This is a genomic window from Streptomyces sp. NPDC040405 (assembly GCF_055595765.1).
Genome location: NZ_JBVIVI010000020.1, coordinates 1 through 54,357, shown reverse-complemented (window position 1 = coordinate 54,357; position 54,357 = coordinate 1). Strand labels below are relative to the sequence as shown.

The following is a 54,357-nucleotide window of genomic DNA, read 5'->3' as shown; positions in this document are numbered from 1 at the left end:
ACTGTGACTGCTCCGGCACGCAGGCGTGGGTCTCCGTATTGGCGATGACGACGTCGAGCCGGTCGCGGGCGTCGGCCAGCTCGCCGATCTGGCGTTCGATGCGGTCGCGCTCGGCCAGCAGCAGGTCCCGCATCGCCGGGGTGGCCTTCCCCAGGTCGACGCACGGCATCAGCTGCACGATGGTCCGGCTCGACAGCCCCGCCGCGTACAGCTGCTGGATCAGGCGGACCCGGCCGACCGCGGCGTCGGCGTAGTGGCGCTGGCCGCTCGCGCTGCGCGCCGGGGTGAGCAGCCGCTGCTCCTCGTAGTAGCGCAGCGCCCGTACGCTCACACCTGCCCTGATGGCGAGTTCACCGATGCGCACCCGCGTCTCCTCCCTGCGTTATTTGCCCCTGACGTCAACGTCAGGTTTTAGCTTAGCCCGACGAGACTTCGTACCGCTTCGAGGAGCATTCACGTGCCTGCCAGCAGCGCCGCCGACCGCGCGGCTCAGACCCTGTCCCGCCCGTTCACCCTGGGCGGGCTCACCGTGCCCAACCGCGTCGCCATGGCGCCGATGACGCGCCAGTTCTCGCCCGGCGGTGTTCCCGGCGCCGATGTGGCGCGGTACTACGCGCGCCGCGCGGCCGGTGGGGTCGGGCTGGTGATCACCGAGGGGACGTTCGTCGGCAACCCGTCGGCGGGGATGAGCGACCGGGTCCCGCGGTTCTACGGGGACGACGCGCTGGCGGGCTGGGCCGACGTGGTGGCGGAGGTGCACCAGGCCGGCGGCCGGATCATGCCGCAGCTGTGGCACGTCGGGGTGACGCGCCCCGAGGGCACGGGGCATGTCCCCGAGGCCCCCGTGCTGAGCCCGTCGGGCATCGGCGTCGACGGCGCCCCGGCGCCCGGGCGGGCGATGACCCAGGACGACCTGGACGCGGTGATCGGCGCGTTCGCCGAGGCCGCCGCCGCGGCCGAGCGGACCGGCTTCGACGGCATCGAGCTGCACGGCGCCCACGGCTACCTGCTCGACCAGTTCCTGTGGGAGCGCACCAACCGCCGCACCGACGGCTACGGCGGCGACGCGGTGGCCCGTACCCGGTTCGCCGCCGAGGTCGTGGCGGCGTGCCGCGCGGCCGTCTCCGCGGACTTCCCGATCGTCTTCCGCACCTCGCAGTGGAAGCAGCACTTCTACGACGCCCGGCTCGCCGAGACCCCGCAGGAGCTGGAGGCGATCCTCACCCCGCTCGCAGCGGCCGGGGTGGACGCCTTCCACTCCTCCACCCGCCGCTACTGGACGCCGGAGTTCGAGGACTCCGACCTGAACCTGGCCGGCTGGACCAAGAAGCTCACCGGCAGGCCCACCATCAGCGTCGGTTCCGTCGGCCTGGACAAGCAGTTCGACCCGGCGGCCTTCCAGGCCGGGTTCACGACCGGCGTGGCAGGCATCGAGAAGCTGCTGGACCGGCTGGAGCGGGACGAGTTCGATCTCATCGCGATCGGCCGCGCCCTGATCGGCGACCCCGAGTGGGTCGAGAAGGTGCTCTCCGGCCGGGCCGACACGCTGATCCCCTTCGACTCCGGCCAGCTCGCCACCCTGCACTGACGGTCCCGCCGTCACCGATACAGCGGCGCGGCGATGCGGCGCGCGGCATTGTCGTGACCGGTTCGGCCCAATCGCGATGGCCCGCTTTCTCCCTCACTGCGACGATTGACCCGATTGGCGCCCCCTTGACGGCGTCCCGGATCAGGCAGGGAGAGCGGGTCATGTCGAAGCGGCTGCATGTGGGCAATCTGAGCTACCAGACCACGAAGGAGGATCTGGAGAAGCTGTTCGGGCAGTTCGGGCAGGTGATGGACGCGACCGTCATCACCGACCGGGACACCGGACGCTCGCGGGGGTTCGGGTTCGTGGAAATGGCGGACATGGACGCCGAGAAGGCCATGGCCCAGCTGGATGGCCAGGAGATGAACGGACGGTGCGTCACCGTCACCGAGGCGCGGGCCGTTTCGCGCGGCGGGCGGTGAGCGAGGGCACGGGGACGGCGAGCCGACGGCACGACAGAAACCGTCGCGTGAGCGTGCCGTTCGCCACGTATCGCCGCTAGGACTTGCGGGTGGAGCAGTGTGCCGTGGTGGTATGGGTCGATGCGATCCCCCACACGCATATCTTCACCCCGTCCCCACAATTCTCACAGCGGCCCGCACCCCGGCGGCTCGCACAGCGACGCGCAACCCGAGGGCTCGCACAGCGACGCACACCGCGAGCCGGAGAGCCCCGCGTACAGCAACCCGTACGAGGAACTCGCCGAGCTGGCCGATCCGTACGACCCGGACGACCCGCTCGGCCTCGGGCTCAAGCCGGATGACGACGACACCGCCGACCTCGGCGGCGCGGGCGGCACCGGCAAGAACGGCCCGAGCGGTGAGAACGGCGAGCCGTGGTCGCCGCCCGACCACGGCCGCTCCCGGCGCACCCGGCGGCGCGGCCGCGGGCGCTTCAAGGCGGTGCCGCTCACCGCGAAGCTGGTCATCGGCGTGCTGGTGCTCGCCGCGCTGGCGGTGCTGGCCGACCGGTGCGCCGTGATGTACGTGGAGCGCAAGGCGGAGGCCGCACTGCAGAAGAAGCTCAAGCTGGCCACGGCGCCCAACGTGACCATCCACGGCTTCCCGTTCCTCACCCAGGTGCTGGACAAGAAGCTGGAGGGGGTCGACGTGGCGGTGCCCGATGTGGCGGCCGACCGCGTCTCGCTCGCCAAGGTGAACGTCCAGGCCCAGGACATCCGGCTGAACGCCGATCTGCCCACGTCCATCAAGGGCGCCGTGGTGGATCGCATGAAGGGCGACGTGCTGCTGGCCTTCGGGGATCTCGACCGGGAACTGGGCGCCTCCCAGGTGCGCTTCCGGGCGTTCGGCCCCAACTCGGTGCGCGCGGACGGCAAGCTGCCGGTCGCCGGGCAGGAGGTGTCGCTGCACGCGATGGCCCACATACAGCGCCAGGGAGACCGGGGGATCTCCACCGAGGTGACGGGCATGCGGCTGGAGATTCCCGGGATCGCCACCTACCGGCCGGGCAAGAACGCCGGGCTGCGGCTGCATCCCAAGGCGGCCAAGCAGATCAGTGAGGACACCGCGAAGGCGAGGGCACTGCTGGAGGTGCCGTCGGTGGCGGAGCGACTGGGGATCGCTCCCGAACCGGCCGGCCGGGCGCGGAACGACGACCGGCAGCTGAACAAGATCACCGGGTCGCCGAAGTTCGTGCCCGCGCTGACGAAGGTCAACCTCGTCGACGTGACGAACGAGCACCCCGACCTGATCAAGAAGCTCGGCATCGACCCGACCGTGGCCGCCGCGCTGACCAAGTACAAGCTGCCGGAGCTGTCGGAGAAGCTGTCGCTCTCCTTCCAGCTGCCGGAGAAGGCCAAGGGCATCAAGATTCAGAACATCGGGGTGAAACCGGACGGAATCGTGGCCGATCTGACCGGTACCCAGATGGGCTTCGGCAAGCGGCCGTAAAACACCTCAGGTGCGAAGATGAGGATTCTCAAATAGCGCGGTAACCCGTCGAAGGGGCCGGTGGCAGCACGCCACCGGCCCCTTCGTCATGCCCGGGCGCCTGGACGCATGCGGGCGCGCGGCGGTTCCCGCGCTCTCCTGAGAAATCCGTCAGACGGTTCTGGGCTTACGCACAGCGGAGACCGAACTGGCTCACGGAAAGCGCTCCTAATGTTTTCCGTGTCGAAGCCGAACGGCCCAGAAAAAGGGCCGAACGGCGCAGACACAAGAATCCGAGAATTCCCGAGAGGAAAACATCATGAGCTTCAAGAAGATCGCCCCGGTCAAGCCCGCCCGCAAGCCCGAGCCGGGCAAGAAGAAGCACCCGAAGCCGGCCCCGAAGGCGCCGCAGAAGCGTCAGCCCCGTCGCCCCATCGGCGGCTGAACCACCCCCTGAAAGGCGGGCCCGTGGCAATCGCGCCACGGGCCCGCCTCGGCCGTTTCCGGACCCGGGAGACCCCAGTGACCACACCCCCGCCCCCACCCTCGTACGACGACCAGGCCACCATGCAGCTGCGCATGGTCGTGACCGACCCCGCCACCGGCCGCGGGCGGCACCGGCGCCCCGGGCGGCCCCGCCCGTACGGCCGCCACCAGCGGGCGGTGCAGCCGCTGCCCGAGGAGTATCTGTACGTCCCCGCGGCGGAGGACGGCGAGGAGGCGGAGCAGGCCGCTCCGCAGCTTCCGGCGCGGCTGGCATTCCGCCGGTTCTGGCCGCTCACCAGGGGCGACCGCCGCTGGATCGTGCTGATCTGCGTCTGTGTGATCGCCGCGGCGCTCGCCGAGACCGCCGCCATCCTGCTCTTCTCCGACCTCACCGACAACGCCCTGCGGCAGGGGTCGCTCAGCGCATTCTGGAGCCCCGCGGCGCAGTGGCTCGCGGTCGCCGTCCTCGGCGCGGGCGTCGGCTACGCCGGTAACTCGCTCGCCGTCTGGACCGCCGAACGCTTCGTGATGCGGCTGCGGGCCCGGGTCTTCGGGCACGTCCAGGACCTGCCGCCGCACTTCTTCGCCCGCCACCGCCAGGGCGATCTGCTGGAGCGGCTCACCGGGGACATCGACGCCATCGAGCAGATGGTGGTGTCCGGGGTGGTGGGCACCGTATCGGCGATCTTCAGCACCGTCTTCTTCTCGGTCGCCGCGTTCACCCTGCGCTGGGACCTGGCGCTGGCCACCTTCGTCCTCGCGCCGCTGTTCTGGCTGGCCGCGCGGCGCTTCTCCGGCCGTATCAAGACGGTCGCCCGGGAGGAGCGGGTCGCCGACGGCGCGATCACCTCGGTGGTCGAGGAGTCGCTGAGCAATGTCGTGCTCACCCAGGCGTACAACCGCAAGGCCGCCGAGGAGGACCGGCTGAGCCGGGAGGCGTGGGCGTGGATGCGGGCCTCGGTGTCGGGTGCGCGGATGAGCGAGCTGTACGAACAGCTGGTGGAGGTCATCGAGACGCTGTGCGTGCTCGCCGTCATCGGGCTCGGCGCCTGGGAGATCTCCCAGGACCGGATGACGATCGGCCAGCTGCTCGCCTTCGCCGCCTTCCTCGGCTACCTCTACCCGCCGATCCGCAACCTCGGCCAGCTGGGCCTGACCCTCACCGCCGCGACCGCGGGCGCCGAACGGCTGCTGGAGGTCCTCGACGCCGAACCGGCCGTGCGCGATCCCGCGCCGGGGGCGGCCGTCGCACCGTGGCGGGTGCACGGCACGGTGGAGTTCGACCGGGTCGGCTTCCGGTACCCGGGCGCCGAGCGGCCGACCCTGGCCGGGGTCTCGCTGACCGCCCGGCCGGGCGAGTTCGTCCTGATCACGGGGGCGAGCGGGGCGGGCAAGTCGACCGTGTCCAAGCTGCTGCTGCGCTTCTACGACCCGGGCGAGGGCTACGTACGGCTGGACGGGGTGCCGCTGCACGCCGTACCGCTCGGCTTTCTGCGCGAGCAGGTGACCCTGCTGCCGCAGGAGACGCTGATCCTGCACGACACGATCCGCGAGAACATCGCGTGCGGACGGCCCGGGGCGAGCGACCAGGACATCGTCCGGGCGGCGCGGGACGCGGCGGCGGACGAGTTCATCCGCGCCCTGCCCCAGGGATACGACACCCGGATCGACCCGCATACGGCCCAGCTGTCCGGCGGTCAGCTCCAGCGGATCGCGATCGCGCGGGCGATGCTGCGCAACGCCCCCGTGCTGGTCCTGGACGAGCCCACCACCGGGCTCGACGCGCTGGCCGCGCGGCGCGTGGTGCGGCCGCTGCGGCGGCTGATGTCGGGCCGTACGACGATCATGATCACCCACGACCTCAACCTGGCCCCGGACGCCGACCGCATCCTGGTCCTCGACCACGGCCGCCTGGTGGAGTCCGGTACGCACGGGGAACTGCTCGCCCGCGGCGGCGCCTACGCCCTGCTCCACGGCTCCCAGAACGGCTCCCTGACGGACACGGGCGCCCACCCCACGGTCCAGCTCGGCCCGTCCTGAACTCCCTCGGCCGCACATCCCGTGGGCGCGCCTAGTTCCCCGCGACCGTCCGCAGCACATAGCCGACGCCCCGCACCGTGTGGACCACGCGCGGCTCGCCCGCGGCCTCCGTCTTGCGGCGCAGGTACATCACGTACACGTCCAGCGTGTTGGACGACGGCTCGAAGTCGAAGCCCCAGACGTCGCGGAGGATCGCGGCGCGGCTGAGGACCTGGCGGGGGCGGGACAGAAAGAGCCTGAGCAGGGCGAATTCGGTCTTGGTGAGGTCGAGGCGGCGGCCGGAGCGGGTGACCTGGCGGGTGAGGGTGTCCAGGGTCATGTCCCCGAAGGCCAGTCGCGCGCCCGGCTCCGGGCGCGCCGGGGCCTGCCAGGGAGAGGGCGTCACCGCGGGCGGCGGGGCGGGGACGGCCCGGCCGCGCCGCAGTAACGCGCGCACCCGGGCCAGCAGTTCCTCCCCCGCGTAGGGCTTGACCAGGTAGTCGTCGGCGCCGTTGTCGAGGCCGACGATGCGGTCGCCCACCGAGGACCGCCCGGTGACCATCATGATCGGTACGGTGCGGCCGGAGGCCCGGACGCGGCGGGTCACCGCCAGCCCGTCCAGGCCGGGCATCGTCACGTCGAGCAGCACCAGGTCGGGCGGCTCCTCCTCGATGCGGCGCAGCGCCGCCAGGCCGTCGTCCGCCGAGTCGACCTCGTAGCCCTCGCGACGCAGGGCTCTGCCGATGGCTTCGCGTACCGAAGGCTCGTCGTCCACGACCAGGATCCGGGAAGTCTCGCGCATGCCCTCAACCTGGTGCCCGACGCTGTGCGTTCGCTGGGTCGGACGTGTACGGAGGCTGAGAGGGTCAGGCGTCGAGTCCGGGCGGGGCGGTGGGGGCGCCGGGCAGGCGGATCCAGGCGACGGTGCCGCCGCCGCTGGCGGGCCGCAGCCCCACCTGGCCGCCGCAACTCTGGACGGTACGGGCCACGATGGACAGCCCGAGGCCGGAGCCGGGCAGGCTGCGGGCGGACGGCGAACGCCAGAACCGCTCGAAGACGTGCGGGAGTTCATCGTCGGGAATGCCGGGGCCATGGTCCCGCACGGTCAGCTCGCCCCTTCTGAGCGCGACATCGATGACACCACCCGAAGGGCTGAACTTCACCGCGTTGTCGAGCAGGTTGACCAGCGCCCGTTCCAGGGTCGCCGCCTCGCCGCGTACGTACCAGGGCTCGATCGAGGCGTCGAGGGTGAGCCCGGTGCCCCGCAGCCGGGCCCGCTTCAGGGCGGAGCCCGCGATCTCGTGCAGCGCGACCACCTGGAGCGGCCCGCTGCCGGGCAGCGCGTCAGGACGGGACAGCTCCTGGAGGTCGCCGATGAGCGCCGCGAGCTCCGTCATCTGCGCCTTGACGCTGCTCATGAGCGCCTTGCGGTCCTCCGGCGGCAGCGCGCGGCCGGTCTCGTCGCTGCGGGCGAGCAGTTCGACGTTGGTGCGGAGCGAGGTGAGCGGGGTGCGCAGCTCGTGCCCCGCGTCGGCGATCAGCTGCTGCTGACGGTCGCGGGAGAGGGCGAGAGCGGCGGTCATGGCGTTGAACGAGCGGGACAGCCGGGCGATCTCGTCGTCGCCCTCGGCGGGGATGCGGACGGCCAGGTCCTCGGTGCGGGCCACGTGCTCGACAGCATGGGTCAGCCGGTCCACCGGCTTCAGCCCGGTCCGGGCGATCCACAGCCCGGCCGCCCCGGCGCCGACGACGCCGATGCCCGCGACGAGGGCGAGGACGAGCGCGAGAGTGTTCAGCGGGTCCTGGACCTCGCTGAGCGGACGGGCCATGGAGACGGCGATGCCGCGCGGCAGCGGGCTGTCGGGGCCGCCGGACGGCCGGTAGGTGAAGACCCGCATGTCGCGGCCGTCCTCGGCGGTCGCGTCGTGCAGCGCCGTCGGCCGCGTACCGGTGGCGACCGCCACGTCGTCGGCGCTCACCGGCAGCTTCGTCGCCCCGGGCTGGGGGCAGCGGCTGCCGTCGGGCAGCACGATCTGCACGGAGTACGAGCCGAGGGCACGCGGGGTGTGGCCGTCGTCGCCGTCGGGGTTCTGGCACGCGTCCAGGATGCTCACCACATTGCGCTCGTCGACCCTGACGGTGCGCAGCGACGAGTCGAGCTGTGCGCTGAGCTGTTCGCGCACGATCAGCCAGCACGCGAACGCCGACGCCGCGACCGCCAGCGCCACCGCCACCGCGGTCAGCAGGGCCAGCCGCGAGCGCAGCGGGAGTCCGCGCATCCTCACGACGGGTCGCCCTCCGCGGGCCGCAGGACGTACCCCACGCCGCGCACCGTGTGGACGAGCCGCGGCTCTCCGGCCGCCTCCGTCTTCCGGCGCAGATACATCACGTACACGTCCAGCGAGTTGGACGACGGCTCGAAGTCGAAGCCCCATACGGCCTTCAGGATCTGTTCGCGGGTGAGGACCTGGCGCGGATGCGCGAGGAACATCTCCAGCAGGGTGAATTCGGTCCGGGTCAGCTCCACGCGCCGCCCGCCCCGGGTGACCTCGCGGGTCACCAGGTCCATCCGCAGGTCGCCGAAGGACATCGTGTCGTCGTCGGCGACCGGCGCGCCCGCCGCGGCCGCGTAGGAGCTGCGGCGCAGCAGGGCGCGGATGCGGGCGAGCAGCTCGTCCAGCTCGAAGGGCTTGACGAGGTAGTCGTCCGCACCCGCGTCGAGCCCGGTGACCCGGTCGCCGACCGTATCGCGCGCGGTGAGCATCAGGACGGGCACGGTCACCCCGGTGGCACGCAGCCGCCGGGCGGCGGTGAGCCCGTCCATGCGGGGCATCAGCACGTCGAGCACGATCAGCTCCGGGTCGTAGGTACCGGCCTTCTCCAGGGCGTCCAGCCCGTCGACGGCGGTCTCGGTCGCGTAGCCCTCGAAGGCGAGGCTGCGCCGCAGGGCCTCGCGGACGGCCGGCTCGTCGTCGACGATCAGGATGCGGGCGGGCTGATCGCCGTGGTCGGCGGGGCTCATGGGTGGATTCCTTAACGGTGGGCGGGGCGGACGCTGTCAGCCTCGCACGCGGGCCTCCGCTCGGGCGGCTCAGCTGTTGCTGCCGCTGCCGGTGCCGCCGTCGCGCAGGGCGGAGAGATCGGACTTGACGGTGTCGACCGGGATCGAGAAGCCCAGGCCGATGCTGCCCGCGCTGCTGCTCTGGCCGGAGGCGGGGGCGTACATCGCGGAGTTGATCCCGATGATCTGGCCCCTCATGTTGATCAGCGCGCCGCCGGAGTTGCCGGGGTTGAGCGAGGCGTCGGTCTGGATGGCCTTGTACGTGGTCGTCGACTGGCCCACGTCGCCGTTGTAGCGGCCGCCGCCGAACTCGAACGGCCACTGGCCGCCGCCCTCCTGCTGCTGTCCCTGGTCCTCGTCCGTGGAGACGGTGACATCGCGGTTCAGCGCGGAGACGATGCCGCTGGTCACGGTGCCGGTCAGCCCCTCGGGCGAGCCGATGGCCACGACCTGGTCGCCGACCTTGACCTGGCTGGAGTCGCCGAGGGACGCGGCCTTGAGGCCGCTCGCGCCCCGCACCTTGATCAGGGCCAGGTCCTTGCCGCTGTCGGTGCCGACGACCGACGCGCTCTTGCTGCTGCCGTCGCTGAACGTCACCTTGATCGAATCGGCGTCGGCGATGACGTGGTTGTTGGTGATGATCTCGCCGCCGCTGGTGACGATCACGCCGGAGCCGGTGGACTCGCCCCCGGAGGACGTCGCGCTGATCTCCACGATGCTGGGGCTCACGGCCGCCGCCACGGCGGACACGCCGCTGCCGCTGCTGGAGTTGGCGTTGACGACCGGCGTCGAGACGGTCGTGTCCCCCTTGTCCGCGGCCTGGTTGACCAGGGTCGCCGTACTGCCGCCCACCAGCGCCGAGACCACCGCCACTGCGGCGATCAGCCCGGCCGACCGGGAGAGCCGCCGCTTGCGGCGGCCACCGCCGGGGGGCGATATCTGCGGCTCATGGGTGGGCGGGGGCGGGTAGGCCGCCGCGTCACCGTACGCGTAGGGATAGGACTCGTCGTCGCCGCTACGGCGTTGGCTCGTGGTCATGTCTATGACTGTGCGGCGCGAGTATGAGAACCAGCTGAGGGCCTGCTGAGAAGCGGGGCAGAAGTCGGTATGCCCGACATAAAGGCCCTACGAGCAGCCGCAGGAGCGCCGCACCACCAGCGCGCACGGGAACTGCCGCACCCGCTCCCGGCGCGAGAGCGCCAGCCGCGGCCCGTCGTCCAGCACCAAGTCGACCGCGGCGCGCGCCATCGCGGGCCGGTCGGAGCCGACCGTGGTCAGCGGCGGATCGGTCAGACCCGCCTCCTTGACGTCGTCGAAGCCCGCGACCGCCAGCTCGCCGGGGACGTCGATGCGCAGCTCGCGCGCCGCCCGCAGCACCCCGAACGCCTGGTCGTCGGTGGCGCAGAAGATCGCCGGGGGCCGGTCGGGACCGGCCAGCAGGCCGAGGGCGACCTGGTAGGCGTCGTACCGGTTGTACGGGGCCTGGAAAAGCCGTCCCTCCGTGGACCGCCCGGCCTCCCGCATCGCCCGGCGCCACCCCTCGACATGGTCGGTCACCGGGTCGCCGACGGTCGGGGTTATCTCGGTGCCGCCGAGGCAGGCCACATAGGGGTGGCCGTGCTCCAGCAGATGGCGCACCGCCAGCTGGGCGCCGCCGGTGTCGTCCAGCACCACGGCCACGTCGTCGATGGCCTCGGGCCGCTCGTGCAGCAGCACCACCCGGGCGTCCCACGCCTCGATCTCGGCGGCGGCGTTCTCGCTGGGGCCCTGGCTGATGAGGATCAGCCCGGACACCCGCATCCCGAGGAACGCGCGCAGATAGTGCACCTCGCGCTCGTCCAGGTAGTCGGAGTTGCCGACCAGCACCATCTTGCCGCGCTCGGCGGCGGCCTGTTCGACGGCGTGCGCCATCTCGGCGAAGAACGGCTGGCGGGCGTCCGGAACGATCAGCCCTATGAGGTCGGTCCGCCGGCTCGCCATCGCCTGGGCGACCCGGTCGGGCCGGTAGCCCAGCTCCTTGATCGCGGCGAGTACCCGCTCGCGCGTGGCCGGGGCGACCGGCCTGGGTCCGTTATTGATGACGTAACTGACGACCGCGGTCGAGGTTCCCGCCAGCCTTGCCACATCATCACGCGTCACCTTGGCCACGCGCGAAGTCTACGCGGGTCCAGCTAGGTCTTGACCGGTCGTGCGGGCCCCGCTTCCGGCGCGGACCGCGCACCGCCGCCGGACGGGCCGGAGCCGGTCTCCCGGGCCGCCTTCCTGGCCCGGTCCTCCGCGGCTGCCCGCTCGGCCCGCTCGACCTTCTCCGGGGTGACGAAGCGGTAGCCCACGTTACGGACGGTCCCGATCAGCGACTCGTGCTCCGGGCCCAGCTTGGCCCGCAGCCGCCGCACATGGACGTCGACCGTGCGGGTGCCGCCGAAGTAGTCGTAGCCCCAGACCTCCTGGAGCAGCTGCGCCCGGGTGAAGACCCGGCCGGGGTGCTGGGCGAGGTACTTGAGCAGCTCGAACTCCTTGAAGGTGAGGTCGAGGACCCGCCCCTTGAGCTTGGCGCTGTACGTTGCCTCGTCCACCGACAGATCGCCGTTGCGGATCTCCATCGGGCTGTCGTCGGTGGTGATCTGCTGGCGGCCCATGGCCAGCCGCAGCCGGGCCTCGACCTCGGCCGGGCCCGCCGTGTCCAGCAGCACGTCGTCGATGCCCCAGTCGGCGGTGACGGCGGCGAGCCCGCCCTCGGTCACCACCAGGACCAGCGGACAGCCGGGGCCGGTCGACCGCAGCAGCTGGCACAGGCTGCGCACCTGTGGCAGATCGCGGCGGCCGTCGATCAGGATGACGTCGGCACCTGGGGTGTCCACCAGGGCCGGGCCCTCCGCGGGGGCGACCCGCACGCTGTGCAGCAGGAGGCCGAGGGCGGGGAGCACCTCCGTCGAGGGCTGGAGTGCGTTGGTCAGCAGCAGGAGGGAACTCATCGTCCACCACCCGCCCCGGCCGTGATCTCGATGTTGTGCACGCTTCGCTCGCCCATTGCCTCGGTTTCCTCCTCGGTCCCTTGCGAGAGGGGGCACCTCCCAGGCTCCGCCTGGGGGAGTCTGCGGCCAGGGGGTGTCTTGCCGATCATGCCGGGCTCCCGACGTCCGGCCTGACCGACAAGACACCCCCTTGCTTCGTACGGTCTGCTCGCACCACGGGGGCATCCGCGCGGCCTTGCGCTCATACGCGCGCAGCGCCCCTGAAAGCACAAAAGGACCCGGGGGCGACGTTGCCCGGATCCTTCTCCCAGCAGAATAACCCACATGACACCCGGTGGAGAGGCTGAATCTGCTCGCCGTTTCCTTGCCCCGGACGCCGCGGGCGCTCGGAGAGCCACGCTGCTCACCGAGGACGGGGTCCCGATCGAGACCCGTTACGAGCCTTCCCCGGCGGGCGGGGGCCCATCCCCCGGGGCCCCTGTGATCGTGGTCGCGCACGGTTTCACGGGCGCCCTGGAGCGGCCCGCGCTGCGCCGGGTGGCATCGGCGTTCACGCAGCGTACGGCCGTGATCACGTTCTCGTTCCGGGGCCACGGCCGGTCCGGCGGGCGGTCCACCGTCGGGGACCGGGAGGTCCTCGACCTGGCGGCCGCGGTGCGCTGGGCCCGGACGCTGGGCCACCGGCGGGTGATCACGGTCGGCTTCTCGATGGGCGGCTCGGTGGTGCTCCGCCATGCGGCGCTGTACGGACAGAACAAGCCGGACGGAAACCCGGAGCGTATTGAGGAGCGCGAGGGGCGCACAGGGGCGCACAGCGCGAGAGCGGACGCAGTGGTCGCGGTGAGCGCGCCCGCACGCTGGTACTACCGGGGGACGGCCCCGATGCGCCGCGTCCACTGGGCGGTCACCCGGCCGGCGGGACGGCTGGTCTCCCGCTACGGGCTGCGGACCCGGATCGACGCCCGCGGCTGGCACCGGGAGCCGCTGCCGCCGGTGGCGGCGGTCCCCCTGATCGCGCCGACGCCGCTGCTGATCGTGCACGGCGACCGGGACCCGTACTTCCCGCTGGACCATCCGCGGATGCTGATGGCTGCGGCGGACCGGGCGTCCACCGACCTGTGGATCGAGCCGGGCTTCGGCCACGCGGAGACGGCGGCCCCGGCGGAGCTGCTGGACCGGGTCGCGGGGTGGGCCCTGGCCCACACCTGACCCGGTCCGCGCGGGCTAGTCGGGCTCGGCCACCGGCTCCGCGAACTGGGCCGCGTACAGCCGGGCGTACGCGCCCTGGGCCGCCACCAGGGAGTCGTGGCTGCCCTGCTCCACGATGCGGCCCGACTCCATCACCAGGATCACGTCCGCGTCGCGGATCGTGGAGAGCCGGTGGGCGATCACGAAGCTGGTGCGGCCGGTGCGCAGCGAGGCCATCGCGTGCTGGATGAGGACCTCGGTGCGGGTGTCGACGGAGCTGGTCGCCTCGTCCAGGACCAGGATGGACGGCCCGGAGAGGAAGGCGCGGGCGATGGTGATCAGCTGCTTCTCGCCGACGCTGACGTTGGATCCCTCCTCGTCGATCACCGTGTCGTAGCCGTCCGGCAGGGTGCGCACGAAGCGGTCCACGTGGGTGGCCTTCGCCGCCTCCACGATCGCCTCGTGGGAGGCGCCCTCCGAGCCGTACGCGATGTTGTCCGCGATGGTGCCGCCGAACAGCCAGGTGTCCTGGAGGACCATGCCGATGTGGGAGCGCAGCTCCTCGCGCGGCATGGTGGCGATGTCGATGCCGTCGAGCGTGATGCGGCCGCCCCTGACCTCGTAGAACCGCATCAGCAGATTGACCAGGGTGGTCTTCCCCGCGCCGGTCGGGCCGACGATGGCCACGGTCTGGCCGGGGCTCACCGACAGCGAGAGCCCCTCGATGAGGGGCGTGTCGGGCTGGTAGCGGAAGGAGACGTCCTCGAACTCGACCTGGCCGAGCACGGTCCGCGGCCCCACCGGGCCTGGCGGGTCCGGGGTCTGCTCCTCCGCGTCCAGCAGCTCGAAGACCCGCTCGGCGGAGGCGACGCCCGACTGGACCATGTTGGCCATGGACGCCACCTGGGTGAGCGGCTGGCTGAACTGCCGGGAGTACTGGACGAACGCCTGGACGTCGCCGATCGACAGCGCCCCGCTCGCCACCCGCAGCCCGCCGACCACGGCGACCAGCACATAGTTGAGGTTCCCGATGAACGTCATCGCGGGCTGGATGAGCCCGGAGATGAACTGGGCCCGGAAGCCCGCCTCGTACAGCTTCTCGTTCTGTGCCCGGAAGACCTCGGCGGACTCCCGCTCCCGCCCGAAGACCTTCACCAGCGCATGGCCGGTGTACATCTCCTCGATATGGGCGTTGAGCTTGCCCGTGGTCCTCCACTGCTGGACGAACTGGGGCTGGGCGCGCTTGCCGACGCGCGTCGCGACCAGCACCGACACCGGGACGGTGACCAGCGCCACCAGCGCCAGCAGCGGCGAGATCCAGAACATCATGGCCAGCACGCCGACCAGGGTCAGCAGCGACGCCATGATCTGGCTGAGGGTCTGCTGCAGCGTCTGCTGGACGTTGTCGATGTCGTTGGTGGCCCGCGACAGCACCTCGCCGCGCGACTGCTTGTCGAAGTACGACAGCGGCAGCCGCGCCAGCTTCCGTTCGACGTCCTCGCGCAGCCGGAAGACGGAGCGCTGGACGACGCCCGTGGCCACCCGCGCCTGGGCCAGGTTGAGGAGCGAGGACCCGACGTACAGGCCCAGCGCCCACAGCAGGACGGTGCCCACGGCCCCGAAGTCGATGCCCTGACCGGGCGTCACGTTCATCGAGGCGATCATGTCGGCCACGGTGCCCTGGCCGCTGTCGCGCAGCTGCCGGACCGCCTCGGCCTTGGTGGCGTTCTCGGGGAGCTGCCGTCCGATGATGCCCGCGAAGATCAGGTCGGTCGCGTGGCCGAGCACCTTGGGGCCCAGCACCGTCAGCGTGATGCTGACCGTGCACAGGGCGAGCACGACGAGCGCGATGCCGCGCTCGGGTCGCAGGGTGGCCAGCAGACGGCGGCCGGAGCCACGGAAGTCCATGGACCGCTCGATGGGCGGGCCGTTCAGGAAACGGCCGGGCCCGGCGGTGGGCGCGGGGCCCCTGCGGGGGGCGGGAGCACTGTTGGTCATGCGGCTTCCTGCTCGGTGAGCTGGGAGAGCACGATCTCCCGGTAGGTCTGGTTGCCGGCCATCAGCTCGCCGTGGGTGCCGCTGCCGACGACGCGCCCCTCGTCCATGACGACGATCCGGTCGGCGCCGCGGATGGTGGACACCCGCTGGGCGACGATGACGACGGTCGCGTTCCCGGTCTCGTCCGCCAGCGCCGCCCGCAGCCGGGCGTCGGTGGCGTAGTCGAGCGCCGAGAAGGAGTCGTCGAAGAGGTAGACGGACGGCCGCAGGACCAGCGCGCGGGCGATCGCCAGCCGCTGCCGCTGCCCGCCGGAGACATTGGAGCCGCCCTGGGCGATGGGCGCCTCCAGGCCGCCCTCCATGGCCTCGACGAAGTCCCGGGCCTGCGCGGTCTCCAGCGCCTGCCACAGCTCCTCCTCGCTCGCGTCCGGCTTTCCGTACCGCAGGTTGGAGGCGACGGTGCCGGAGAAGAGGTACGGCTTCTGCGGTACGAGGCCGATGGACCGGGACATCACCGCGGGGTCGAGGTCGCGGACGTCCACGCCGTCGAGGTGGACGCTGCCGTCGGTCGTGTCGAACAGCCGGGGCACCAGCCCGAGGAGGGTGGACTTGCCGCTGCCGGTGGAGCCGATGACGGCGGTGATCCGGCCGGGGCCGGCGGTCAGCGAGATGTCGCGCAGCACGGGCTCCTCGGCCCCCGGGTAGCGGAACTCCACGCCCCGCAGCTCCAGCAGCCCGCGGCTGCCGTCGGCGGCCGCCCGCGGCGCCACCGGTTGGAGCGGCGGGACGACGCTGGTCCCGGTGTCCAGCACCTCCCGGACGCGCTCGGCGCACACCTCGGCGCGCGGCACCATCATGAACATGAAGGTGGCCATCATCACCGACTGCAGAATCTGCATGAGGTAGCTGATGAACGCGGTCAGCGCGCCGATCTGCATCCCGCCGCTGTCGATGCGGTGACCGCCCGCCCACACCACGGCGACGCTGGACACGTTCACCACCAGCATCACGGTGGGGAACATCAGCGACATCAGCCGCCCGGCCCGCAGCGACACGTCCATCAGCGCGGTGTTGGCGCCGGTGAACCGGTCCCGCTCATGGCCGTCGCGGACGAACGCCCGGATCACCCGGATGCCGGTGATCTGCTCGCGCAGCACCCGGTTGACGGTGTCGATGCGCTCCTGGACGTGCCGGAACAGCGGCCGCATCCGGCGCACGATGAGGCTGACGGCGATGCCCAGCACCGGCACGATCAGCAGCAGCAGCCCGGAGAGCGGCACGTCCTGGTTGAGCGCCATGGCGATGCCGCCGACGCACATGATGGGCGCCGACACCATCAGCGTGAAGGACATCAGGCACAGCATCTGCACCTGCTGCACGTCGTTGGTGGTGCGGGTGATCAGCGAGGGCGCCCCGAACCGGCCCATCTCGCGGGCGGAGAAGGACTGCACCCGGTCGAAGACGTCGGCCCGGATGTCCCGGCCGAGCGCCATGGCGGTGCGGGCGCCGAAGTAGACGGCGGTGATGGCGCACACGATCTGCACCAGGGTGACGGCGACCATGAGACCGCCGACGCGGAGGATGTAGCCGGTGTCACCCTTGACGACGCCGTCGTCGATGATGTCGGCGTTGAGGGTGGGCAGATAGAGGGTCGCCAGGGTCTGTACGAGCTGCAGTAGCACGATCACGTTGATCGTTCGGGTATAGGGCCGCAGATACGCCCGTATGAGTCGGACCAGCACACCGAAACCCTAAGCGAGCAGGGCGGGATACGACCCGGAATTTCCCCAGGGCGTACTGCGTCCGCGGGGCCTTCCCGCACCCGTCATCATGGAGGACGGCAGAAGACGGGAGAGGGACACGCGATGGCGCTGAAGAACACGCCCGCCGGAACCATCCGGTACTGGGCCGCGGCCCGGGCGGCGGCGGGCACCCCCGAGGAGCCGTACGCCGCGGCGACGCTGGCCGACGCGCTCGACGCGGCGCGCGAGCGGCACACCCTGCGCCCGGAGTTCGCCCGGGTCCTGCTGCGCTGTTCGTTCCTGGTCGACGGCGCGCCCGTCGGCACCCGTGATCACAAGACGGTCCAACTGGCCGAGGGCGGCACGGTCGAGGTGCTTCCGCCGTTCGCAGGAGGGTGACCTACGACGTCATGAGCAACCAGCCGCACGATCCGCAGCAACCGTACGAGCCCCATGGGCCGTACGGGGCCTACCCGCCGCCGTACGAGGGACAGCAGCAGCCACCGCCCGCCGATCCCTACGGCACGTACGCCCAGGACCAGTCCGGGTACGGCTATCCGCAGCAGCAGCCGTACGCACAGCAGCCGCATCCCCAGCAGCCGCAGCAGCAGTACCAGCAGCAGCCGTACGCGGATCCTTACGCAGCCGCGCAGCAGGGGTACCAGGGCCAGCACCAGCAGCAGTACGCGGCGGGCTGGGACCAGCAGCAGCACTACGCGCAGCAGCAGCACGCGTACCAGCAGGCCGCGCAGGCGCAGGCGCAGCGGGCGGCGCAGCCCGGTCCACAGGCGGCACAGCCCGCCCGCCCCGGGCTCACCGCGCCGGAGCCCGCCGCGCCCGAGCCCGCCCGGCCGATGACCGCCGCCGAGAAGGCCCGCGCCGAGGGCCGCCCCCAGATCGTCGACCCGGGGCTCCAGCCCGCCGCCCTCACGGCCGTGCTGGCCGCCCTGCTCGCGGCCACCGCGCCGCTCGGCGCGCCCGCGATCGCCGTGGTCGTGGCGCTGCTCCAGGCGGTCACGGCGGCCGGGTGGTTCCGGCTGAACGGCATGTGGCCCGCCCGGCAGGGCATCGCGCTCGCCTTCATGGGCGGTCTGGCCGCCGACGTCGGGCTGCTCGCCACCGAGCGCGTCCACGCCCCGACGGTGCTCATCGGCACGCTCGGCGTCTGGCTGCTGCTGGTGATCGTCCTCCAGCTGCGCAGCCACGCCTCGGCGGACGAGCGGCTGTACGGGCTGACCGCCGCGGTCGCCTCGACCGCCGTCACCGTGATCGCGGCCGGGTATCTGGCCGCGGTCGCCGAGTCCTCGGACGCCGTGGTGGTGGGCGCGGCCGCGGTCGCCGTGGGCGCCCTGGCCCGCGCGCTGCCGCTGCCGACACCCGCCGCCGTCGTCGTCGGGCTGCTCGCCGCCGCGGGCGCGGGCGTCGGGGCCGGGCACCTCACCGGCACCGGGACCGCCACCGCCGCCGTGCTGGGGTTGGCTGCCGGGGCGTGTGCGCTGGTGGGGCTGCGGGTCGCGGCGTACGACTACCCGTCCCGTTTCGTCCACCTGACGGCCGGGGTGGCGCTGCCCCTCGCGGCCGCCGCCCCCGCCGTCTATGTGCTGGGCCGCGCGCTGGTCTGAGCCGTGCGCAGGTCTGATACGCCAGGAATGTGAGGCGCCGGGCCCCCAGGTGTCCGCTCCGGTTAGGCTCGCTGCGTCAGGCAAGGGCCTGAGCGAGAGCCTGGGGGATCTACGTACATGCGCGCACTACGCATCACACTGATCATCGCCGTGATACTCGGCGGCCTCTTCGTCGGCGCCGACCGGCTGGCGGTGGGGATGGCGGAGTCCAAGGCCGCCGACAAGATCAAGAGCTCGGAGGGGCTGACCACCACCCCCAGCGTCTCGATCAAGGGTTTCCCGTTCCTGACCCAGGTCGTGGGCAAGGAGCTGGACGAGGTCGACGTCAGCGTGGACGGGCTGACGACGGACGCGGGCGGCGGGACCACGGTCCGCGTCTCCGAGCTGAACGCCCAGCTGCACGAGGTCACCATCGGGGGGAACTTCTCGACGGCCACCGCGAACCGGGCCACCGGTTCGGCCCACATCTCCTACGCGGACCTCTCGCGGGCCGCGGGCCCCGGGGTCACGGTGGGCTACGACCCGGCGGGGAACAACCAGGTCAAGATCACCGGGAATCTGCTGGGCTTCAGCCTCAGCGCCCGCTCCAGCGTGACCATCGTGAACGGCGACACGATCCGGCTGCACGCCGAGCGCATCCCGGGCGGCTCCATCCCGCAGTGGGAGGACAAGGTGCGCGAGCGCACCGACATGGAGCGGAAGATCGACGGCATGCCGAAGGGCATGCGGCTGGAGACGGTGAAGACCGACAAGGACGGCATAGACGTCTCGGTCACGGGTAATAACGTCGCGTTGACGGGCTGACCCGCCCGGCACGTACCGTCTCGTGTCCACTCACCGAGACGATCATGTCCGCGATGACAGACACCGACGGCCGCCGGGCACCCCGGCGGCCGTCGCGCGCGGTCTTCCGCACCCCCTGATGTCCACATCGCGGACATCAGCGTCTCACCATACGACACACCGGTGACATGCCCGCCTGTCCGTCTTTACGATCGGACCCATGAAGCGACAGGCGGATCTCACGAAGCGGCGGGCAGTCGACCTGTGCCGCGTCGCCGCCATGCTCTGTCGCGCCGTCTGAAACCGAGGGCGCGCGCGGCCGCCGCAGCTTCGGCCCGCCCCCTCCGGCCCGTCTGCCGGGTCGTCCCGCACTCCGCTCGTACGCTCGCGACCAGGCTCCGCGCAGCGCCGCGCGTCGAGCGCCCGTACCGCCGCAACTGCCCCGGAGGAGAGATACATGAGCCGCAGTGACGTCCTGGTGGACGCCGACTGGGTACAGGCCCGCATCGATGACCCGAAGACGGTCATCGTAGAGGTCGACGAGGACACGTCCGCGTACGACAAGAACCACATCAAGAACGCCATCCGGATCGACTGGAAGCAGGACCTCCAGGACCCGGTGCGCCGTGACTTCGTGGACCAGGCGGGCTTCGAGAAGCTGCTGTCCGAGAAGGGCATCGGCAACGACGACACCGTCGTCCTCTACGGCGGCAACAACAACTGGTTCGCGTCCTACGCCTACTGGTACTTCAAGCTCTACGGCCACCAGGACGTGAAGCTGCTCGACGGCGGCCGCAAGAAGTGGGAGCTGGACTCGCGCGACCTGGTCGCCGAGGTCCCGACCCGCGCGAAGACCGAGTACAAGGCCAAGGAGCAGGACGCCTCCATCCGCGCCTTCCGCGACGACGTCGTGGCGGCCATCGGCAGCCTGAACCTCGTCGACGTCCGCTCGCCCGACGAGTTCTCCGGCAAGCTGCTCGCCCCGGCGCACCTCCCGCAGGAGCAGTCGCAGCGCGCGGGCCACGTCCCGAGCGCCCGCAACATCCCGTGGTCGAAGTCGGCCAACGACGACGGCACCTTCAAGTCCGACGAGCAGCTCAAGGAGCTGTACGAGGGCGAGGGCGTCGACCTGTCGAAGGACACCATCGCCTACTGCCGCATCGGTGAGCGCTCGGCGCACACCTGGTTCGTGCTGCACGAGCTGCTCGGCCAGACCAACGTCAAGAACTACGACGGTTCCTGGACCGAGTACGGCTCGCTGGTGGGCGTGCCGATCGAGCTCGGCTCCGGCAGCTGACCCCCTCCTCCCCGACCGAACGTTAAGGACAGACACATGTGTGGAGCGCAGACAGGCGGCCCCGACGCCTCGACCATCAAGCCCGGTGAGACCACGATCCAGGGCCAGGTGACCCGCGACGGCGAGCCCGTCACCGGCTACGTGCGCCTCCTGGACAGCACGGGCGAGTTCACCGCCGAGGTCCCCACCTCCGCGACCGGACAGTTCCGCTTCTACGCGGCCGAGGGCACCTGGACGCTGCGCGCCCTGGTCCCGGGCGGCACCGCCGACCGCACGGTCGTCGCACAGAAGGGCGGTCTGGCGGAGGTCGCCATCGCCGTCTGACGCCCACCACGCGTCGTACGACGTGAGGGCCGCATCCCGGGGTTGGACGCTCGACGGGATGCGGCCCTTCCGTCTGTCCGCGCGCGGGTCCCGGACGTATCCTGGCCATATGTACGCGCGACGCCGCCACGCATACTTCTTCCTGATGGGCGCGTGCCTGACGCTCTTCATCTCGGCCTGGGCCTTTGTGCGTCTGTGGTCCGTCCCCGCCGCCGTCGCGATGTGCATCGTCGCGATGGTCATCCCGCCGCTGGCGGCCATCGTCGCCAACCGCCGGGGCCCGCAGGACCGCTGGTGGGACGAGTCGGGGGACCCGGAGTCCGACCGGTGGTGGCGGGAGCTGGACGAGCACCACCACCGGCACTGACATCCGGCCCTACCGAGACCCCGGCGTCACCGAGCGGCGTTCCTCAGTAGACGAGCGCCTGCACGCCGTCCGGCATGATCTCGCTCACGAAGACCTGCGCCCCCGCGATCCGCGCGCCCTCGATCAGATCCGCCTCGTCGATCTCCCGGCGCGCCGCGCACTGGCTGCACACCGTGATCGTCCCGCTCGCCAGAATGCCGCTGATCAGCTCCGGCAGCGGCGCCGCGTGCGGCAGCGAGAAGTCCGCCGCCCGGCCCGGCAGCGCGAACCACGTCGACTCGCCGGTCAGCCACAGCGAGACCTCGACCCCGCTCGCGACGGCCACCGCCGCCACCGTGAACGCCTGCGAGCACCGCTCGGGCGCGTCCGCGCCCGCCGTCACCTTGATCACGAGCTTGTTCGCCATGCCCCACAGCCTAGGCTTGCCGGTCCGGCGACTAGAATCGATCCCGGTCCGTCATCCGTTACGAGGAGCAGCTCGTGCTTGAGGCAGTCTTCACCACCCTGTTGGTCCTGGTCATCGTGGCCAGCCTCGGTTTCGTCGGGCTGACCTGGAAGAAGCTCTACCAGGGCCAGCGCTGAGCGCACCCGCCCCCCTTTGCCCCCGCCCGCCTAGCGACGGATCGTCTGAACCCATGATCGAGATTCCCTCCGACCTCCACCCGGACCTGGTGCCGCTGGCCTTCCTGCTCGGCAACTGGGAAGGTGCGGGCGTATCGGACTTCCCCGGCGCCGAGAAGTGCAACTTCGGGCAGGAAGCGACCTTCACCCACGACGGCCGCGACTTCATCGAGTACATCTCGCACACCTGGGTGCTGGACTCCGAGGGCAAGAAGGTCCGCCCGCTGGAAACCGAGTCCGGATACTGGCGCATCGACCGGGACCGCAAGGTCGAGGTCGTGATGATCCGCGACCAGGGCGTCGTCGAGGTCTGGTACGGCGAGCTGGCGGACGGCAAGCCGCAGATCGACCTGGTCACCGACGCGGTGGCCCGCACCTCCGCCTCGGGCCCGTACTCGGGCGGCAAGCGGCTGTACGGCTACGTCAACAGCGACCTGATGTGGGTCGGCGAGAAGGCCACCCCCGAGGTCGAGCTGCGCCCGTACATGTCCGCGCATCTGAAGAAGGTCGTCGACCCGCGCGAGTGGGCCAAGGACCTCAAGGACCTGCCGGACGACGGGATCGCCTTCTTCCGCTGAGCCGCCCCGCTCCCCCGGGCACTCCAGCCGCTCCAGCCGAGCGCGACCGCGGCCCGGTGCGCCGCCGCCTACACTGGCACCGTGGCGACCACCGACTGGAAGACCGATCTGCGGGAGCGCGGCTACCGGCTGACCCCGCAACGCCAGCTCGTGCTCGAAGCCGTCGACACCCTGGAGCACGCCACTCCGGACGACATCCTCACCGAGGTGCGCCGTACCGCGAGCGGTGTGAACATCTCCACCGTCTACCGCACGCTGGAGCTGCTGGAGGAGCTGGGCCTGGTCAGCCATGCCCACCTCGGGCACGGCGCCCCCACCTACCACCTGGCCGACCGGCACCACCATCTCCATCTGGTGTGCCGGGACTGCACGGAGGTCATCGAGGCCGATGTCTCGGTCGCCGAGTCCTTCACCCGGCAGCTGCGGGCGTCCTTCGGCTTCGACACCGACATGAAGCATTTCGCCATCTTCGGCCGCTGCGCCGGTTGTTCCGCCGCACACCGTGCGCAGGACCCCGGCAAGGACCAGGCGACCACGTCGTAGGGTGAAACGCATGAAGAGCCCTTTGCTGTCGCTGCCCGGCGCCGTCCCCGGCGAGGGCCCCGACGAAGGCGTCGCCGCGCACTACGGCGACCTGTTCCGCGAGCAGCGCGCACTCGCCGACGGCACCGGATTCGTGGACCTCTCGCACCGCGGAGTGGTCACGGTCAACGGTGCCGACCGGCTGAGCTGGCTGCATCTGCTGCTCACCCAACACGTCAGCGACCTTCCCGCCGGTGAGGCCACCGAGGCGCTGATCCTCTCCTCGCACGGCCACATCGAGCACGCCCTCTACCTCGTCGACGACGGCGAGACCACCTGGGCCCATGTGGAGCCCGGCAGCCAGGGCGATCTGATCGCGTACCTGGAGAGCATGAAGTTCTTCTACCGGGTCGAGATCGCGGACCGCACCGAGGAGTACGCGGTCGTCCACCTCCCGGCGGGCAGCATCGCCGAGACCCCCGAGTCCGCCGTCGCCCGCGAGACCGCGCACGGCCGCGACCTGTTCCTGCCGCGCGCCGAGCTGGAGTCCTTCGCGGCGGCGAGCGGCCCGCCGATCGGCGCCCTGGCGTACGAGGCGCTGCGCGTCGAGGCGCACCGGCCGCGGATCGGGCTGGAGACCGACCACCGGACGATCCCGCACGAGCTGGGCTGGATCGGCACCGCCGTCCATCTGCAGAAGGGCTGCTACCGCGGCCAGGAGACGGTCGCCCGGGTGCACAACCTGGGCAAGCCGCCGCGGCGGCTGGTCTTTCTGCACCTCGACGGCAGCGAGGTGAAGCTGCCGGGCCACGGCGCGCCCATACGGCTCGCGGCGGACGGCGAGGAGGGCCGACAGCTCGGCTTCGTCACCTCCTCGGCCCGTCACCACGAGCTGGGGCCGATCGCGCTCGCGCTGGTGAAGCGCAACGTACCGGTGGACGCGGCGCTGATCGCGGACTCCACGGCCGCCTCGCAGGAGACGGTCGTGGAGCCGTAGCGAGCTCTACACCTCGACGATCACCGTGAACGGGCCGTCGTTCGTGAGCGAGACCTTCATGGCCGCTCCGAACCGGCCCGTCTCCACTTGGGCGCCCAGCTCCCGCAGCCGCGCCACCACCTCGTCCACCAGCGGTTCGGCGACCTCGCCGGGCGCCGCCGCGTTCCAGGTGGGCCGACGGCCCTTGCGGGCGTCCCCGTACAGCGTGAACTGGCTGATGACCAGCAGCGGAGCACCCAGGTCCGAGCAGGACTTCTCGCCCTGCAGGATGCGCAACGACCACAGCTTGCGGGCCAGCTGGGCCGCCTTCTCCGGAGTGTCGTCGTGCGTGACCCCGACCAGGACGCACAGCCCCTGCCCGACGATCTCCCCGGTCGTCTCGCCGTCCACGACGACGCTCGCCCCGTCCGCTCTCTGTACCACAGCACGCATACGCACCATCATGCCCTGCGCCCATCGGGGCCGATCGGGTGGACGGCCGCTGCACACGGGCCATTCGGAGTGGCACGATGCGTGCAGGCGGTGCAGGCGGGCAGGAACTGCGGGAATGACGCATCGCTGGAGGGGACGGACAAGGATGATCACACCGGGCACCGAGCGGCCCATGGCCACCGAGAGCCCCCTGCCGACGCGGCCGCCGAGCCAGCGCGGCGGGCGGCTGGCCGACGCCGAGGCCGTGCCGTCGGCGGCCGTGCCGCCGGCGGGGACGGGGACGGGGACGGCGGGGGCGGCTCCGGCCGCGATGGGCGGTCTGCGGCTGGCGGAGCTGCGCGCGCTGCGCCGCTCCGCACAGCGCGAGGAGGCGGACCTGAGCTATGTGCGCAGACTGCTGCACGGCCGGATCGACATCCTCGGCGCCGAGCTGGCCCGCCGCGGACCGGGGGGGCCGGTGGCGGCGGGCGGGCCGTCGGCGGAGCCCGCGGAGCTGATGGAGCTGCTGCCGAAGATCCTGGCGGACGTACCGTCCCGGCACCGCACCTCCGCCCGCCATGTCACGCTCGGCACCCCGCACAGCGCGGAGTGCGAGCGGCTGGCCGAGGAGATGCTGGCCGAGATCGGCCTGTCGGACCTCCCGGCGCGCACGGACGAGGAGCTGCGCGGCGCGATGAGCCGCCTGGAGGGGTACGAGCAGCAGGTGTCCCGGCGGCGCCAGGGGCTCCAGCGCACCGCCGACCAGTGCAGCGCCGAGATCGCACGCCGGTACCGCGAGGGCGAGGCCCAAGTCGACGACCTGCTCTCGTAGCGACCGGACGGCGAGACGGCGCCCGATATCCACAGGCTGGGGATAAAAAATCGCATGCGACGGGCGTTCGCGGCCGCCTAGCGTGGCCGCATGGCCGCCCACATCCGCACCTCCCTCGACGCGTCCGACGTCCCCCACTGGATCCGCGCGATGCACATCGGCTTCCTGCGGTCGCCGGACGTCTCCAAGGAAGAGCTGGAGGTGCGGCGGGCGCGCATCGACCTGGACCGCACCCAGGGGGCGTTCGAGGGGGACCGCTGCGTCGCCACCTTCCGCAGCTTCGCGCAGCGGCTGACGGCGGTCGGCGGGGCCGACGTACCGGCCGACGCGATCAGCAATGTCACCGTCTCCCCCACCCACCGCCGCCGGGGCCTGCTCAGCCGGATGATGGAGCACGATCTGCGGGCGGCCAAGGAGCGCGGGGACGCGGTGGCCTCGCTGGTCGCCGCCGAGTACCCGATCTACGGGCGATACGGCTTCGGCCCGGCCACCTGGGTCACCGAGTGGTCGGTGGACGTCGCCCGCGCCGGTCTCGACCCGCGCTACGCCGGGCCCGAGGACGGCGGCCGGGTCGACTACGCCGACGCCGACGAGGTACGGGAGCTGGGCCCTGCCCTGCACGAGCGGCTGCGGGCCCGGCTGCCCGGCGCCATCGACCGCACCGAGAGCTGGTGGCGGCTCAACACCGGCCAGCTCCGGTTCCCGGGCGACGGCTGGCCCGCCGAACCGTTCTACGTCCTCTACCGCTCCCCCGAGGGCTCCGTCGACGGCCTGCTCGCCTTCACCGTCGACGACCGCTGGGAGGGCAACAAGCGGCCTCAGGACACCGCCACGGTCCTCAGCCTGATCGGCGTCAGCCCGGCCGCCGAGCGCGCGCTGTGGCACTTCCTGTGCTCCGTCGACTGGGTCCTGAACATCGCCACCGGCCGACGCGCCCCCGACGATCTGCTGCCGCTGTTCCTCGGCGACCCGCGGGCGGCCCGCACCACCGCCCACGCCGACTACCTGTGGCTGCGCCCGCTGGACGTCCCCGCGATGCTGGAGGCCCGTACGTACCCGACGTCCGGTTCGCTGGTCCTCGGCCTGCGCGACCCGGCCGGGCTGGCGGGCGGCCGCTTCCTGCTGGACGCGAGCCCGGACGGCGCCACCTGCGCCCCCACCACCCGCCCGGCCGATCTGACCATGGACATCGGCGAGTTGGCCACGCTGTGGCTGGGCGACGAGTCGCCGGTCCGGCTCACCGCCCTGGGCCGCGCCGAGGAGGAGCGCCCCGGCGCCGCGGCCCTGGCCGACACGCTGCTGCGCACACCGCGCCGCCCGTGGTGCCCCGACATGTTCTGAACCGCTCAGCGGCTTCTGAACCGCTCAGCAGGAGGACTTGAGCAACCTCCGGGCGCCCGCGCCCTGTTCGCCCAGCCTGTCGTACGGGTTGGCCAGCGCGCACTTGTCGATCGACAGACAGCCGCAGCCGATGCAGTCGGTCAGGCTGTCCCGGAGGTTCTCCAGCTGCTCGATGCGCTCGGTGAGGTCCGAGCGCCAGCACTCCGAGATCCGGGCCCAGTCCTCCTTGGTCAGGACGTGGTCCTCGGGGAAGAGCGACAGCACGCCCCGGATCTTCGACAGCGGGATGCCGACCCGCTGCGAGGAGCGCACGAAGGCCACCCGGCGGAGCGTGTCGCGGGTGTAGCGGCGCTGATTGCCGGTGGTGCGGCGGCTGTGGATGAGCCCCTCGCGCTCGTAGAACCGCAGCGCGGAGGCGGGGACGCCGCTGCGCTGGGACAGCTCGCCGACCGTCAGCTCATGGGTTTTCCAGGTGAGGTGCGTCATGCTGCCGAGGGTAGCTTGACTTCAACCTTTGTTTAAGTCCGAGCCTTCTTCCATGACTACCGCAACCGCCGTTTCCACCGGCTCCCCCATCGACACCCCCACCGACTCCCCCATCCGGCTCGCCGTCATCGTCGGCAGCACCCGCGAGGGCCGCTTCGGGCCCAAGGTCGCGAACTGGTTCACCGGCCGCGCCGCGCTGCGCGACGACCTGAGCGTGGACGTCATCGACCTGGCCGACACCCCGCTCCCGCCCTCCCTCACCCACCGCCCCGGCGACGAGGACGCCAAGGCCCTGGAGGCCGTCACCCCGCGCCTGGCCGCCGCGGACGCGTTCGCCGTCGTCACCCCCGAGTACAACCACAGCTACCCCGCCCCGCTGAAGAACGCGATCGACTGGCACTACAGCCAGTGGCAGGCGAAGCCGGTCGGCTTCGTCAGCTACGGCGGCCTCTCGGGCGGCCTGCGCGCGGTCGAGCATCTGCGGCCCGTCTTCGCCGAGGTGCACGCGGTCACCGTGCGCGACACGGTCAGCTTCCACAGCGCCTGGGGAGCCTTCACCCCGGACGGCGCCCTGACCGAGCCGGACGGCCCCGACACCGCCGCCACGGCCCTCCTCGACCAGCTGGTCTGGTGGGCCACCGCCCTGCGCACGGCCCGCGCGGCCCGCCCGTACGGCGGCTGAGCCCGCTCCGTACCCGGGGGCGTCTCGCCGGGTGGCCAGATCCTCACACATCCTGGCCATCCGGCCACTCGTCGCCCGGCGGCCGCGTTGCGACGCTGGCCGGTATGAACGTGCTGTGGATATTCGCCCACCCCGAACCGCGCTCGCTGAGCGGCTCCTTGCGCGACGAGGGCCTGCGGGCCCTGCGGGAGCTGGGGCATGAGTGCCGGGTGTCCGACCTCTACGCCATGCGCTGGAACCCGGTCGTGGACGGCGCCGACTTCCGGCACGACGGCGAGGAACGCCTGATCGTCGGCGCCTCCTCGCACGACGCCTACGACGCCGGGACGCTCAGCGAGGACATCCGCGCCGAGCAGGAGAAGATCGCCTGGGCCGACGCGCTGATCGTGCAGTTCCCGCTGTGGTGGTACGGGATGCCCGCCATCCTCAAGGGGTGGTTCGACCGCGTCTTCGTGAAGGGCTTCGCCTTCGGCGTCACCGGCCCCGACGGCCGCACCCTGCGCTACGGCGACGGCAAGCTGGCCGGAAAGCGCGCCATGGTCCTGCTGACCGCCGGGGCCCGCGAGGCGGGGCTCGGGCCGCGCGGGGTCAACGGCGACATCGAGCATCTGCTGTTCCCGCTCCAGCACGGGACGCTCTGGTACAGCGGCATGTCCGTCCTGCCGCCGCACGTCGTCTACGGCGCGGACCGGCTCTCAGCCGAGGAGTACCAAGGCCGCGCCGCCGCGCTGCGGGAGCGGCTCGGCACGCTGCCGACCGCCGACCCGATCCCCTTCCGCCGCCAGAACGGCGGGGACTACGACGAGAACCTGGTGCTGCGCCCCGGCGTCATGCCGGGGCGCTCCGGTCTGGCGGTGCACTACGAAGCTCCAGCCGCCAGTCGTTGCACCGCATGAACGAGCCCGGCGGGTACTCGACGTCGCACTCGCCGAGCAGCGTGAACCCGGTCTTGCGGCACACCCCGTTCGACGCGGGGTGGCCGACGGACGGATAGGCGTGCAGATGGCGGTGGACGTCCTCCGCGGCCGCGGCGCGCGCGACCTCGTGGGCGGCCGCGGCCGCGATCCCCCGGCCCTGATACGGCGGCAGCACGCCCCAGCCCGTCTCGTACACGGTCCCCCCGCGCCACTCCCGCTCCCAGAAGCCGATCGCGCCCACCACCTCGGCCTCCCGGGCCAGCACGATCCGGTACATCCGGCCCCCGCCGCGCCCGGGCAGCTCCGCATAGCGCCGGTGCCGGGCCAGCACCTGCTCCTCGGTCTCCGGCCCGCCCAGGTGCTCCATCATCTCCGGGCTGTTGTTGCGCCGCAGCAGCTCCAGGTGGGACGGGGTGTCCGCCCACGGCTCCAGCCGCACCCGCGCCACACCGCTCCCCTGGGACATCCGCCGCCTCCCGCCGTCGCGTCCTTGACCCATTCGACCACGCGGGTACGACACCGCACGGCGCACAACCCGGCCGACCGGGCCGAGCGCCCCCGCCGGGTGGCGCGCGCCACTATTGCAAGCATCTTGCTTGCAATAGTTAGCACTCCTGGTGCAGCATCGAAGACATGGCATCACTGAACGTCGGCAACCTCGGCGACTTCCTGCGGGAGCAGCGGCGCACCGCCCAGCTCTCGCTGCGGCAGCTGGCCGACGCCGCCGGGGTGTCCAACCCGTACCTCAGCCAGATCGAGCGCGGACTCCGCAAGCCGAGCGCGGAGATCCTCCAGCAGCTCGCGAAGGCGCTGCGGATATCCGCCGAGACCCTGTACGTACAGGCAGGGATCCTCGATGAGCGCGATCGGGAGGAAACCGAGGTGCGCAGCGTGATACTCGCCGATCCCACGATCAACGAGCGGCAGAAGCAGGTGCTGCTCCAGATCTACGAGTCCTTCCGCAAGGAGAACGGACACGGGACCGCCTCGGACGACACCCCCATCGCCGACGCCGACGTCGCCACACCCTCGAACTGATCCGGGAGGACCAGCACCATGGCCATCACCGACGACGTACGCAAGACCCTCACCGACCCGACCCCGCTCTACTTCGTGGCGGGCACGGCCGACCTCGCGGCCCAGAAGCTCAAGGAGGTGCCGACGCTGGTCGAGAAGATCGTCGCGGAGGCCCCCGAGCGCTTCACCGCCGTGCGCAACACCGACCCGAAGGCCGTCCAGGACCGGGTCACCCAGCAGGCGAAGGACGCCCAGGGCAAGCTCAACGAGGTGCTGGGCTCCCTGGACACCGACCTCAGGCGGCTCCGGGACTCGGCGCAGGACCTGGCCCTCCAGGGCGTCGGCCGCGCCGCCGAGCTGGCCGTCAAGGCGCGCGAGCGGTACGACGAGGTCGCCGAGCACGGCCAGGAGGTCGTGAAGACCTGGCGCGGCGAGGCGGCCGACGAGGTCGTCGACATCGCCTCCGCGATCGAGCCCCACGAGGAGAAGAGCGAGCCCAAGGCGCCGTCGCAGCCGGTCGCCGTGGACTCCGCCAAGGAGGCGCCGAAGGCCACGGCCAAGCCTGCCGCCCCGGCCAAGAAGGCCCCGGCCCGCAAGCCCGCCACCGCCAAGAAGCCGGACTCCAAGCCGTCCCACTGACCCCTCTCCGACAGGCGTTTTTGTCGGGGACGCACAAAAGGGCCGGGTACGCAGCTGGCGTGCCCGGCCCTGTCAGCGGGTACGGTGGCCCGTAATGCTCATCCCTCTTTTCCTCTGAGCGTCTCTACTGGGCGGTGGACAGCGTGCTGGTGCAAGGTTTCGGCGAGTTGCTGTACTGGGTCTCCTGGGGCCTGCTCCTGTTCAGCCTGTTCGCCTTCGTCGACTCCGCTATCCGCCGCGTCGACGCCTACCGGGCCGCGGACAAGCAGACCAAGCCGTTCTGGATGATCATCCTGGGGCTCGCGGCCGCGGTGAACTTCTTCATGGGCATCATGAGCTTCCTGCCGATCATCGGGCTGATCGCGACGATCGTGTACATGGTCGACGTACGCCCGGCGCTGCGGCAGATCACCGGCGGCGGCCGCGGCTGGCCGCGGGGGCGCGGCTCCAGCTCCGACGGTCCGTACGGGCCCTACAACGGCGGCCGGTAGCGCATCCGGCGTCAGCCGCGGTCCAGCAGAAGGACCGCCAGGTCGTCCGTCAGCTCGCCGCCGTTCAGCGCCCGCACCTCGGTGACCGTGGCGTCCAGCAGCTCCTCGCCGCGCAGCCCGGTCGCCATCTGACGGGCGACGATCTCGACCATCCCCTCCTGCCCGAGGCGCTGCACCCCGGCCCCGACGCGGCCCTCGATCAGCCCGTCGGTGTACATCATCAGACTCCAGGCGCCGCCCAGCTCTACCTGGCGGCGCGGCCAGCGGGCGTTCGGCAGCAGGCCGAGCGCGGGGCCGTTCTCGTCGGTGGGCAGCAGCCGGGGCGCCATACCGGGCCGTACGGCCAGCGGTGAGGGGTGCCCGGCGAGGCAGACCCCGGCCCGGCGGCCGTCCGGGGCGATGTCGACGGTGCACAGGGTCGCGAAGATCTCGTCGTCCGGGCGCTCGTTCTCCAGCACCTGCTGGAGCGTGCCGAGCAGCTGGTCGCCGCAGAGCCCGGCGAAGGTCAGGGCGCGCCAGGCGATCCGCAGCTCCACGCCGAGGGCGGCCTCGTCGGGGCCGTGGCCGCAGACGTCGCCGATCATCGCGTGCACCGTGCCGTCCGGGGTGCGGACGGTGTCGTAGAAGTCGCCGCCGAGCAGGGCCCGGCTGCGGCCGGGCCGGTAGCGGGCGGCGAAGCGGAGTCCGGAGCCCTGGAGCAGCGGGGTGGGCAGCAGTCCGCGCTCCAGCCGGGCGTTCTCCTGGGCGCGCAGCCGGGACTCGGTGAGCTGGCGCTGGGCGAGGTCGGAGCGTTTTCGCTCGACCGCGTACCGGATGGCGCGGCTGAGGATGCGGCCGTCCAGCTCGTCGCGGAAGAGGAAGTCCTGCGCCCCGACCCGGACCGCCTCGGCGGCGCGCTCGGCGTCGTCCTCGGCGGTGAGGACCAGAACGGCCTGGGTGGGCGCGAGCCTCAGTACGGAGCGCAGCGTGTCGAGCGCGTCCTCCGCCTCGTGCTCGGGGCCGGGCAGGGCAAGGTCGAGCAGGATGCACTGCACCCCGTCGGTGAGCAGCCGGGAAGCCTCGGTGAGGTTACGGGCCGTACGGATACGGACCCGGTTGCCCTCGGTGTCCAGCATTTCGGGGACGTTGAAGGCGCCGGCCGGATCGTCCTCGATCACCAGCAGGGTGAGCCCGCTGTCGGGCAGGGCGGCCGGCCGGGCCTCGGTGGCCAGTGCCTCCCGCTGCCTCGGCACGGGTACGGACATCGCTCGATTCCCTTCCCTCCCCCCGAGGGCGCGGCGCCCGCCGCCGACCGGCGGACCGCACGAACCGGCCCACACACCGACTGGTCGGTTTCAGGGCATGCAAGCCGGATACTGCCAGGAGACCTTAGCGCTCGGTCCGGGCCCCTTGGAATGACCTTCCGGACGCCACTTTTGTCATATGCCCCACGCCCCGGGCGACTTGGGGGAACCCGGACCGGAGCCGGATGACGAAGGTCACGCCAACTCGTCGCCGTTTTGTGGAACCGAACACGGACCGCGCGGTACGCGCGCCCGCCACATCGGGGCGAGGCAGACATACCAGCGGAATCGCACTCACGGCGCGAAATCACCCCGAATCAGGAGGCGTCCGGGCGCACCACGCCCAGGATCGGCATCGACCCCGCCCCCGCCAGGGTGATGGGGCGACCCGGGCGCGGGGCGTGGACGATCGCGCCGTCACCCACGTACATCCCCACATGGCTGGCGTCCTTGAAGTAGATGACCAGGTCGCCGGGGCGCATCCGGGCGGTGTCCACCTTCGGCAGCAGCCGCCACTGCTCCTGCGAGGTCCGCGGGATGGCCCGTCCGGCCGAGGCCCAGGCCCGCTGGGTCAGCCCCGAGCAGTCGTAGGCGTCCGGACCCACGGCGCCCCAGACGTAGGACTTGCCGATCTGGGCCGTCGCGAAGTCGATCGCGTGCCGCCCCACGGAGCTGGAGCTTCCGCCAACCTCCCGCAGTATGCCGGTCTTGAGCCATTTCGCCTGAGATGACCGGTCGCGCTCCTCCTGGAGCTGCCGCAGCCGGTCCCGCTCCTTGGTCTCCAGCCGCGCCTCCAGCCGCCGGGCCCGGGCGAGCTTTTCGGTGATCTCCTTCTTCGCCGCCGCCTTCTTCGCCCGGCTCCGGTCGAGCCGCTCCCACTCCTGGGACGCGGACTCGGCGTACCGGTCGAGCGCCGCCCGGGTGTGCTCCAGCCGGTTCATCAGCCCGCGGGCCGCCTTCTCGCCCTTGCGCGCGAGGGTGAAGCCGTCGAGGACGTCGCCGGGGTCGTCGTCCAGCAGCACCCGCGCCTCGGGCGGCAGTCCGCCGCCGCGGTACTGGGCCCGCGCCAGCGCCCCGGCGCGCTCCCGCAGCCCGGTCATCTCCTGCTGCGCCTTCACCACGGCCCGCGCGATCTTCACGATCGACTTCTCCTGGCGCGTCTGTTTCTCCCGCGCGAGGTTGTATGCGTCGGTGGCTGATTCCGCTTGCCGGTAGAGGCCGTTCACTTCCGAACGGACCTTCTCCAGCCGCCCACCGGACGCGTTGCCACCGGCACCGCCCCGCGTCGGTTCCGGTTCACCGGGCGCCGCGTACGCGGACCCCGGTAAGGCCGACGCTCCCAGCGCGCAGACGAGCGCGGCGGCCGCGGTGGCGCCCGCCCCCCTCCCTCGCCCGTTCCGCCTCATCCGCCTGCCGCCTCTCGTCCAAGTAGGGACGGATAGTGACATGCCGTACCGCAATCCGACAGAGCCACGCGCCGGTCGGCCGCACACCCGACGCGATCCGGGGTCTTGCGAGGACAAAAGTGGACGAGGAACGACGGGAACGGGCTAGAGCAGACGGAAGCGGGCGGAAACGACAGAAAGGGAAAGAAGCGGGTGAGTCCGGACCGCGACCACGCCGTAACCCAGCCGTTATCCGGCCACCACACTGACGGCCGAGGTTCACCGCTCGTTAACTCTTCCCCTTCGGTCGCTTCATCTGATCTGCCTAATTTCAGCCCTAGTGAGGCGCGTGCCATTCCCCATGCCCGGCCCGCGCCCTGCGCATATCCATCCCTGCGCACCTATACGCCGCGCGCCGTCCCCACCGGCGGCTTCTGGAAGGAATCTCCGAAAGTGAAGCTTCAGCGCAACAACCGGCTTCGCGCCATCGCCGCCGGTGCCCTCGCCCTGTCCGGCGCCTTCGTCCTGACCGCCTGCGGTTCGGACAACAACACCGGCGGCGGTGGCGCCGCGTCCACCGGCGACATCAAGTGCGAAGGCAAGGGGCAGCTGCTGGCCTCCGGCTCGTCGGCGCAGAAGAACGCCATGGACCTGTGGACGAAGAACTACGGCGCGGCGTGCAAGGACGTCAAGCTCAACTACAAGGCCACCGGCTCGGGTGCGGGCATCCAGGAGTGGCTGCAGGGCAAGACCGCCTTCGCGGGCTCCGACTCGGCGCTCAAGCCCGAGGAGGTCACGTCCTCGAAGAAGATCTGCAAGGGCGGCCAGGGCATCAACCTCCCGATGGTCGGCGGCCCGATCGCGGTCGGCTTCAACGTCCCCGGCGTTGACAAGCTGACCCTCGACGCCGAGACCCTCGGCAAGATCTTCAATTCGGACATCAAGACGTGGGACGACCCCGCGATCAAGAAGCTCAACCCGGGCGTCAAGCTCCCGAGCCTCAAGATCCAGGCGTTCCACCGCTCGGACGAGTCGGGCACCACCGACAACTTCACCAAGTACCTCAAGGCCGCCGCCCCGAAGGCGTGGCCGCACGAGCCGGGCAAGGCGTGGGAGGGCAAGGGCGGCCAGTCCGCCGACGGTTCCTCCGGTGTCTCCTCGCAGGTCAAGCAGGTCTCCGGCGCGATCTCGTACTTCGAGCTGTCGTACGCGACCGCCAACAGCATCAAGACCGTCGACCTGGACACCGGCGCCTCGAAGCCCGTCCAGGCCACCGTCGAGAACGCCTCCAAGGCCATCGCCGAGGCCAAGCCCAAGGGCACCGGCAAGGACCAGGCCCTCGACCTGGCGTACGACACCAAGGCGGCCGGCGCCTACCCGATCACGCTGGTCACCTACGAGATCGCCTGCGACAAGGGCAACAAGGCGGGCACGCTCAAGGCCACCAAGTCCTTCCTGAACTACGCCGCCAGCAAGGACGGCCAGTCCGCGCTGAAGGAGCTGGGCTACGCCCCGCTGCCCGACTCGATCGCCACCAAGGTCCGCGAGAGCATTTCCAGCCTCGGCTGACTTTGACATGTGCGGCCTGTTCCGCCTCGGCCCACCGGCCCGAGCGGAACAGGCCGCACGTCCGGTGCACCGCCGCACCCGGAGCCTCACCCCCATCCGGCTCCGCAGACCGGAGAACCCATGAAAACGGATATAGAACCCACTTCCTCATCCGCCGGGTCGCAGCCCTTGGTCTCGACCCGCTCCACCGGCCGCGCCGGTGACAAGATCTTCCTCGGCCTCTCCCGGGGCTCCGGGATCGCCCTCCTGGTGATCATGGCGGCCATCGCGGTCTTCCTCGCGTACCGCGCCGCCATCGCGATCTCCAAGGACGAGGCCAACTTCCTCACCGCCTTCGAGTGGAGCACCGGCACGACGCCGATGCGCTTCGGCATCGCGGTACTCGCCTTCGGCACGGTCGTCAGCTCGATCATCGCGATGGTCATCGCGGTCCCGATCGCCGTCGGCATCGCGCTGTTCATCTCGCACTACGCCCCGCGCCGCCTGGCCACCCCGGTCGCGTACGTGATCGACCTGCTCGCCGCGGTCCCCAGCATCGTCTACGGCCTGTGGGGCGCGCTCTTCCTGGTGCCGCACCTGACGGGTCTGTACACCTGGATGGACGACTACCTGGGCTGGACCAAGGTCCTCTCGTACCAGGGCGGCGCCGCGCGGTCGCTGTTCACCGTCGGCATCCTGCTGGCGATCATGATCCTGCCGATCGTCACCAGCGTGAGCCGCGAGGTGTTCCGGCAGGTTCCGAAGATGCACGAGGAGGCGGCGCTCGCGCTCGGCGCGACCCGCTGGGAAGTCGTCCGCATGTCGGTCCTCCCCTTCGGCCGCTCCGGCATCATCAGCGCCTCGATGCTGGGCCTGGGCCGCGCGCTGGGCGAGACCATGGCGGTCGCCACCGTGCTGTCCCCCAGCTACCTGATCAACGCCAGCCTGCTGGACCCGGGCGGCGGTACGTTCGCGCAGAACATCGCCAGCCACTTCAAGGAGGCCAACGGCAACGGGCGTGACGCCCTCATCGCCTCCGGTCTGGTCCTGTTCGTCATCACCCTGCTGGTGAACGGCGCCGCGCGAATGATCATCGCCCGCCGCAAGGAGTACTCGGGGACCGCAGCATGAGCGATACGACCACCGACACCAACACGCCGCGCGGCACATCCACCCTCGCTCAGGCGCGCCTGCCCCGCTGGGCCCCGCTGGGGCTGGCCGCGGTCTCGATCGCCGCGGGCGTCGGCATCGGCAGCGCCGCCGGGATGGGCAACGCCCTCCAGTGGGGTCTGATCGCCGCGCTGCTCTTCGTCGTCCTCTCCTACGGGGTCACGGCCTCGGTCGAGGGCGGCCGGCAGGCCAAGAACCAGCTGGCCACCAGCCTGGTGTGGCTCTGCTTCCTGATCGCGATCGTCCCGCTGTTCTCGCTGCTCTTCGAGACCATCAACCGCGGCAAGACGGTCCTCGACCCCTACTTCCTCAGCCACTCCATGGACGGCGTCCAGACGATCCTGCCCGGCGGCGGCGCGTACCACGCGATCCTCGGCACCCTGGAGCAGGTCGGCATCGCCACCCTCATCGCGGCCCCCATCGGCCTGCTGACCGCCGTCTACCTCGTCGAGTACGGGCGCGGGCGGCTCGCGAAGTCCGTGACCTTCTTCGTCGACGTCATGACCGGCATCCCGTCGATCGTGGCCGGCCTGTTCATCCTCAGCTTCTGGATCATCATCCTGGGCTTCGACTACTCGGGCTTCGCCGGTGCCATGGCACTGGCCATCCTGATGATGCCGGTCGTGGTCCGCTCCACCGAGGAGATGCTCAAGCTCGTCCCGGACGAGCTGCGCGAGGCCTCCCTCGCGCTGGGCGTGCCCAAGTGGCGCACCATCCTCAAGGTGGTGCTGCCCACCTCGATCGGCGGGATCACCACGGGTGTGATGCTCGCGGTCGCCCGTATCGCCGGTGAGTCCGCCCCCATCGTGCTGCTGGTCTTCGGCTCCCAGGCGATCAACCCGAACCCCTTCGAAGGCGCCCAGTCGTCGCTGCCGTACTACATCTACGAGCAGTGGCAGCTCGGTAACGAGGCGTCGTTCAACCGCGCCTGGGCCGCGGCGCTCGTGCTCATCGCCTTCGTCATGATCCTGAACCTGGTGGCCCGCGGCATCGCCCGCTGGAAGGCCCCGAAGACCGGCCGCTGAGGCCAAGAAGAAGAGAAGTGATTCACATGGCCAAGCGCATCGACATCAGTGGGCTGACCGCCTACTACGGCAGCCACAAGGCCATCGAGGACATCTCGATGACCGTCGAGCCCCGCTCGGTAACGGCCTTCATCGGCCCCTCCGGCTGCGGCAAGTCGACCTTCCTGCGCACCCTCAACCGGATGCACGAGGTGACCCCCGGCGGCCGGGTCGAGGGCAAGGTGATGCTCGACGACGAGAACCTGTACGCCTCCGGCGTCGACCCCGTCTCCGTGCGGCGCACGGTCGGCATGGTCTTCCAGCGCCCCAACCCGTTCCCGACGATGTCGATCTTCGAGAACGTCGCGGCCGGGCTGAAGCTGAACGGCTCGTACCGCAAGAGCGAGCTGCAGGACGTCGTCGAGAAGTCCCTCAAGGGCGCCAACCTGTGGAACGAGGTCAAGGACCGGCTGAACAAGCCGGGCGCCGGGCTCTCCGGCGGTCAGCAGCAGCGGCTGTGCATCGCCCGCGCCATCGCGGTCGAGCCCGACGTGCTGCTGATGGACGAGCCCTGCTCGGCGCTGGACCCGATCTCGACCCTCGCCATCGAGGACCTGATCGGTGAGCTGAAGGAGCGGTTCACGATCGTCATCGTGACCCACAACATGCAGCAGGCGGCGCGCGTCTCGGACCGTACGGCCTTCTTCAACCTGGCCGGCGTCGGCCAGCCCGGCAAGCTCATCGAGATCGACGAGACCGAGCGGATCTTCTCCAACCCGTCCGTCCAGGCGACCGAGGACTACATCTCCGGCCGCTTCGGCTGACGCGAAAGCCCCTCGCCCGCTGGGCGAGGAACGGCGTCCTGCGGTGCTGCATGGCGGTGCCACCGCACGACGAAAGGGCCCGCCCCCGGCTCCCGGGGGCGGGCCCGCTCCGTGCGTACGTGGCCGGTTCGGCCGATGAGGCGTAAGGCTGGGGCAGCCGTAAAGCTGGGGCAGCCGTAAGCCGGGTCAGCCGAAGGCCAGGTCGACGATCCAGTAGCTGAGGGCGGCGACACCGGCCGCCGCGGGCATGGTGATGAACCAGCCGAGGATGATGTTCTTCGCGACCCCCCAGCGCACCGCGTTCACGCGCTTGGTCGCCCCCACACCCATGATCGCCGAGGTGATGACATGCGTCGTCGAGATCGGCGCCTGGAACATGAACGACGCGGTGTACATCACCGAGGCCGCCGTCGTCTCGGCGGCGAAGCCCTGCGGCGGATCCAGTTCGATGATCCGGCGGCCCAGGGTGCGCATGATGCGCCAGCCACCCGCGTACGTGCCGAGCGAGAGCATCGCGGCGCAGGCGATCTTCACCCACACCGGGATCGCGTCCCCCTGATCCTCGACACCGCCGATGACCAGGGCCATCACCACCACACCCATGGTCTTCTGGGCATCCTGGAGACCGTGACCGAGCGCCATGGCGGCGGCCGACACGGTCTGCGCTATCCGGAAACCGCGCTTGGCCTTGTGCGGGTTGGACTTACGGAACATCCAGAGGATGGCCACCATGACGAAGTAGCCCAGCACCAGGCCGATGATGGGCGAGAGGATCATCGGGAGGACGACCTTCTCCACCACTCCGCTCCAGTGAACGGTGCTGGCCCCGGCGAGCGCCGCGCCCACCAGGCCGCCGAACAGGGCGTGCGAGGAAGAGGACGGCAGTCCGTAGTACCAGGTGACCATGTTCCAGGCGATCGCGCCGATCAGCGCGGAAAACAGGATGATCATGCCCTGTTTGCCGGTGGGGGTGGCGATCAGGCCCTCACTGACGGTCTTGGCGACCCCGCTGCCCAGGAAGGCACCCGCGAGGTTCATCACCGCGGCCATCGCGAGCGCGGCCCGCGGGGTCAGGGCCCGGGTGGAGACCGAGGTGGCGATGGCGTTCGCCGAGTCGTGGAAGCCATTGGTGTACGTGAAGAAGAGCGCGACCGCGATGGTCACGACGAGCGCGAAGGTGTCCATGCCGGGACTCAGGACTCCTTGACGGCGATCGTCTCGACCGTGTTGGCGACATGCTCGAAGGCGTCGGCCGCCTCTTCCAGCACATCCACGATCTGCTTGAGCTTGAGCACCTCCATCGCGTCGTACTTGCCGTTGAAGAGGTGGGCCAGCAGCTTGCGATGGATCTGGTCGGCCTGGTTCTCCAGCCGGTTGACCTCGATCCAGTACTCCGTGAGGTTCGTCATGGTGCGCAGGTTCGGCATGGCCTCGGCGGTCAGCTCGGCCGCCCGCGCCAGCACCTCGATCTGCTGCTCGACGCCCTTGGGCAGCTCATCGACCTGGTAGAGGACGACCAGGTCGACGGCCTCCTCCATGAAGTCCATGATGTCGTCGAGGGACGAGGCGAGGGAGTAGATATCCTCGCGGTCGAACGGCGTGATGAACGAGGAGTTCAGCTGGTGGAAGATCGCGTGCGTGGCGTCGTCCCCCGCATGCTCCGCGGCCCTCATGCGCTCGGCGATCTCGGAACGAGCGGCGGAGTCCGCCCCGAGCAGTTCCATCAGGAGCTTGGAGCCGGTCACGATGTTGTCCGCGGAGGCGGCGAACATGTCGTAGAAGCTCGTCTCCCTGGGGGTCAGACGAAAGCGCACTGGGGATCCTCGGGATGCGGCGGATGGGGACTCGATGATGCTAGGCGCATCTTCCGGCCACGGTAACCGGCGTCCCCAGTGTCGCCCATCGGGCGGTGTGCTCTTCACAGGGGCCCGGTTCGGCCGGAAAAGCCGTTACCATATACCCACTGGGGGTATATGTGCACCGATAGTGAACAACGGGAGGACGCCATGACCACCACGGCAGCCGGGACCACCGCGCCCACCGGCGGCGATGAGCAGGGCCAGGCGTCCGGCCACGCTTCCCCTACCCACGGCGGCCACGGGTACGCCCACCAGAAGGACCAGCACCTGAAGCGGCTGCGCCGGATCGAGGGCCAGATCAGGGGCCTTCAGCGGATGGTCGAAGAGGATGTCTACTGCATCGACATACTCACCCAGGTCTCCGCGAGCACCAAGGCCCTCCAGTCCTTCGCCCTCCAGCTGCTCGAAGAGCATCTGCGGCACTGCGTCGCCAGCGCGGCGGTCGAGAGCGCCGCGAAGGAGGGGAACGAGGGAGAGGACGAGGTGGACGCCAAGGTCGCCGAGGCGACGGCGGCCATCGCACGGCTGCTGCGGACCTGAGGACACCCCGGACCCGAGGCCCCCGGGCTGGAGACCCCCGGACTTGAGGCCCCCGGACTGGAGGACTCCACCGGGCGGCGGCCTCCGCGCGGCCGGAGCGCTCCGCGCCCGCCGATGAGACGGCGGGCCCGCCTACCGGCTGTCCTGACCGTCGATTTCCGGCCGCTCCGAACGCTCCGGACGATCGGCCTTCCGCCTCTGCGAGCGCTCGGCTGAATTTGATCGGTCGGCCTCCACCCGGAGCACCTCGTCGATGCGGTCCGGACTGAGCCTGTCCTCGTCCGCGCTCGCTGCAGCGATCATCAATTCACCGTAGAGATCGATCTCGACGAGGGCCACGGGGTCCGGGCCCGGTGAGCCGCGACGCGCAACCACGTGTTTCACCTCCTCCTGCGAGCACTTTCGAGCACTTTCAGCAGCAGCTTCCCAGCGTAGGGATCGGTACACACTCCGCGCATGGCACGGATGGGCCATTTCGAAGGACAGAGCGGGTCCCTCCGACTACTTCTGAGGCGATCCGACCTTCCCTGTGTAGATATCCGCGGGCTTGGGCAGCGCGACGGCGGCCTCCACCCCGAAGTCGTACAGCTCCGTCGTCGAGGCGACCCCCACCGCGCGCCGCCCGTCCGCGCTCCGAGCGGGCCGCGCACCGCTCGCCCGGCTGGTCACGGTGAAGCGGTGCCGTACCTCACGCAGCCGGCCCAGCCCGTCGAGGTACGCGTCGAAGGGCACCAGGGCGTCGGTGAACCCCTTCGCCGCGGCGCGCAGCGGCCCCCGTACGCCGTGCGAGGCCACCTCGGCCGCCCGGCCGATGTCCGTGGTGCCGCGGTAGTGCCGCACCAGGGCGCCGTCCGGCCCCTCCTCCCCGACCAGGCTCGCCCGCCGCACCCCGCGCAGCAGTTCGGCGGCGGTCAGCGGATCGGTCGCCCCGCCGGTGACCAGGTTGCCGTCCGGAATGCCCGCTGTGTCCACACGTACCCATTTGTCGCTGGGGATGCCCGCGCCGCGGTTGCGCATGAAGAGCGCACCGGGCGCCAGCAGTTCGGTGATCGGCCCGTGCTCGGCCGCGCCCGTCGCGTCCCTCGGCAGCACCAGCCGCAGCCGCCCCCGCCGCTGCTCGAAGTCGTACGCCCCGCTGCCCTCGATCGACACCCGGGTGCCGCCGGTCGCCGTCTCCAGGGTCGTCCGCACCCGTGAACTCCCGGAACTCACCAGCACATCCGCGGCCTGCCGCAGCACGGCGACCGCGGCCGCCGCCCCGGGGGCACCGCCCGGGCGTTCGTCCGCCACCGTCTGGGACGAGCAGCCGCTGACGGTCGCCAGCAGTCCGGCCAGCAGACCACCCGCCACGCACCCGGCGACCGCCTTCGCCCGTCTCCTTCCACCGCGCCGCTGAACCACCATCGACCGTCGACCCCCTGGCCACGCTCGTCCACGCCTTGATACTTGTTCGTTTAACGACCCATTCCGGCCGCCCGTCACGGCCCGGTAGCGTGGTCATGTGCTCGACTCAGGTGACATAGGCCCCGACCAAGCCCGTACCACCACCGTGGAGAAGGGGGCCTTCTGCCTCGCCCGATGCACCTGCGGCTGGACCGGACCGGCCCGCCGCGCCCGGTCCATGGCCCGCGACGACGCGAGCGCCCACACGACGGACCGTCATTCTTCGGCCACACACGGAACCCCGCCACCCGGCATGCCCTCTGACCAGGAGACCGGGCGGCTTACGCGATAACGGCGGTAGCCCGGTCGACCGGTGGGACGCAAGGTCGACAGGGAGGGGACCCCGCCATGAACCGGCGGACACTGCTGGCAGCGAGCGCGGGACTGGCTTCCACGGCCACGTGGGCCGCGGCGTGCAGCAGCAACACCACGGGACACGCCGCCAGCGGGCATTCGTCCCTCGGCACCGTCTCGAACAGCAGGCTCGCGGCGAGCGACGGCAAGCCGAAGGCCGCGGACTGGACCGCGCTCGGCACGACGCTCCACGGCGACCTGGTGCGCCCCGGCGACGCCGACTACACCACCGCCAGGCGCCTGTACAACACCCGCTTCGACCATCTGCGGCCCGCCGGTGTCGCCTATATAGGCAATACCTCCGACATCACCGCATGTCTGGACTTCGCCCGGCGCCACGGCACCCCCGTCGCCATCCGCAACGGCGGCCACAGCTACGCGGGTTATTCCAGCGGCGACGGCCGCCTGGTCATCGACGTCTCCGCGCTCGGCTCCATACGCACCACCACGGGCGAAGCCCGCATCGGCGGCGGCGCCAAACTCATCGACGTCTACACCACGCTCGGCGCCCACGGCGTCACCGTCCCCGGCGGCTCCTGCCCGAGCGTCGGCATCTCCGGGCTCGCCCTCGGCGGCGGCCACGGCGTGGTCTCGCGGGCGTACGGGCTCACCTCCGACCACCTCACCGGCGCGACCCTCATCACCGCCGCGGGCAAGACCCTCCAGGTCTCCAAGGACCGCGAACCCGACCTCTTCTGGGCGCTGCGCGGCGCGGGCGGCGGCAACTTCGGCGTCGTCACCGAGCTGCGCTTCCGTACCCGCAAGCCCGGCGACGGCGTCACCGCCTATATGTCCTGGCCCTGGTCGAAGGCGGCCAAGGTGCTCGCCGCCTGGCAGAAGTGGGGCCCCGACCAGCCCGGCGAGATCTGGTCGGCGCTGCATCTGTCGGCCGCCCCCGGCCGCACCCCCACCGTCTCCATCAGCTGCTTCTCCCTGGGCACCTACGGCGACCTGCAGAACGCGGTGGACCGGCTCGCCGACGGCCCGGGCGGCCCCGGCCCCGCCTCCCGGGTGACCCTGCGCCGCCGGGGGTACGTCGACGCGATGCGCATGTACGCGGGCTGCGGCGACTCCTCGACCAGCCGCTGCCATCTGCCCGGCGACAAGCCCGGCCGCAGCGCCGACGGGGTGCTGCAGCGGGAGACGTACGCCGCCCGGTCCGACTTCTTCGACCGCTCGCTGAGCCAGGCCGGGGTGCGCGCGATGCTCGACCAGGTCGAGCGCTTCGGGCGGCGCACCAGCGGCGGCGGCGCGGTCAGCATCGCGCTCACCGCGCTCGGCGGCGCCGTGAACCGCGTCGACCCGCAGGCCACCGCCTTCGTCCACCGCCGCTCGCGGTTCCTCGCGCAGTACACCGCGTCCTGGGCGGCGGGCGGCACGGGCGCCCCGCAGAACGCCTGGCTGGACGCGGCGCACTCGGCGATGCGGCGCCACGCCTCCGGGGCGGCGTACCAGAACTACACCGACGCCACGCTCAAGAACTGGCGCTCGGCGTACTACGGCTCCGGCGCGGACCGGCTCACGCGGCTGAAGAATCGTTACGACCCGAAGCGCCTCTTCGACTTCCCGCAGGCGCTGTGATCCAGGGGCGCCCCTGTACGTACGAAGGGCGGCCCGGCTTGCTGCCGGGCCGCCCTTCGTACGTGTGTCCAAGGCCGCTTGCGCGTAGGTCAGGCCGCGAGGTCCTTGCTGCCGCGCTCCGTGCCCGGCGAACGGGTTCCGGTACCGGTTCCGGTCCCGGTCTCGGAGAACTCCGGGAAGCCCTCGCCCGCCGCGGCCCGGGCGGGGCGCCCGGCCCGTATCAGCCAACCGGCCCGCGACCCCGCGATCGTGGTGGTGAGCGGCGTCAGCAGCATCATCGCGAGCGGCGCCAGCAGCAGCGCGACCGCGGTCCCCAGCGCGAACCCGCCGATGACGTCCGTCGGATAGTGCACGCCCATGTAGACGCGGCAGAAGCCCTCGAGCAGCCCGAGCCCGATCGCGGCCAGCCCGTACCGCCGGTGGGCCATGAAGATCCCGACGGCTAGCCCCATGGTGAGCGTCGCGTGGTCGCTGACGAAGGAGAAGTCGGTCTTGCCCGCCACCAGGACCTCGAGCCCCTGATGGTCCCGGAACGGCCGCGGGCGCTGCACGAATCCGCGGATCGGGATGTTGGCGATCAGCGCGAGTCCGGCCGCCAGCGGCGCCCACATCAGCCCGGCGACGGCGGACGGCGCGTCCTGCGGCCGCTTGCGCACGCTCCACCAGGCGCCGAGGCCCACCAGGGCGAGCCCGATGACGATCCCGTACTCGCCGACGAACTCCATCACGCGGTCGAACCAGTGCGGGGCGTCCTTGGCGAGCCCGTTGATGTCGTAGAGAAGGCTGACATCGGGGTTCGACCCGTCCAGCGCGAGTCCAGCCATGTGCCGCGGCCCCTTATCTCTCACCTGTCGCTACGTACAGCTGCCGAACCCCCGTGATTCCCCGCGACCGGCGGCCCCGGCGAGCGATGCCGAAGGGTGTGCCGCCGATCCACTTCAAGGAAACGCCCTCATTCCGCCAAGCGTTCCGTTCGCTACCCAACGATCACCGGGACGTTATCGAAGGGTGACCCATCGCCGCAGCTCAGGCGGAATCTTTACGCGGCGCTGGGCTTGGGCAGCGCTTTTGCGCCATCCTTCGTCACCCGCGTCGCCCCGATGTAGTCCGGGGAATCGATGGGGTCGAAGCGGATCACCGCACCAGTGTAGGGCGCGTTGATCATCTTCCCGCCGCCCACATAGATCCCCACGTGATGGATGGATCTCGGGTCGTCGAGGTCGTACGCGAAGAAGACCAGATCACCGGGGAGCAACTCGTCGCGCTTCGGATGCGGACCGGCGTTCCACTGGTCGTTGGCGACACGCGGCAGCTCGATCCCCACCGTCGCGTACGCCGCCTTCGTCAGCCCCGAACAGTCGAACCGCCCGTCCTGGTCCGGGGTGCCGTTGCCGCCCCACAGATAGGGCTTGCCGAGCTGCTTCTGCGCGAAGTAGATCGCCGCGGCCGACTGCCGCGACGGCTGCACGGTCTGCGTGGGCGCCTCGAAGCTCTTGGCCAGGTTGGTGATGGTCTTCACGTAGTTCTGGGTCTCGCGGTACGGCGGCACGCCCTTGTACTTGAGCACGGCGTACGCGCCCGCGTTGTAGGACGCCAGCATGTTGTGCGTCAGATTGCCCGGCACGCCCTTCACATACTTCGCGAGGGAGCAGTCGTAGGCGGCCGCGGACGGAATCGCGTCATTCGGATTCCAGATGTCCCGCTTGCCGTCCTTGTCGCCGTCCACCCCGTGCGACGCCCAGGTGGCGGGGATGAACTGCGCCAGCCCCTTAGCGTTGGCCGGACTCTGCGCCTTCGCGTTCCAGCCGCTCTCCTGGTAGAGCTGCGCGGCGAGCAGGGCCGGATTGAGGGCGGGGCACGAGTTCCCGTACCGCTGGATCAGCGGCGCGTACGAGGCCGGGACAGAGCCCTTCGCCAGCCCGACACTGGTGCCGCCGCCACCGCCCGCGAGGTTCGCGGCGACCATGTAGGTACCGAGAACGAGCAGGACGACGAAGGAAAAACAGACTCCGATACCGACACTGACACCCAGCCAGACCTTACGCACCCGGCCATCCTCCCCCATCAGACCTCGGTACGAACGCGTTTCCGTACGCACGGCGAAAATCAGCCGCTCGGCAGCCGAAACCCTACGGGCGACCGGCGCCGCACGCCCCCTGTACCCCCTCCGCGCACCCCGCCGAACGCGTAAAGTCCGGCCCGTCCGAGCACCTCACACCCCATGGACCCCAAGGAACACGGATGACGCAGCTGGACTGGCAGCGGGCCTCGGCCGAGGAGGGCGAGGAGGCGGGCGCCTACCTGGAGGTGGCCGCGGGCCCCGACGGCCGGATCTACATGCGCGAAAGCAACGACCCCGAGACCGTCGTCGTCACCACCCAGGCCAAGTGGGAGGCGTTCCTCAAGGGGGTCAAGGCAGGCGAGTTCGACGACTTCGCCGAGGAGTAGAGGGCTCCGCTACCGATCGTTGCCCGGCGCCCACCCGCGTGATACACAGAGTGACCAAAGGGCACCTGATGGACATGGCTCGTCCTCCTGCCAGGTCACCGTGGTCCACAACACGTACGAGATCCGCCAAGAAATGCCGCCCAGTCGACATGCGGAGGCGGAATCGTCAGCGAAGATAGAGACTGACCCACGCCGGCTCGGCGGGGCATACAACTACCCATAAGGGGCGGTGAGTTCAATATGTTCCTAGCGGCCGAAAAGGGCGACATCAACACCATCATCGGCGGAATCGCCCCAGACTGGGGCCCCTTCGGAAGCCTGGGCAGCGAGGCCCGCGTCATGATCGAGGTCGTCATGGCTGTCGCGCTGCTGCTGTGCTTCGGCATCGCGATCTGGGGCGCGGCCAAGCAGCGCATCGGCGCGACCGCCCTGCGCGACACCTTCAGCGCGGAACAGGGCAAGGGACTCATCGTCGCGGGGCTGACCGGCGTGTTCATCATCGGCTCGCTGGGCACGCTCTTCACGATCGTGTACGGCATGGCCATCTAGCCACGCCCCCGTCCCGCCCCGGCCTGCGCCCCCTGCGCACCGGAGCCGCCCCCGCGCGCGGCGCACGCCCCCGCCCCCGAGCCTCCGCCCCCGATCCCCCCTACCGGCCCCACCCTCCGTACCCGAGGCTGCTCCCTGATGCCCGCACCCGCCGCCCCCGTCGCCGAGGTCGTGTCAGTCTGATGTCCACTCACACCACCACGCCCACACGTCGGTCCACGCCGCTACCGTCGTACCAGCGCGGCGGAAGAGCGGCCACGGTCCGCGGCAGGGTTGGCACGGTTGAAGGGGCGAACACACGATGAGTCTCGGCGGCGACGACGGTTACGGCGGTGACTACGACGGCCACGACACCGGCCGCACCCGCGGCACGGCCTCCGGCGGCCATCTGACGCGCACCCGCCTGCCGGAGGGCGACGAAGACCCGTACGGCCCGCCCCGCCGCGGCCCCGGCCGGGCCGTCAAGCCGAGCCGCAACCTGATCACGGTCGTCGGGGTCGTCGTCCTGCTCCTCGCCGCCATCGCCTTCGTCAACCGTGGCGGCCAGAGCGACGGCGGCTCGTCCGACACGTCGGACTCCGGCGGCGGCAACGCCAACGCCCAGCCCACCGCCCCCACCGGCACCCGCCCGGTCACCGGCAAGAACGGCACGGCGGGCATCGCGTCGGGCTTCGCGAAGTCCCAGCAGGGGGCGCAGAGCGCGGCGGCGAACTACGCGGTGGCGCTGAGCTCCGCCGATATGTTCAACCGCGAGCGCCGCCACGAGCTGCTGCCCCAGATCTTCACCAGCACGGCAGCGGCCCCCCTCCAGACCAGGCTCGACAAGGCATACTCCGCCGGTTCCCTGCAGAAGATCGGCCTGGACGCGAACGGCAAGGCCCCCGAGGGCATGACCTACATCTCGCGTACGGCTCCCATGGGAACCAAGGTCTCGAAGTTCACGGACACCACGGCGACGGTGGCGGTGTGGTGCACAGGGGTGTTCGGCACGGCGGGAGAGGGATCGAGGAATCCGGTCACCAATGACTGGTTCACTCTTACGCTGAAGCTGCGCTGGGTGAACAACGACTGGAAGACCGAGGCCTACTCTCAGAAGGACGGCCCGGCACCCGTCAACAGCGACCGCACCGCGTCCACGGCCGACGAGATCGCCAAGGCAGTCGAGCAGTACGGAGGGTTCACCTATGCCCGCTAGCATCCGCCGTTGTGCTGTCGTGCTCGCAGGTGCCGTCGCGTCCGTACAAACGGCGACCGTTCTACTGGCCACTCGGGCTGTCGCCGCGCCGTCGCCCACTCCCACCCCGTCAAAAGACGGTCATTGCGACGACATCATCGGCCCCGCCCCCTGCGGGAAGGGGTCTGGCGGCTCCGGCGCCCCCGCCGACCCCTCGAACCCCCTCGACCCCGCCGCTTCCCTCGCCCGCGGCTGCGCCGACGCCGCCGCCTGGCTCGTCGGCAAGCTCTCGAAGCTCGTCAAGGCCACGGCGAACGTCGACTTCACGAACGAGGCATTCCTCCGCCAGTACGCCGTCGTCTTCGCCGCCTCGACCGTCCTCACCCTCATCCTCTGGCTCCTCGCCGTCGCCAAGCGCGCCATCCGCGGCGCCCCGCTCGGCGAGGCGCTCTCCGAGGCCATCGGCTTCCTGTGGCTGACGGTCCTGGCCTCCGCCTTCACCCCGCTCATCCTCTATACGGTCGTCACCGCCACCGACGCCGTCACGGACGCCATCGCCTCCGGCACCGGCGCCGACAACGACGCCTTCTTCGGCTCCTTCGCCCAGGCCCTCAAGCGGGACGAGGACATCGGCGGCGGCCCGATCATGCTCATCGTCGTGTCGCTCGTGACGATCCTCGCGGCCGGTGTGCTCTGTCTGGAGCTGGTCATCCGCGCGGCCCTGCTCTACGTCGGCGCCCTGCTCGGCACGGCCGTCTACGCGGGGCTCGTCGACAAGAACATGTGGGGGCACGTCCGCCGCTGGGCCGGGATCATGATCGCGGTGATTCTCGTCAAGCCGGTCATCGTGATAGTCCTCGCGCTGGCGGGCGCGCTCTCCACCTCCGGCAACGACCCCGACGCCTTCTCGGCCGTCGTCTCCGGCCTCTCCATCATCATCCTGGCCATCTTCGCCAGCGCGATGATCTACCGCTTCGTGCCCGGCTTCGGCGACGAGATCGTCAAGGCCCGCAGCGCCAGCGCCGACCCCGCGTCCCGCCAGGCCGCCGCGGTCATCAGCTCGCCCGCGGCCCTGGTGAAGCAGGGCATCAACACCCACAGCGCCCGGGGCGGAGGGGGCGGTGCTCGACCGGGCCAGGCCAAGCCCGCCAACCCCGTATCCGGCGGCGTCGCCGCGCACAGCTCCCGCGGCAGCGGAAGCGGCGGGGGCGCCTCCGGCGCCAGCCGCACCGGCAACCCCGGAGGCGGCGGGTCCGCTTCCGCCCCCCGTTCGCAGAACAACAGCTCAGGCAACAACCCGGGAGGTGACCGGCGGTGACGGTCGATGCCCAGTCCCACGCCATCGCACCGCGCCGCACGTATCTGATCGGGCGTGCCCGCCCCAACGCGATCGTCGGCAAGAACCGCGAGACCGGCGAGATCGCGCTGATCATCGGGGGCGCGTTCATCGGGATGATGTGCGGGCTGCTGGTGCCGATGCTGACACTGCGCATCGCCGCACTGGTCGGCTTCCCGACCCTCGCGCTGGCCGCCGTGTACGTGCCGTACAACGGGCGTACGTTCTACCGCTGGTTCGAGATCAACCGCTCGTACAAGCGCAGCGTCCGCAAGGGCACCACCGGCTACCGCTCCGGCACCGCCGAGGCCGGTACCCGGTCCGACGGCCGCGAGGTGGAGGTCGGCCCGCCCCCCGGCATCGGCCGGATCAACTGGCTGGCCGCGCCCTTCGGCCCGGACGAGATCGCCGTTCTGCTGCACGCCGACCGCCGCACCGTCACCGCCGCGATCGAGATCGAGGGCCCGGGCGTGGGCCTGCGGGACAGCGAGGACCAGGAGGCGCTGGTCGACCGGTTCGGCACGCTCCTCAAGCACGTGGCCAACGGCGACGGCTTCGTGACGCGCCTGCAGATGCTGGCCCGCACCCTCCCCGCCGACCCGGACGCGCACGCCAAGGATGTCGAGCGGCGCGGCGACAACGGCTCCCCGGGCTGGCTCAAGGATTCGTATGACCAGCTGCAGTCCATGGTGTCGACCTCCTCCGAGCAGCACCGCGCGTACCTCGTCGCCTGCATGCACTACACCCGCGACCTGGCCGCCGAGGCGCAGGCCATCGCCCGCGCCACCCGGCGCAGCGGCGGTGGCGGCCGGATGGACAAGGACGCGGGCCTGGCCGTGATCATGGCGCGCGAGCTGACCGACATCTGCGCGCGGCTCGCCGAGGCCGACATCCGGGTGCGCCAGCCCCTCGGGCAGGGGCGGCTGGCCTCGCTCATCCACTCCATGTACGACCCGGACCACCCCATCGACCACATCCAGGCGATGACCAAGCGCAACGCCTGGCCCGCCGAGCTGGACGCGATGGAGCCCACCTACCTCCAGGCGAAGACCCGCGAGTCCAGCACCCGCGAGCCCTGGTGCCACGCCACCGCATGGGTGAAGGAGTGGCCCATGACGCCGGTCGGGGTGAACTTCCTCGCGCCGCTGCTCGTCCACACCCCCGATGTCATCCGTACGGTCGCCGTCTGCATGGATCTGGAGCCCACGGAGATCGCGATCGAGCGGATGCTGACCGAAAAGGTCAACGACGAGGCCGAGGCCAGCCGCGCCGCGAAGATGAACCGTACGGTGGACCCGCGCGACATCGCCGCGCACGGGCGGCTCGACCAGCGGGGCGAGGATCTGGCCAGCGGCGCCGCGGGCGTCAACCTGGTCGGCTACATCACCGTCTCCTCCCGCTCGCCCGAGGGGCTCGCCCGCGACAAGCGGACCATCCGGGCCTCGGCGGGGAAGAGCTATCTCAAGCTGGAGTGGTGCGACCGTGAGCACCACCGGGCGTTTGTGAACACGCTGCCGTTCGCGACCGGCATCCGCCGCTAGCCGACCGCAGCTGAACCGACAGCCGTGAAAGACGGCGCAGAGACGACTGGGACTGGGACGATAGGGGCTCCGCCGTGGCCGATCCGATGACCGCCGTCACCGACGCGTTCACCAGCTTTCTGTTCGGGAAGGTGGAGACGACCCGGCTGCCGGTCCGTACGTCCACGGGGCAGGCGCAGGCCGTCTACCTCCCGACCGCGGCCCCGGGCCTCGGCGACTCGGGCGTCATCATCGGGCGCGAGGTGTACTCCGGCAAGGGCTACATCTACGACCCGTTCCAGCTGTACGGCCAGCAGCTGCCCGCCCCGCACTGGCTGGTGCTCGGGGAGTCCGGCAACGGCAAGTCGGCCCTGGAGAAGACGTACGTGCTGCGTCAGCTCCGGTTCCGCGACCGCCAGGTGGTGGTGCTGGACGCACAGGGCGAGGACGGGGTCGGCGAGTGGAACCTGATCGCCCAGGAGCTGGGGATAACGCCCATCCGGCTCGACCCGATGGCGGCCCTCGACGGCGGCATCCGGCTCAACCCCCTGGACCCGTCGATCACGACGACCGGTCAGCTCGCCCTGCTCCGTACGATCATCGAGGTCGCGATGGGGCACGGGCTCGACGAGCGCTCCGGGTTCGCCCTCAAGGTCGCGCACGCCTACGTCAACGAGACCATCACCGACCGCCAGCCGGTGCTGACCGACATCGTCGAGCAGCTGCGCCACCCCGAGCCTGAGTCGGCGGAGGCGATGAACGTCGACCTCGACGACGTACGGGCCTGGGGCCTCGACGTCGCCCTGGTGCTGGACCGGCTGGTCGACGGTGACCTGCGCGGCATGTTCGACGGTCCGACGTCGGCCGGAATCGATCTCGACGCGCCGCTCATCGTCTTCGACCTGTCCCATATCGACCGCAACTCGATCGCGATGCCCATCCTCATGGCCATCGTGGGCGTCTGGCTGGAGCACACCTGGATCCGGCCGGACCGCAAGAAGCGCATCTTCCTGGTCGAAGAGGCGTGGCACATCATCAACTCACCCTTCGTGGCCCAGCTCTTCCAGCGGCTGCTGAAGTTCGGCCGACGGCTCGGCCTGTCCTTCGTCGCCGTCGTCCACCATCTGTCCGACGTGGTCGACGGCGCGGCGGCGCGCGAGGCCGCGGCGATCCTCAAGATGGCCTCGACCCGGACGATCTACGCCCAGAAGGCGGACGAGGCCCGGGCCACCGGGCGGGTGCTGGGCCTGCCACGCTGGGCGGTGGAGATCATTCCGACGCTCTCGCCCGGCATCGCGGTCTGGGACGTCAACGGCAACGTACAGGTCGTCAAACACCTGATCACCGAGGCCGAGCGCCCACTCGTCTACACCGACCGGGCGATGACCGAGGACGGGCTCGCCGTCCAGCTGGCCGCCGAGGCGGAGGCCGAGGAACGGGCGGCAGCTGCGGTCGAGGCCGCGGCGGAGGCGGACCCCTACGGCGATCCGTCGTACGGCTCCACGGTGGCCTGACGTGGCGGCGGGGCAGTACCGCGGCGGACCCGCGGAGCACGGCCACGGAAGACAGCGGCGCCCGGAGGGCGGTATTCCGGACGGGCTGCTGATCGGGCTCTTCGCGTTTCTGCTGGGGCTGATCGGGCTCATCTGGTCGGCGACCGGCCTGTCCGCGCTCTTCGCCCACGGCGCCTGGCCGGACGGCCTGACCTTCCTGCACACTCCCCTGGCGCTGCGCCATCTGGTGGAGGAGCCGCACAACCTGGCGGCGGCCTGGCCCGCCACCCCGAAGGCCCAGCTCTCCGGTTACGGGCTGTTCTGGGGCATCCTCATCAGCGAGCTGATGGTGCTGATCGTCCTCGCGGTCTTCGCGGTCGGCACGCTGACCCGCTACCGGCTGGTCCGCGCCCAGCGCCGCGCCGCCCGGGCGGAGGCCGCGGCGGGCGCTGCCGACGCCGCCGACGGCAGGGGTACGGAGCGGGCGTCCGGCCCGGCATACGCCCCCGAGGGCCCGGAGCGGGGCGCCATGGGCCCCTCGGCCGCCTCGGCCGCCGGAGCCACCCCACCCGTGAACGGGGCGGTGACGGGCCCCGGCAGACCAGGCGACCAGCACATCCCGGCCGCCCGGCCCGAAGGCGCCACACCCGGCATCCCCGACACGGTCACGGGCTACGGAACCCCGGCCGCGGCCCTCGCCTCCGGCGCCGACGGCCCCGTACGCCCATCAGCCGCCGCGTACGAGACGGAGACCGGCTCCGTCGCCGCGGAGCGCGCCGAGCCGTCCTCCCCGGCCCCGTACGGCCCGGACGGCCCCCCGGCCGCGGCGCCGCAGCCGCTGCCCGTCCCCGGCACCGGCCTCGCCGCCGGGCTGTTCCGCCCCGGCGGGGAACCGGCCCGGTCCCGCGTCCTCTTCGGCGCCGAGCGCGGCGAGGCCGCCGCCCAGGCGATCCTGGAGGCGGGCGGACCGGTTCTCGCCGTCACCAGCGATCCCGGCCTGTGGGCCGCGACCAAGGACGCCCGCGCCAAGTTCGGGCCCACCCATGTCTTCGACCCGTCCCACCTCCTCGACACCCCCTCCAGGCTGCGCTGGAGCCCGGCGGACGGGTGCGTCTCCCGCGAGGTCGCGGCCGCCCGCGCCGCCGCCCTGCTGGCCCCCGTACGCCCCGCGCACGCCATGGACAAGCCCCTGGCGGAGGCCGCGGAGACGATGCTGCGCTGCTGGCTGCACGCCGCCGCGGTGGACGGCCGCCCGTTCCGCCACGTACACCGCTGGGCGCAGGGCAGTTCGGCGCATGAGCCCGTACGGATCCTCCGTACGCACCCCAAAGCGGCGGGCGGCGCGGCCGGGGAGCTGGAAGCCACCCTCACCGCGCACCCCGAACGCCGCGATCTGGCCCAGGAACTGACGGCGCGTGCGCTGGGCGCACTCTCCTCGATCCATATCCGGGACGCGTGCAATCCAGCGCGAGCCGATGCGCTCGCTCTGGAGTCATTCATCGGTGAAGGGGGAACCCTCTATCTGATGGGGGAATCCATCGAGGATCCCCGGACCCAACCGGGTGCGATGCCCTTGTTGACCGCACTCGCCTCGTACGTGGTCGAGCACGGCCGGCGCATGGCCGAACGGTCATCCTCCGGTCGGCTCGACCCACCACTCACCCTCGTGCTGGACGACGTGGCCGCCGTGGCGCCCCTTCCGGCGCTGCCGGACCTCCTGGCCCAGGGCACCGCGCAGGGGCTGCCCACGCTGGCGCTGATGCGCTCGCAGGAGCAGGCACTAGCCCGGTGGCCGCACCGCACACTGGTCGGGTAGGCCGCTGGTCGTCTCTCAAGATGGAGACGACTGGGGCGAGGCGGAACTCATCGACAGCCTACAAACGCGAAAAGGGCCCGGTCGGGAGCTTTAAGCTCCCGACCGGGCCCTTTTCTAAAAATTGTTCGGCGGCGTCCTACTCTCCCACAGGGTCCCC

Annotated in this window: 58 protein-coding genes (2 of these 58 cut by a window edge); 37 read left to right on the top strand and 21 right to left on the bottom strand. The window is 71.1% G+C overall.

Features of this window, described 5'->3' with window-relative positions; genetic code table 11:
- Positions 1-7 carry the 3' end of an Lrp/AsnC family transcriptional regulator gene (locus tag ACZ59A_RS42130; protein WP_470970422.1) on the top strand. The gene continues 461 nt to the left of window position 1, outside the view, so 7 of the gene's 468 nt are visible here — the last part of the coding sequence; its start codon lies off the left edge, out of view; it ends in the stop codon at positions 5-7.
- Here the strand turns inward: ACZ59A_RS42130 and ACZ59A_RS42125 are convergent.
- A protein-coding gene (locus tag ACZ59A_RS42125; protein ID WP_470970420.1) for a MerR family transcriptional regulator crosses the window boundary here: on the bottom strand, positions 1-364 show its 5' portion. 11 nt of this gene lie to the left of the window's left edge; only the first 364 of its 375 coding nucleotides appear in the window; the start codon lies at positions 362-364; the stop codon falls past the left edge of the window. The genes ACZ59A_RS42130 and ACZ59A_RS42125 overlap by 18 nt on opposite strands.
- 93 nt (positions 365-457) lie before the next feature.
- On the opposite strand from ACZ59A_RS42125, the gene ACZ59A_RS42120 reads away from it, so the two are divergent.
- The 5 genes from ACZ59A_RS42120 to ACZ59A_RS42100 all read left to right on the top strand — a co-directional run bounded on the left by ACZ59A_RS42120 (position 458) and on the right by ACZ59A_RS42100 (position 6,003).
- Positions 458-1,588, top strand: a complete 1,131-nt coding sequence (locus tag ACZ59A_RS42120; protein ID WP_470970417.1) for an NADH:flavin oxidoreductase — start codon at positions 458-460, stop codon at positions 1,586-1,588.
- A 161-nt stretch (positions 1,589-1,749) separates the two neighbouring features.
- Positions 1,750-2,010 carry an RNA recognition motif domain-containing protein gene (locus tag ACZ59A_RS42115; RefSeq protein ID WP_470970415.1) on the top strand — a complete coding sequence of 87 codons (261 nt, stop codon included), beginning with the start codon at positions 1,750-1,752 and terminating at the stop codon, positions 2,008-2,010.
- A gap of 120 nt (positions 2,011-2,130) precedes the next feature.
- On the top strand, positions 2,131-3,498 hold the full coding sequence (locus ACZ59A_RS42110) for an LmeA family phospholipid-binding protein (RefSeq protein ID WP_470970413.1): 1,368 nt from the start codon (positions 2,131-2,133) through the stop codon (positions 3,496-3,498).
- Between the two features lie 298 nt (positions 3,499-3,796).
- Complete coding sequence (locus ACZ59A_RS42105) at positions 3,797-3,922, top strand: hypothetical protein (protein WP_385446791.1); 126 nt, start codon at positions 3,797-3,799, stop codon at positions 3,920-3,922.
- A gap of 122 nt (positions 3,923-4,044) precedes the next feature.
- On the top strand, positions 4,045-6,003 hold the full coding sequence (locus tag ACZ59A_RS42100) for an ABC transporter ATP-binding protein (RefSeq protein WP_470970488.1): 1,959 nt from the start codon (positions 4,045-4,047) through the stop codon (positions 6,001-6,003).
- Positions 6,004-6,034: 31 nt separating this feature from the next.
- Here the strand turns inward: ACZ59A_RS42100 and ACZ59A_RS42095 are convergent, their stop codons facing one another.
- The 6 genes from ACZ59A_RS42095 to ACZ59A_RS42070 form a co-directional block, all read right to left on the bottom strand.
- Complete coding sequence (locus tag ACZ59A_RS42095) at positions 6,035-6,784, bottom strand: response regulator transcription factor (RefSeq protein ID WP_470970410.1); 750 nt, start codon at positions 6,782-6,784, stop codon at positions 6,035-6,037.
- 64 nt (positions 6,785-6,848) lie between these two features.
- On the bottom strand, positions 6,849-8,261 hold the full coding sequence (locus ACZ59A_RS42090; protein ID WP_470970486.1) for a sensor histidine kinase: 1,413 nt from the start codon (positions 8,259-8,261) through the stop codon (positions 6,849-6,851).
- A gap of 2 nt (positions 8,262-8,263) precedes the next feature.
- Positions 8,264-9,004 carry a response regulator transcription factor gene (locus ACZ59A_RS42085; RefSeq protein WP_468054590.1) on the bottom strand — a complete coding sequence of 247 codons (741 nt, stop codon included), beginning with the start codon at positions 9,002-9,004 and terminating at the stop codon, positions 8,264-8,266.
- 69 nt (positions 9,005-9,073) lie between these two features.
- The gene (locus ACZ59A_RS42080) at positions 9,074-10,081 is read right to left on the bottom strand and encodes a S1C family serine protease (RefSeq protein WP_470970408.1); all 1,008 of its coding nucleotides are present in this window, start codon (positions 10,079-10,081) and stop codon (positions 9,074-9,076) included.
- Positions 10,082-10,168: 87 nt separating this feature from the next.
- A complete protein-coding gene (locus tag ACZ59A_RS42075; RefSeq protein WP_468054586.1) occupies positions 10,169-11,191 on the bottom strand; it encodes a LacI family DNA-binding transcriptional regulator in 1,023 nt (340 codons plus the stop codon).
- Positions 11,192-11,214: 23 nt separating this feature from the next.
- Positions 11,215-12,018 carry a response regulator transcription factor gene (locus tag ACZ59A_RS42070; protein WP_470970405.1) on the bottom strand — a complete coding sequence of 268 codons (804 nt, stop codon included), beginning with the start codon at positions 12,016-12,018 and terminating at the stop codon, positions 11,215-11,217.
- Positions 12,019-12,342: 324 nt separating this feature from the next.
- Between ACZ59A_RS42070 and ACZ59A_RS42065 the strand changes: the two genes are divergently transcribed.
- The gene (locus tag ACZ59A_RS42065; RefSeq protein ID WP_470970403.1) at positions 12,343-13,227 is read left to right on the top strand and encodes an alpha/beta hydrolase; all 885 of its coding nucleotides are present in this window, start codon (positions 12,343-12,345) and stop codon (positions 13,225-13,227) included.
- A 15-nt stretch (positions 13,228-13,242) separates the two neighbouring features.
- Here the strand turns inward: ACZ59A_RS42065 and ACZ59A_RS42060 are convergent, their stop codons facing one another.
- Both ACZ59A_RS42060 and ACZ59A_RS42055 read right to left on the bottom strand, forming a co-directional pair.
- On the bottom strand, positions 13,243-15,204 hold the full coding sequence (locus ACZ59A_RS42060; protein ID WP_470970400.1) for an ABC transporter ATP-binding protein: 1,962 nt from the start codon (positions 15,202-15,204) through the stop codon (positions 13,243-13,245).
- Positions 15,201-16,946, bottom strand: a complete 1,746-nt coding sequence (locus ACZ59A_RS42055) for an ABC transporter ATP-binding protein (RefSeq protein WP_470970398.1) — start codon at positions 16,944-16,946, stop codon at positions 15,201-15,203. The genes ACZ59A_RS42060 and ACZ59A_RS42055 overlap by 4 nt, the downstream gene beginning before the upstream one ends.
- A 123-nt stretch (positions 16,947-17,069) precedes the next feature.
- On the opposite strand from ACZ59A_RS42055, the gene ACZ59A_RS42050 reads away from it, so the two are divergent.
- From ACZ59A_RS42050 to ACZ59A_RS42020, 7 genes are all read left to right on the top strand, one after another.
- Complete coding sequence (locus ACZ59A_RS42050) at positions 17,070-17,345, top strand: MoaD/ThiS family protein (protein ID WP_470970396.1); 276 nt, start codon at positions 17,070-17,072, stop codon at positions 17,343-17,345.
- An 11-nt stretch (positions 17,346-17,356) separates the two neighbouring features.
- Positions 17,357-18,568, top strand: coding sequence for a hypothetical protein (locus ACZ59A_RS42045; RefSeq protein WP_470970393.1), 1,212 nt, complete (start codon positions 17,357-17,359; stop codon positions 18,566-18,568).
- A gap of 117 nt (positions 18,569-18,685) precedes the next feature.
- Positions 18,686-19,372, top strand: a complete 687-nt coding sequence (locus ACZ59A_RS42040; RefSeq protein WP_470970391.1) for an LmeA family phospholipid-binding protein — start codon at positions 18,686-18,688, stop codon at positions 19,370-19,372.
- A 199-nt stretch (positions 19,373-19,571) separates the two neighbouring features.
- Complete coding sequence (locus ACZ59A_RS42035; RefSeq protein ID WP_350962106.1) at positions 19,572-19,652, top strand: putative leader peptide; 81 nt, start codon at positions 19,572-19,574, stop codon at positions 19,650-19,652.
- A gap of 156 nt (positions 19,653-19,808) precedes the next feature.
- A complete protein-coding gene (locus ACZ59A_RS42030; RefSeq protein WP_470970388.1) occupies positions 19,809-20,648 on the top strand; it encodes a sulfurtransferase in 840 nt (279 codons plus the stop codon).
- A gap of 36 nt (positions 20,649-20,684) precedes the next feature.
- Positions 20,685-20,972 (top strand): DUF1416 domain-containing protein, encoded by a 288-nt coding sequence (locus ACZ59A_RS42025; RefSeq protein WP_009716110.1) that lies wholly within the window; start codon positions 20,685-20,687, stop codon positions 20,970-20,972.
- A gap of 109 nt (positions 20,973-21,081) precedes the next feature.
- Positions 21,082-21,339 (top strand): DUF3099 domain-containing protein, encoded by a 258-nt coding sequence (locus tag ACZ59A_RS42020; protein ID WP_055557282.1) that lies wholly within the window; start codon positions 21,082-21,084, stop codon positions 21,337-21,339.
- A 43-nt stretch (positions 21,340-21,382) separates the two neighbouring features.
- Here the strand turns inward: ACZ59A_RS42020 and ACZ59A_RS42015 are convergent, their stop codons facing one another.
- Positions 21,383-21,745, bottom strand: a complete 363-nt coding sequence (locus ACZ59A_RS42015) for a DsrE family protein (protein ID WP_468054572.1) — start codon at positions 21,743-21,745, stop codon at positions 21,383-21,385.
- Between the two features lie 229 nt (positions 21,746-21,974).
- On the opposite strand from ACZ59A_RS42015, the gene ACZ59A_RS42010 reads away from it, so the two are divergent.
- The 3 genes from ACZ59A_RS42010 (at position 21,975) to ygfZ (ending at position 24,057) form a co-directional block, all read left to right on the top strand.
- Entirely contained in the window at positions 21,975-22,538 is a 564-nt protein-coding gene (locus tag ACZ59A_RS42010; protein ID WP_468054570.1) for a heme-binding beta-barrel domain-containing protein, read from the top strand.
- 81 nt (positions 22,539-22,619) lie between these two features.
- Positions 22,620-23,081, top strand: a complete 462-nt coding sequence (locus tag ACZ59A_RS42005; protein ID WP_468054568.1) for a Fur family transcriptional regulator — start codon at positions 22,620-22,622, stop codon at positions 23,079-23,081.
- 10 nt (positions 23,082-23,091) lie between these two features.
- Positions 23,092-24,057 (top strand): CAF17-like 4Fe-4S cluster assembly/insertion protein YgfZ, encoded by a 966-nt coding sequence (gene ygfZ / locus ACZ59A_RS42000; RefSeq protein ID WP_470970384.1) that lies wholly within the window; start codon positions 23,092-23,094, stop codon positions 24,055-24,057.
- A 6-nt stretch (positions 24,058-24,063) separates the two neighbouring features.
- Here ygfZ and dtd read toward each other — a convergent pair whose 3' ends face one another.
- The gene (gene dtd, locus ACZ59A_RS41995; RefSeq protein ID WP_470970382.1) at positions 24,064-24,489 is read right to left on the bottom strand and encodes a D-aminoacyl-tRNA deacylase; all 426 of its coding nucleotides are present in this window, start codon (positions 24,487-24,489) and stop codon (positions 24,064-24,066) included.
- Between the two features lie 145 nt (positions 24,490-24,634).
- Here dtd and ACZ59A_RS41990 point away from each other — a divergent pair, with 145 nt between their 5' ends.
- Both ACZ59A_RS41990 and ACZ59A_RS41985 read left to right on the top strand, forming a co-directional pair.
- Entirely contained in the window at positions 24,635-25,300 is a 666-nt protein-coding gene (locus ACZ59A_RS41990; protein WP_470970380.1) for an RsiG family protein, read from the top strand.
- A 90-nt stretch (positions 25,301-25,390) separates the two neighbouring features.
- Positions 25,391-26,641, top strand: coding sequence for a GNAT family N-acetyltransferase (locus ACZ59A_RS41985; RefSeq protein ID WP_470970377.1), 1,251 nt, complete (start codon positions 25,391-25,393; stop codon positions 26,639-26,641).
- A 24-nt stretch (positions 26,642-26,665) separates the two neighbouring features.
- Here the strand turns inward: ACZ59A_RS41985 and soxR are convergent, their stop codons facing one another.
- Positions 26,666-27,127: a redox-sensitive transcriptional activator SoxR gene (gene soxR / locus ACZ59A_RS41980; protein WP_468054558.1), complete on the bottom strand. Its 462-nt coding sequence runs from the start codon at positions 27,125-27,127 to the stop codon at positions 26,666-26,668.
- Between the two features lie 52 nt (positions 27,128-27,179).
- Here soxR and ACZ59A_RS41975 point away from each other — a divergent pair, with 52 nt between their 5' ends.
- Both ACZ59A_RS41975 and ACZ59A_RS41970 read left to right on the top strand, forming a co-directional pair.
- A complete protein-coding gene (locus ACZ59A_RS41975) occupies positions 27,180-27,809 on the top strand; it encodes an NADPH-dependent FMN reductase (protein ID WP_470970375.1) in 630 nt (209 codons plus the stop codon).
- A gap of 104 nt (positions 27,810-27,913) precedes the next feature.
- On the top strand, positions 27,914-28,705 hold the full coding sequence (locus tag ACZ59A_RS41970) for an NAD(P)H-dependent oxidoreductase (protein ID WP_470970372.1): 792 nt from the start codon (positions 27,914-27,916) through the stop codon (positions 28,703-28,705).
- Here ACZ59A_RS41970 and ACZ59A_RS41965 read toward each other — a convergent pair.
- Positions 28,638-29,192 carry a GNAT family N-acetyltransferase gene (locus tag ACZ59A_RS41965; protein ID WP_470970370.1) on the bottom strand — a complete coding sequence of 185 codons (555 nt, stop codon included), beginning with the start codon at positions 29,190-29,192 and terminating at the stop codon, positions 28,638-28,640. The two genes, ACZ59A_RS41970 and ACZ59A_RS41965, sit on opposite strands and share 68 nt — an antisense overlap.
- A gap of 167 nt (positions 29,193-29,359) precedes the next feature.
- On the opposite strand from ACZ59A_RS41965, the gene ACZ59A_RS41960 reads away from it, so the two are divergent.
- From ACZ59A_RS41960 to ACZ59A_RS41950, 3 genes are all read left to right on the top strand, one after another.
- Positions 29,360-29,764, top strand: a complete 405-nt coding sequence (locus tag ACZ59A_RS41960; protein WP_468054550.1) for a helix-turn-helix domain-containing protein — start codon at positions 29,360-29,362, stop codon at positions 29,762-29,764.
- Between the two features lie 18 nt (positions 29,765-29,782).
- Entirely contained in the window at positions 29,783-30,382 is a 600-nt protein-coding gene (locus ACZ59A_RS41955) for a hypothetical protein (RefSeq protein WP_468054548.1), read from the top strand.
- Positions 30,383-30,525: 143 nt separating this feature from the next.
- A complete protein-coding gene (locus ACZ59A_RS41950) occupies positions 30,526-30,873 on the top strand; it encodes a DUF2516 family protein (protein WP_468054547.1) in 348 nt (115 codons plus the stop codon).
- Between the two features lie 11 nt (positions 30,874-30,884).
- Here the strand turns inward: ACZ59A_RS41950 and ACZ59A_RS41945 are convergent, their stop codons facing one another.
- Positions 30,885-32,117, bottom strand: a complete 1,233-nt coding sequence (locus ACZ59A_RS41945) for a PP2C family protein-serine/threonine phosphatase (RefSeq protein ID WP_470970366.1) — start codon at positions 32,115-32,117, stop codon at positions 30,885-30,887.
- Positions 32,118-32,473: 356 nt separating this feature from the next.
- A complete protein-coding gene (locus ACZ59A_RS41940) occupies positions 32,474-33,562 on the bottom strand; it encodes a C40 family peptidase (protein WP_470970364.1) in 1,089 nt (362 codons plus the stop codon).
- A 432-nt stretch (positions 33,563-33,994) separates the two neighbouring features.
- Between ACZ59A_RS41940 and pstS the strand changes: the two genes are divergently transcribed.
- The 4 genes from pstS (at position 33,995) to pstB (ending at position 38,087) form a co-directional block, all read left to right on the top strand.
- Positions 33,995-35,110, top strand: coding sequence for a phosphate ABC transporter substrate-binding protein PstS (pstS, locus tag ACZ59A_RS41935; RefSeq protein ID WP_470970361.1), 1,116 nt, complete (start codon positions 33,995-33,997; stop codon positions 35,108-35,110).
- A gap of 120 nt (positions 35,111-35,230) precedes the next feature.
- Positions 35,231-36,220, top strand: a complete 990-nt coding sequence (gene pstC, locus ACZ59A_RS41930; RefSeq protein ID WP_470970359.1) for a phosphate ABC transporter permease subunit PstC — start codon at positions 35,231-35,233, stop codon at positions 36,218-36,220.
- Complete coding sequence (gene pstA / locus ACZ59A_RS41925; protein ID WP_470970357.1) at positions 36,217-37,284, top strand: phosphate ABC transporter permease PstA; 1,068 nt, start codon at positions 36,217-36,219, stop codon at positions 37,282-37,284. The genes pstC and pstA overlap by 4 nt, the downstream gene beginning before the upstream one ends.
- A gap of 26 nt (positions 37,285-37,310) precedes the next feature.
- Positions 37,311-38,087, top strand: a complete 777-nt coding sequence (pstB, locus tag ACZ59A_RS41920; protein WP_468054535.1) for a phosphate ABC transporter ATP-binding protein PstB — start codon at positions 37,311-37,313, stop codon at positions 38,085-38,087.
- A 186-nt stretch (positions 38,088-38,273) separates the two neighbouring features.
- On the opposite strand, the gene ACZ59A_RS41915 is transcribed toward pstB, so the two are convergent.
- Positions 38,274-39,272 carry an inorganic phosphate transporter gene (locus tag ACZ59A_RS41915; protein ID WP_470970354.1) on the bottom strand — a complete coding sequence of 333 codons (999 nt, stop codon included), beginning with the start codon at positions 39,270-39,272 and terminating at the stop codon, positions 38,274-38,276.
- A gap of 8 nt (positions 39,273-39,280) precedes the next feature.
- On the bottom strand, positions 39,281-39,901 hold the full coding sequence (locus ACZ59A_RS41910; RefSeq protein ID WP_055557302.1) for a DUF47 domain-containing protein: 621 nt from the start codon (positions 39,899-39,901) through the stop codon (positions 39,281-39,283).
- A 192-nt stretch (positions 39,902-40,093) separates the two neighbouring features.
- Between ACZ59A_RS41910 and ACZ59A_RS41905 the strand changes: the two genes are divergently transcribed.
- On the top strand, positions 40,094-40,486 hold the full coding sequence (locus ACZ59A_RS41905) for a metal-sensitive transcriptional regulator (RefSeq protein ID WP_470970352.1): 393 nt from the start codon (positions 40,094-40,096) through the stop codon (positions 40,484-40,486).
- A gap of 132 nt (positions 40,487-40,618) precedes the next feature.
- Here ACZ59A_RS41905 and ACZ59A_RS41900 read toward each other — a convergent pair whose 3' ends face one another.
- Both ACZ59A_RS41900 and ACZ59A_RS41895 read right to left on the bottom strand, forming a co-directional pair.
- The gene (locus ACZ59A_RS41900; protein WP_468054528.1) at positions 40,619-40,861 is read right to left on the bottom strand and encodes a hypothetical protein; all 243 of its coding nucleotides are present in this window, start codon (positions 40,859-40,861) and stop codon (positions 40,619-40,621) included.
- Positions 40,862-40,987: 126 nt separating this feature from the next.
- Positions 40,988-41,890, bottom strand: coding sequence for a hypothetical protein (locus ACZ59A_RS41895; RefSeq protein ID WP_468054526.1), 903 nt, complete (start codon positions 41,888-41,890; stop codon positions 40,988-40,990).
- A 387-nt stretch (positions 41,891-42,277) separates the two neighbouring features.
- Here ACZ59A_RS41895 and ACZ59A_RS41890 point away from each other — a divergent pair, with 387 nt between their 5' ends.
- Positions 42,278-43,864 (top strand): FAD-binding oxidoreductase, encoded by a 1,587-nt coding sequence (locus ACZ59A_RS41890; protein WP_470970350.1) that lies wholly within the window; start codon positions 42,278-42,280, stop codon positions 43,862-43,864.
- Between the two features lie 89 nt (positions 43,865-43,953).
- Here ACZ59A_RS41890 and ACZ59A_RS41885 read toward each other — a convergent pair whose 3' ends face one another.
- On the bottom strand, positions 43,954-44,688 hold the full coding sequence (locus ACZ59A_RS41885; protein ID WP_470970347.1) for a phosphatase PAP2 family protein: 735 nt from the start codon (positions 44,686-44,688) through the stop codon (positions 43,954-43,956).
- Between the two features lie 215 nt (positions 44,689-44,903).
- Positions 44,904-45,929 carry a C40 family peptidase gene (locus ACZ59A_RS41880; protein WP_470970345.1) on the bottom strand — a complete coding sequence of 342 codons (1,026 nt, stop codon included), beginning with the start codon at positions 45,927-45,929 and terminating at the stop codon, positions 44,904-44,906.
- A 176-nt stretch (positions 45,930-46,105) separates the two neighbouring features.
- Between ACZ59A_RS41880 and ACZ59A_RS41875 the strand changes: the two genes are divergently transcribed.
- The 7 genes from ACZ59A_RS41875 (at position 46,106) to ACZ59A_RS41845 (ending at position 54,200) form a co-directional block, all read left to right on the top strand.
- The gene (locus ACZ59A_RS41875; RefSeq protein ID WP_470970343.1) at positions 46,106-46,312 is read left to right on the top strand and encodes a DUF397 domain-containing protein; all 207 of its coding nucleotides are present in this window, start codon (positions 46,106-46,108) and stop codon (positions 46,310-46,312) included.
- A gap of 240 nt (positions 46,313-46,552) precedes the next feature.
- Complete coding sequence (locus ACZ59A_RS41870) at positions 46,553-46,861, top strand: hypothetical protein (protein WP_009716148.1); 309 nt, start codon at positions 46,553-46,555, stop codon at positions 46,859-46,861.
- A 301-nt stretch (positions 46,862-47,162) separates the two neighbouring features.
- A complete protein-coding gene (locus ACZ59A_RS41865; RefSeq protein ID WP_470970340.1) occupies positions 47,163-48,056 on the top strand; it encodes a DUF8175 domain-containg protein in 894 nt (297 codons plus the stop codon).
- Positions 48,046-49,353, top strand: a complete 1,308-nt coding sequence (locus ACZ59A_RS41860; protein ID WP_470970338.1) for a hypothetical protein — start codon at positions 48,046-48,048, stop codon at positions 49,351-49,353. The genes ACZ59A_RS41865 and ACZ59A_RS41860 overlap by 11 nt, the downstream gene beginning before the upstream one ends.
- Positions 49,350-50,912, top strand: coding sequence for an SCO6880 family protein (locus tag ACZ59A_RS41855; RefSeq protein ID WP_470970336.1), 1,563 nt, complete (start codon positions 49,350-49,352; stop codon positions 50,910-50,912). Before ACZ59A_RS41860 ends, ACZ59A_RS41855 begins: the two co-directional genes overlap by 4 nt.
- Positions 50,913-50,998: 86 nt before the next feature.
- A complete protein-coding gene (locus ACZ59A_RS41850) occupies positions 50,999-52,405 on the top strand; it encodes an ATP-binding protein (protein ID WP_470970482.1) in 1,407 nt (468 codons plus the stop codon).
- A gap of 1 nt (position 52,406) precedes the next feature.
- Positions 52,407-54,200 (top strand): P-loop NTPase family protein, encoded by a 1,794-nt coding sequence (locus ACZ59A_RS41845; protein ID WP_470970333.1) that lies wholly within the window; start codon positions 52,407-52,409, stop codon positions 54,198-54,200.
- Positions 54,201-54,357: the final 157 nt, after the last annotated feature.

What these genes read in the sequence shown, in the direction of transcription:
- ACZ59A_RS42100 (WP_470970488.1), top strand. Translation starts at nt 4,045, where the DNA reads ATGCAGCTGCGCATGGTCGTGACCGACCCCGCCACCGGCCGCGGGCGG.
- ACZ59A_RS42115 (WP_470970415.1), top strand. Translation starts at nt 1,750, where the DNA reads ATGTCGAAGCGGCTGCATGTGGGCAATCTGAGCTACCAGACCACGAAG.
- ACZ59A_RS42090 (WP_470970486.1), bottom strand. Translation starts at nt 8,261, where the DNA reads ATGCGCGGACTCCCGCTGCGCTCGCGGCTGGCCCTGCTGACCGCGGTG.
- ACZ59A_RS42030 (WP_470970388.1), top strand. Translation starts at nt 19,809, where the DNA reads ATGAGCCGCAGTGACGTCCTGGTGGACGCCGACTGGGTACAGGCCCGC.
- ACZ59A_RS42085 (WP_468054590.1), bottom strand. Translation starts at nt 9,004, where the DNA reads ATGAGCCCCGCCGACCACGGCGATCAGCCCGCCCGCATCCTGATCGTC.
- soxR (WP_468054558.1), bottom strand. Translation starts at nt 27,127, where the DNA reads ATGACGCACCTCACCTGGAAAACCCATGAGCTGACGGTCGGCGAGCTG.
- ACZ59A_RS42015 (WP_468054572.1), bottom strand. Translation starts at nt 21,745, where the DNA reads ATGGCGAACAAGCTCGTGATCAAGGTGACGGCGGGCGCGGACGCGCCC.
- ACZ59A_RS41990 (WP_470970380.1), top strand. Translation starts at nt 24,635, where the DNA reads ATGATCACACCGGGCACCGAGCGGCCCATGGCCACCGAGAGCCCCCTG.
- ACZ59A_RS41945 (WP_470970366.1), bottom strand. Translation starts at nt 32,117, where the DNA reads ATGTCCGTACCCGTGCCGAGGCAGCGGGAGGCACTGGCCACCGAGGCC.
- ACZ59A_RS41895 (WP_468054526.1), bottom strand. Translation starts at nt 41,890, where the DNA reads ATGGTGGTTCAGCGGCGCGGTGGAAGGAGACGGGCGAAGGCGGTCGCC.
- ACZ59A_RS41965 (WP_470970370.1), bottom strand. Translation starts at nt 29,192, where the DNA reads ATGTCCCAGGGGAGCGGTGTGGCGCGGGTGCGGCTGGAGCCGTGGGCG.
- ACZ59A_RS41860 (WP_470970338.1), top strand. Translation starts at nt 48,046, where the DNA reads ATGCCCGCTAGCATCCGCCGTTGTGCTGTCGTGCTCGCAGGTGCCGTC.
- ACZ59A_RS41905 (WP_470970352.1), top strand. Translation starts at nt 40,094, where the DNA reads ATGACCACCACGGCAGCCGGGACCACCGCGCCCACCGGCGGCGATGAG.
- ACZ59A_RS42070 (WP_470970405.1), bottom strand. Translation starts at nt 12,018, where the DNA reads ATGAGTTCCCTCCTGCTGCTGACCAACGCACTCCAGCCCTCGACGGAG.
- ACZ59A_RS41865 (WP_470970340.1), top strand. Translation starts at nt 47,163, where the DNA reads ATGAGTCTCGGCGGCGACGACGGTTACGGCGGTGACTACGACGGCCAC.
- ACZ59A_RS42025 (WP_009716110.1), top strand. Translation starts at nt 20,685, where the DNA reads ATGTGTGGAGCGCAGACAGGCGGCCCCGACGCCTCGACCATCAAGCCC.
- pstA (WP_470970357.1), top strand. Translation starts at nt 36,217, where the DNA reads ATGAGCGATACGACCACCGACACCAACACGCCGCGCGGCACATCCACC.
- ACZ59A_RS42110 (WP_470970413.1), top strand. Translation starts at nt 2,131, where the DNA reads ATGCGATCCCCCACACGCATATCTTCACCCCGTCCCCACAATTCTCAC.
- ygfZ (WP_470970384.1), top strand. Translation starts at nt 23,092, where the DNA reads ATGAAGAGCCCTTTGCTGTCGCTGCCCGGCGCCGTCCCCGGCGAGGGC.
- ACZ59A_RS42035 (WP_350962106.1), top strand. Translation starts at nt 19,572, where the DNA reads ATGAAGCGACAGGCGGATCTCACGAAGCGGCGGGCAGTCGACCTGTGC.
- ACZ59A_RS42050 (WP_470970396.1), top strand. Translation starts at nt 17,070, where the DNA reads ATGGCGCTGAAGAACACGCCCGCCGGAACCATCCGGTACTGGGCCGCG.
- ACZ59A_RS41960 (WP_468054550.1), top strand. Translation starts at nt 29,360, where the DNA reads ATGGCATCACTGAACGTCGGCAACCTCGGCGACTTCCTGCGGGAGCAG.
- ACZ59A_RS42010 (WP_468054570.1), top strand. Translation starts at nt 21,975, where the DNA reads ATGATCGAGATTCCCTCCGACCTCCACCCGGACCTGGTGCCGCTGGCC.
- ACZ59A_RS41885 (WP_470970347.1), bottom strand. Translation starts at nt 44,688, where the DNA reads ATGGCTGGACTCGCGCTGGACGGGTCGAACCCCGATGTCAGCCTTCTC.
- ACZ59A_RS41850 (WP_470970482.1), top strand. Translation starts at nt 50,999, where the DNA reads ATGACCGCCGTCACCGACGCGTTCACCAGCTTTCTGTTCGGGAAGGTG.
- ACZ59A_RS41985 (WP_470970377.1), top strand. Translation starts at nt 25,391, where the DNA reads ATGGCCGCCCACATCCGCACCTCCCTCGACGCGTCCGACGTCCCCCAC.
- ACZ59A_RS41940 (WP_470970364.1), bottom strand. Translation starts at nt 33,562, where the DNA reads ATGAGGCGGAACGGGCGAGGGAGGGGGGCGGGCGCCACCGCGGCCGCC.
- ACZ59A_RS42020 (WP_055557282.1), top strand. Translation starts at nt 21,082, where the DNA reads ATGTACGCGCGACGCCGCCACGCATACTTCTTCCTGATGGGCGCGTGC.
- ACZ59A_RS41875 (WP_470970343.1), top strand. Translation starts at nt 46,106, where the DNA reads ATGACGCAGCTGGACTGGCAGCGGGCCTCGGCCGAGGAGGGCGAGGAG.
- ACZ59A_RS42105 (WP_385446791.1), top strand. Translation starts at nt 3,797, where the DNA reads ATGAGCTTCAAGAAGATCGCCCCGGTCAAGCCCGCCCGCAAGCCCGAG.
- pstC (WP_470970359.1), top strand. Translation starts at nt 35,231, where the DNA reads ATGAAAACGGATATAGAACCCACTTCCTCATCCGCCGGGTCGCAGCCC.
- pstB (WP_468054535.1), top strand. Translation starts at nt 37,311, where the DNA reads ATGGCCAAGCGCATCGACATCAGTGGGCTGACCGCCTACTACGGCAGC.
- ACZ59A_RS42060 (WP_470970400.1), bottom strand. Translation starts at nt 15,204, where the DNA reads ATGACCAACAGTGCTCCCGCCCCCCGCAGGGGCCCCGCGCCCACCGCC.
- ACZ59A_RS41890 (WP_470970350.1), top strand. Translation starts at nt 42,278, where the DNA reads ATGAACCGGCGGACACTGCTGGCAGCGAGCGCGGGACTGGCTTCCACG.
- ACZ59A_RS41975 (WP_470970375.1), top strand. Translation starts at nt 27,180, where the DNA reads ATGACTACCGCAACCGCCGTTTCCACCGGCTCCCCCATCGACACCCCC.
- ACZ59A_RS42045 (WP_470970393.1), top strand. Translation starts at nt 17,357, where the DNA reads ATGAGCAACCAGCCGCACGATCCGCAGCAACCGTACGAGCCCCATGGG.
- ACZ59A_RS42080 (WP_470970408.1), bottom strand. Translation starts at nt 10,081, where the DNA reads ATGACCACGAGCCAACGCCGTAGCGGCGACGACGAGTCCTATCCCTAC.
- ACZ59A_RS42095 (WP_470970410.1), bottom strand. Translation starts at nt 6,784, where the DNA reads ATGCGCGAGACTTCCCGGATCCTGGTCGTGGACGACGAGCCTTCGGTA.
- ACZ59A_RS41915 (WP_470970354.1), bottom strand. Translation starts at nt 39,272, where the DNA reads ATGGACACCTTCGCGCTCGTCGTGACCATCGCGGTCGCGCTCTTCTTC.
- dtd (WP_470970382.1), bottom strand. Translation starts at nt 24,489, where the DNA reads ATGCGTGCTGTGGTACAGAGAGCGGACGGGGCGAGCGTCGTCGTGGAC.
- ACZ59A_RS41955 (WP_468054548.1), top strand. Translation starts at nt 29,783, where the DNA reads ATGGCCATCACCGACGACGTACGCAAGACCCTCACCGACCCGACCCCG.
- ACZ59A_RS41880 (WP_470970345.1), bottom strand. Translation starts at nt 45,929, where the DNA reads ATGGGGGAGGATGGCCGGGTGCGTAAGGTCTGGCTGGGTGTCAGTGTC.
- ACZ59A_RS41870 (WP_009716148.1), top strand. Translation starts at nt 46,553, where the DNA reads ATGTTCCTAGCGGCCGAAAAGGGCGACATCAACACCATCATCGGCGGA.
- ACZ59A_RS42065 (WP_470970403.1), top strand. Translation starts at nt 12,343, where the DNA reads ATGACACCCGGTGGAGAGGCTGAATCTGCTCGCCGTTTCCTTGCCCCG.
- ACZ59A_RS41970 (WP_470970372.1), top strand. Translation starts at nt 27,914, where the DNA reads ATGAACGTGCTGTGGATATTCGCCCACCCCGAACCGCGCTCGCTGAGC.
- ACZ59A_RS42040 (WP_470970391.1), top strand. Translation starts at nt 18,686, where the DNA reads ATGCGCGCACTACGCATCACACTGATCATCGCCGTGATACTCGGCGGC.